Origin of the sequence: Streptomyces hygroscopicus, assembly GCF_026168105.1 — a bacterium.
GTDB classification, from domain to species: domain Bacteria; phylum Actinomycetota; class Actinomycetes; order Streptomycetales; family Streptomycetaceae; genus Streptomyces; species Streptomyces hygroscopicus_D.
Window position 1 is genome coordinate 1 of the sequence record NZ_LBMW01000037.1, and the last position, 57671, is coordinate 57671.

Annotated in this window: 40 protein-coding genes and 8 pseudogenes (1 of these 48 running past the window's edge); 35 read left to right on the plus strand and 13 right to left on the minus strand. The window is 68.1% G+C overall.

The annotated features are described in order from the left end of the window. The first annotated feature begins 875 nt into the window (after positions 1-875). From AAW14_RS28640 to AAW14_RS28660, 5 genes are all read left to right on the plus strand, one after another. Positions 876-1637, plus strand: coding sequence for a DeoR/GlpR family DNA-binding transcription regulator (locus AAW14_RS28640; protein ID WP_265566911.1), 762 nt, complete (start codon positions 876-878; stop codon positions 1635-1637). A gap of 80 nt (positions 1638-1717) precedes the next feature. After that, entirely contained in the window at positions 1718-3073 is a 1356-nt protein-coding gene (locus AAW14_RS28645; protein WP_265566912.1) for an ABC transporter substrate-binding protein, read from the plus strand. A gap of 78 nt (positions 3074-3151) precedes the next feature. Continuing rightward, a complete protein-coding gene (locus AAW14_RS28650; RefSeq protein ID WP_265566913.1) occupies positions 3152-4111 on the plus strand; it encodes a carbohydrate ABC transporter permease in 960 nt (319 codons plus the stop codon). Then, positions 4108-4995: a carbohydrate ABC transporter permease gene (locus AAW14_RS28655; RefSeq protein WP_265566915.1), complete on the plus strand. Its 888-nt coding sequence runs from the start codon at positions 4108-4110 to the stop codon at positions 4993-4995. The genes AAW14_RS28650 and AAW14_RS28655 overlap by 4 nt, the downstream gene beginning before the upstream one ends. After that, a complete protein-coding gene (locus AAW14_RS28660; protein WP_265566917.1) occupies positions 4992-5984 on the plus strand; it encodes a zinc-dependent alcohol dehydrogenase family protein in 993 nt (330 codons plus the stop codon). The genes AAW14_RS28655 and AAW14_RS28660 overlap by 4 nt, the downstream gene beginning before the upstream one ends. A gap of 1734 nt (positions 5985-7718) precedes the next feature. Here AAW14_RS28660 and AAW14_RS28665 read toward each other — a convergent pair. The 4 genes and pseudogenes from AAW14_RS28665 to AAW14_RS28680 form a co-directional block, all read right to left on the minus strand. Continuing rightward, positions 7719-7848 (minus strand): annotated as a pseudogene (locus tag AAW14_RS28665) (transposase); the annotation flags it as partial. A 311-nt stretch (positions 7849-8159) separates the two neighbouring features. Then, positions 8160-9416 (minus strand): annotated as a pseudogene (locus AAW14_RS39870) (hypothetical protein); the annotation flags it as partial. 168 nt (positions 9417-9584) lie between these two features. Further along, positions 9585-9953 (minus strand): annotated as a pseudogene (locus AAW14_RS39875) (transposase); the annotation flags it as partial. 50 nt (positions 9954-10003) lie between these two features. Then, entirely contained in the window at positions 10004-11026 is a 1023-nt protein-coding gene (locus tag AAW14_RS28680) for an IS110 family transposase (protein WP_265566921.1), read from the minus strand. A 1574-nt stretch (positions 11027-12600) separates the two neighbouring features. On the opposite strand from AAW14_RS28680, the gene AAW14_RS28685 reads away from it, so the two are divergent. Next, positions 12601-12975: a hypothetical protein gene (locus tag AAW14_RS28685; RefSeq protein WP_265566923.1), complete on the plus strand. Its 375-nt coding sequence runs from the start codon at positions 12601-12603 to the stop codon at positions 12973-12975. A 67-nt stretch (positions 12976-13042) separates the two neighbouring features. Here AAW14_RS28685 and AAW14_RS28690 read toward each other — a convergent pair whose 3' ends face one another. The 5 genes from AAW14_RS28690 to benA form a co-directional block, all read right to left on the minus strand. Then, positions 13043-15838, minus strand: a complete 2796-nt coding sequence (locus tag AAW14_RS28690) for a helix-turn-helix transcriptional regulator (protein ID WP_265566925.1) — start codon at positions 15836-15838, stop codon at positions 13043-13045. 186 nt (positions 15839-16024) lie between these two features. Beyond that, a complete protein-coding gene (benD, locus tag AAW14_RS28695; RefSeq protein ID WP_265566927.1) occupies positions 16025-16810 on the minus strand; it encodes a benzoate diol dehydrogenase BenD in 786 nt (261 codons plus the stop codon). Then, a complete protein-coding gene (benC, locus tag AAW14_RS28700; protein ID WP_265566929.1) occupies positions 16807-17850 on the minus strand; it encodes a benzoate 1,2-dioxygenase electron transfer component BenC in 1044 nt (347 codons plus the stop codon). Before benC ends, benD begins: the two co-directional genes overlap by 4 nt. A gap of 10 nt (positions 17851-17860) precedes the next feature. Next, positions 17861-18367 carry a benzoate 1,2-dioxygenase small subunit gene (benB, locus tag AAW14_RS28705; protein ID WP_265566931.1) on the minus strand — a complete coding sequence of 169 codons (507 nt, stop codon included), beginning with the start codon at positions 18365-18367 and terminating at the stop codon, positions 17861-17863. Beyond that, entirely contained in the window at positions 18364-19710 is a 1347-nt protein-coding gene (gene benA, locus AAW14_RS28710) for a benzoate 1,2-dioxygenase large subunit (protein ID WP_265566933.1), read from the minus strand. Before benA ends, benB begins: the two co-directional genes overlap by 4 nt. A 237-nt stretch (positions 19711-19947) precedes the next feature. On the opposite strand from benA, the gene AAW14_RS28715 reads away from it, so the two are divergent. From AAW14_RS28715 to AAW14_RS28780, 14 genes and pseudogenes are all read left to right on the plus strand, one after another. Then, a complete protein-coding gene (locus AAW14_RS28715) occupies positions 19948-20865 on the plus strand; it encodes a LysR substrate-binding domain-containing protein (protein WP_265566935.1) in 918 nt (305 codons plus the stop codon). Next, positions 20862-21965, plus strand: a complete 1104-nt coding sequence (locus AAW14_RS28720; RefSeq protein ID WP_265566936.1) for a mandelate racemase/muconate lactonizing enzyme family protein — start codon at positions 20862-20864, stop codon at positions 21963-21965. Before AAW14_RS28715 ends, AAW14_RS28720 begins: the two co-directional genes overlap by 4 nt. Before the next feature lie 24 nt (positions 21966-21989). Beyond that, positions 21990-22844: a catechol 1,2-dioxygenase gene (catA, locus tag AAW14_RS28725; RefSeq protein WP_265566937.1), complete on the plus strand. Its 855-nt coding sequence runs from the start codon at positions 21990-21992 to the stop codon at positions 22842-22844. 6 nt (positions 22845-22850) lie between these two features. Continuing rightward, complete coding sequence (gene catC / locus AAW14_RS28730; protein WP_265566938.1) at positions 22851-23135, plus strand: muconolactone Delta-isomerase; 285 nt, start codon at positions 22851-22853, stop codon at positions 23133-23135. Further along, positions 23135-23890 (plus strand): CoA transferase subunit A, encoded by a 756-nt coding sequence (locus AAW14_RS28735; RefSeq protein WP_265566940.1) that lies wholly within the window; start codon positions 23135-23137, stop codon positions 23888-23890. Before catC ends, AAW14_RS28735 begins: the two co-directional genes overlap by 1 nt. Further along, a complete protein-coding gene (locus AAW14_RS28740; protein WP_265566942.1) occupies positions 23890-24534 on the plus strand; it encodes a CoA transferase subunit B in 645 nt (214 codons plus the stop codon). Before AAW14_RS28735 ends, AAW14_RS28740 begins: the two co-directional genes overlap by 1 nt. Continuing rightward, complete coding sequence (locus AAW14_RS28745) at positions 24531-25733, plus strand: thiolase family protein (protein WP_265566944.1); 1203 nt, start codon at positions 24531-24533, stop codon at positions 25731-25733. Before AAW14_RS28740 ends, AAW14_RS28745 begins: the two co-directional genes overlap by 4 nt. 50 nt (positions 25734-25783) lie before the next feature. Further along, the gene (locus AAW14_RS28750) at positions 25784-26575 is read left to right on the plus strand and encodes an alpha/beta fold hydrolase (RefSeq protein WP_265566946.1); all 792 of its coding nucleotides are present in this window, start codon (positions 25784-25786) and stop codon (positions 26573-26575) included. 1657 nt (positions 26576-28232) lie between these two features. Continuing rightward, positions 28233-28562 (plus strand): annotated as a pseudogene (locus tag AAW14_RS28755) (IS110 family transposase); the annotation flags it as partial. Next, positions 28501-28836: pseudogene (locus AAW14_RS28760) on the plus strand (IS5/IS1182 family transposase); the annotation flags it as partial. The pseudogenes AAW14_RS28755 and AAW14_RS28760, both read left to right, overlap by 62 nt. A gap of 100 nt (positions 28837-28936) precedes the next feature. Then, positions 28937-30112: a lipid II:glycine glycyltransferase FemX gene (locus AAW14_RS28765; protein ID WP_265566947.1), complete on the plus strand. Its 1176-nt coding sequence runs from the start codon at positions 28937-28939 to the stop codon at positions 30110-30112. Then, positions 30109-31824: a murein biosynthesis integral membrane protein MurJ gene (gene murJ, locus AAW14_RS28770; RefSeq protein ID WP_265566949.1), complete on the plus strand. Its 1716-nt coding sequence runs from the start codon at positions 30109-30111 to the stop codon at positions 31822-31824. The genes AAW14_RS28765 and murJ overlap by 4 nt, the downstream gene beginning before the upstream one ends. Before the next feature lie 385 nt (positions 31825-32209). Then, positions 32210-32983 carry a M15 family metallopeptidase gene (locus AAW14_RS28775; protein WP_265566951.1) on the plus strand — a complete coding sequence of 258 codons (774 nt, stop codon included), beginning with the start codon at positions 32210-32212 and terminating at the stop codon, positions 32981-32983. A gap of 194 nt (positions 32984-33177) precedes the next feature. Further along, positions 33178-33306: pseudogene (locus tag AAW14_RS28780) on the plus strand (IS110 family transposase); the annotation flags it as partial. Between the two features lie 8 nt (positions 33307-33314). On the opposite strand, the gene AAW14_RS28785 reads toward AAW14_RS28780, so the two are convergent. Further along, on the minus strand, positions 33315-34046 hold the full coding sequence (locus AAW14_RS28785; RefSeq protein WP_265566953.1) for an ATP-binding cassette domain-containing protein: 732 nt from the start codon (positions 34044-34046) through the stop codon (positions 33315-33317). A 340-nt stretch (positions 34047-34386) separates the two neighbouring features. On the opposite strand from AAW14_RS28785, the gene AAW14_RS28790 reads away from it, so the two are divergent. Both AAW14_RS28790 and AAW14_RS28795 read left to right on the plus strand, forming a co-directional pair. Beyond that, entirely contained in the window at positions 34387-35550 is a 1164-nt protein-coding gene (locus AAW14_RS28790; RefSeq protein WP_265566954.1) for an ROK family transcriptional regulator, read from the plus strand. 53 nt (positions 35551-35603) lie between these two features. Next, positions 35604-35760 (plus strand): annotated as a pseudogene (locus AAW14_RS28795) (IS110 family transposase); the annotation flags it as partial. A gap of 107 nt (positions 35761-35867) precedes the next feature. Here the strand turns inward: AAW14_RS28795 and AAW14_RS28800 are convergent. Both AAW14_RS28800 and AAW14_RS28805 read right to left on the minus strand, forming a co-directional pair. Continuing rightward, positions 35868-36050: pseudogene (locus AAW14_RS28800) on the minus strand (IS6 family transposase); the annotation flags it as partial. 215 nt (positions 36051-36265) lie between these two features. Then, positions 36266-37138, minus strand: coding sequence for an alpha/beta fold hydrolase (locus AAW14_RS28805; protein ID WP_265566956.1), 873 nt, complete (start codon positions 37136-37138; stop codon positions 36266-36268). Between the two features lie 85 nt (positions 37139-37223). Between AAW14_RS28805 and AAW14_RS28810 the strand changes: the two genes are divergently transcribed. The 8 genes from AAW14_RS28810 to AAW14_RS28845 all read left to right on the plus strand — a co-directional run bounded on the left by AAW14_RS28810 (position 37224) and on the right by AAW14_RS28845 (position 49687). Beyond that, positions 37224-37781, plus strand: coding sequence for a CGNR zinc finger domain-containing protein (locus AAW14_RS28810; RefSeq protein WP_265566958.1), 558 nt, complete (start codon positions 37224-37226; stop codon positions 37779-37781). 181 nt (positions 37782-37962) lie between these two features. Next, positions 37963-38853, plus strand: a complete 891-nt coding sequence (locus AAW14_RS28815) for a transposase (protein ID WP_265566960.1) — start codon at positions 37963-37965, stop codon at positions 38851-38853. Between the two features lie 1003 nt (positions 38854-39856). Next, the gene (locus AAW14_RS28820) at positions 39857-41404 is read left to right on the plus strand and encodes a serine/threonine-protein kinase (protein ID WP_265566962.1); all 1548 of its coding nucleotides are present in this window, start codon (positions 39857-39859) and stop codon (positions 41402-41404) included. A gap of 620 nt (positions 41405-42024) precedes the next feature. After that, on the plus strand, positions 42025-43989 hold the full coding sequence (locus AAW14_RS28825; protein WP_265566964.1) for an FHA domain-containing protein: 1965 nt from the start codon (positions 42025-42027) through the stop codon (positions 43987-43989). A 754-nt stretch (positions 43990-44743) separates the two neighbouring features. After that, entirely contained in the window at positions 44744-45232 is a 489-nt protein-coding gene (locus tag AAW14_RS28830; RefSeq protein ID WP_416223391.1) for a (2Fe-2S)-binding protein, read from the plus strand. A gap of 1 nt (position 45233) precedes the next feature. Further along, complete coding sequence (locus AAW14_RS28835; protein WP_265566967.1) at positions 45234-46220, plus strand: FAD binding domain-containing protein; 987 nt, start codon at positions 45234-45236, stop codon at positions 46218-46220. Next, positions 46217-48412 (plus strand): xanthine dehydrogenase family protein molybdopterin-binding subunit, encoded by a 2196-nt coding sequence (locus AAW14_RS28840; protein ID WP_265566969.1) that lies wholly within the window; start codon positions 46217-46219, stop codon positions 48410-48412. The genes AAW14_RS28835 and AAW14_RS28840 overlap by 4 nt, the downstream gene beginning before the upstream one ends. 93 nt (positions 48413-48505) lie before the next feature. Further along, a complete protein-coding gene (locus tag AAW14_RS28845) occupies positions 48506-49687 on the plus strand; it encodes an XdhC family protein (RefSeq protein ID WP_265566972.1) in 1182 nt (393 codons plus the stop codon). A gap of 349 nt (positions 49688-50036) precedes the next feature. Here the strand turns inward: AAW14_RS28845 and AAW14_RS28850 are convergent, their stop codons facing one another. Then, entirely contained in the window at positions 50037-51605 is a 1569-nt protein-coding gene (locus tag AAW14_RS28850) for a PucR family transcriptional regulator (protein WP_265566974.1), read from the minus strand. 131 nt (positions 51606-51736) lie between these two features. On the opposite strand from AAW14_RS28850, the gene AAW14_RS28855 reads away from it, so the two are divergent. From AAW14_RS28855 to AAW14_RS28875, 5 genes are all read left to right on the plus strand, one after another. After that, entirely contained in the window at positions 51737-52507 is a 771-nt protein-coding gene (locus AAW14_RS28855; RefSeq protein ID WP_265566976.1) for an SDR family NAD(P)-dependent oxidoreductase, read from the plus strand. Positions 52508-52541: 34 nt separating this feature from the next. Then, a complete protein-coding gene (locus tag AAW14_RS28860) occupies positions 52542-53240 on the plus strand; it encodes a cyclase family protein (RefSeq protein ID WP_265566978.1) in 699 nt (232 codons plus the stop codon). A 77-nt stretch (positions 53241-53317) separates the two neighbouring features. After that, positions 53318-54634, plus strand: a complete 1317-nt coding sequence (gene hisD / locus AAW14_RS28865) for a histidinol dehydrogenase (protein ID WP_265566979.1) — start codon at positions 53318-53320, stop codon at positions 54632-54634. A gap of 39 nt (positions 54635-54673) precedes the next feature. Next, complete coding sequence (locus AAW14_RS28870; protein ID WP_265566981.1) at positions 54674-55987, plus strand: MFS transporter; 1314 nt, start codon at positions 54674-54676, stop codon at positions 55985-55987. A 46-nt stretch (positions 55988-56033) separates the two neighbouring features. Beyond that, on the plus strand, positions 56034-57671 hold the 5' portion of the coding sequence (locus tag AAW14_RS28875) for a CocE/NonD family hydrolase (protein WP_265566985.1). It continues 129 nt past the right edge of the window; only the first 1638 of its 1767 coding nucleotides appear in the window; its start codon is at positions 56034-56036; the stop codon falls past the right edge of the window.

Sequence of the window (57671 nt, forward strand, 5' to 3'; positions counted from 1 at the left end):
GCCACCGGATGACCGCACCCGACTACCGCACCGAGATGCAGCACCGCTTCACCGTCTGGAACCAGATCACCGGCGTGTCCACCGCGGTCTGAACACAGCACCACCACCGGCCACACCCCCGACGCACCCTCAGCCAGCCCGCTCGCGGATAACTTGACAACGCCCCTGCTGGTGCGGAAGCCGGGGCCGTCCGGCCCACCGCATTGGTCCTGTCGGCCTCTCCGCGGCAACGGGCTCCGGCTCAACAATCAAAGGCAGGAACTGCAGCCGGTCTCTCCGCGCCGTCGACCGGCTCGTGGTGCCACGTCCTCTTGGCTCGTTCAAGGCGGGGCAGTCCTCCCGCACGCCCCGGGAACCGCGAGGACATCCGCGCGGGACTCGTGTTGGGGAGGCACGATCCTCGCGCCGCGGCCGTCGCCCGCGCCGGCACACGGGCGGCGGCCGTAGTCGACCGCCGGCAATCAACGACCTTCGCCTGCTCATCTCTTCGGGCGCGTACGGACGCCCCCCGGGAAAGGCGGCACCGATCGCGTCCGACCTCACGGATCGCCTGGCGGATCGGGCGTTCGCCCCCGTACTCGCCGCCTGTAGAACCGCGGACCCCCGCAGGTAAAGGAAAACGGGCAGCGAAACGGGCACCCTTCAGCCGGCGAGCGGGCAGCGGCCTCCTGCTCTGCGGAGCCCTCTACTGCGACATACAAGGGCTCCGCACTCCAGAAATCGGGCACATTCGGTCATGAATTTCTCTACGTCGAACCTGGCTAGTACGGGCAATCGCCTTGTAGAAATTTCGCCACCAGAGCCCGAACGGGCCGGGCTCCGGGAAGCAGCCGACGCGGGCACAACGCGCAGAGCCGTGAAACGGAGGTGTCGCCGTGGACACCGAGGAACGAAGACGCGGAATCCTGGAAACGGCACGCCGTACCGGATCCATCAACGTCGGGAAGCTCGCCGCCGACCTCGGGGTCTCCAAGGAGACCGTGAGGCGCGATCTGAACGTACTGGAGGCGAACGGGCTGGTCCGGCGTACCCATGGCGGTGCCCATCCCGTGGAGAGCGCGGGCTTCGAGACCACGCTCGCCTTCCGCACCACCATGCACGTCCCTGAGAAGTCCCGGATCGCTGCCGCCGCGGCCGAACTGCTCGGGGACGCCGAGACCGTCTTCATCGACGAGGGCTACACCCCGCAGCTCATCGCCGCCGCCCTCCCCAGTGACCGGCCGCTGACCGTGGTCACCTCCTCGCTGTCCACGGCGGGTGCCCTGGCATCCGCCAAGAACATCACGGTGCTGCTGCTCGGCGGCCGAGTGCGGGGCGGGACGCTGGCCACGGTCGACCACTGGGCGACCCGCATGCTGTCCGGCTTCGTCATCGACCTGGCGTACGTCGGCGCGAACGGCATCTCCCGCGAGTACGGACTCACCACCCCCGACCCCGCGGTCAGCGAGGTCAAGGCCCAGGTCATGAGGGTCGCGAGGCGCCGGGTCTTCTCCGGGGTCCATACGAAGTTCGGTGCCGTGAGCTTCTGTCGCTTCGCGGAGGTCACCGAGTTCGAGGCGATCGTCACCGACGCCGGGCTGCCCGCCTCCGAAGCACACCGCTACTCACTGCTGGGCCCCGAAGTCATCCGGGCCTGAGCCTCGATTCATCTCCCGATCCGCCCCGTGGGGCCGGGGTCTGGTTCCCCATGCCTTCGAAACATCCCTTGGAGTCAGTAATGCGCACACGAAGAATGATCCACGCCCTCATTACGGCCACGGCCGCAGGCTCAGTGCTGGTCGCCTGCAGCGGGGCGGGCGGCTCCTCGAGCTCCGACGGGGGCAAGAGCATCAATGTGCTGATGGTCGGCAACCCGCAGATGGAGGACATCGCGAAGCTCACCAAGGACACGTTCACGAAGGACACCGGCATCAAGGTGAACTTCACGGTCCTTCCCGAGAACGAGCTGCGTGACAAGGTCACCCAGGACATCGCCACCCAGGCCGGTCAGTACGACGTCGCCACGATCGGCGCCTACGAGGTACCTATCTGGGCCAAGAACGGCTGGCTGCACGAACTCGGCTCCTACGCCGACAAGGACGCGAGCTTCGACAAGGCCGACCTGCTCAAGCCGATGGTGCAGTCGCTGTCCGGCTCCGACGGCAAGCTCTACGCCCTGCCGTTCTACGGCGAGTCGTCATTCCTCATGTACAACAAGGACGTCATGAAGGCGAAGGGCGTCACGGTGCCCGAGCACCCGACCTGGCAGCAGGTCGCCGACATCGCGGCCAAGGTCGACGGCGCCGAGCCCGGCATGCGGGGCATCTGCCTGCGTGGACTGGCCGGTTGGGGCGAGCTCGGGGCGCCATTGACGTCCGTGGTCAACACCTTCGGCGGCACATGGTTCACCAAGGACTGGAAGGCCCAGGTGGGCAGCCCGGAGTTCAAGAAGGCGACCAACTTCTACGTCGACCTGGTCAAGAAGCACGGCGAGGCGGGAGCGGCGCAGTCCGGTTTCACCGAGTGCCTCAACGCCATGAGTCAGAAGAAGGTCGCGATGTGGTACGACGCGACCAGCGCCGCCGGGTCGCTGGAGGACTCCAGCTCCAGCAAGATCGCCGGCCATGTCGGTTACGCCTACGCACCGACCGTCGAGACCAAGAGCAGCGGCTGGCTGTGGGCCTGGGCGTGGGCCATGCCCAAGACCACCAAGAAGGCCGACGCCGCCTCGAAGTTCATGCTGTGGGCCTCCAGCAAGAAGTACGAGAAGTTGGTCGGCGAGAAGCTCGGCTGGTCGCGCGTCCCGGCCGGCAAGCGGGCCAGCACGTACGAGATCCCGCAGTACCAGAAGGCCGCCGCGTCGTTCGGTGACATCACCCTGAAGTCCGTCGAGGGAGCCGACCCGGCCAACCCGGGCGTCCAGCCCAGGCCGACTGTGGGCATCCAGTACGTGGCCATCCCCGAGTTCCAGGACCTGGGAACCAAGGTCACCCAGGAGATCTCCGCCGCCATCGCCGGCAAGACCGGCGTGGACAAGGCGCTGGACGACGGCCAGAAGCTCGCCGAGGACGTCGCCAAGAACTACCAGAAGTGACCTTCAGTGCCCGGCCGGCCCTGGCGCCGACCGGGCACCGCTTCCCGGCCCCGGCCCTCACCGGCAGAGGAACCATCCATGACCACGCTCACTGCACCCCCCAAGACAGCACCACCACCCGCCGGCACCCGGAATTACCCGGGCATCGGCAAATGGAAGCGCCGCATCCCGCTGTTGCCGGCGCTGATCTTCACCATCGGCGTCACACAACTGCCCTTCGTGGCCACGCTCGTCATCTCCACCTTCCAGTGGAACATCCTCAAGCCGGGCGACCGGCACTTCGTCGGCCTGTCCAACTTCACGTTCGTCTTCACGGACGAGCGGCTGCGCACCGCGGTGCTCAACACCATCGTGCTCACCGCATCGGTGGTGCTCATCAGCGTGGTCCTCGGTCTCGGCCTGGCCATGCTGCTCGACCGCCGGTTCCTCGGCCGTGGTCTGGCACGCACGATGCTCATCGCCCCGTTCCTGGTCATGCCGGTCGCGGCGGCGCTGCTGTGGAAGCACGCCCTCTACAACCCCGACTACGGCTTGCTGAACGGCACCCTCAACGCCGTATGGCGGCTGTTCGGCGCCGACAACGGTCCCACGGTCGACTGGGTGTCCTCCTACCCCATGCCCGCCGTCGTGGTCTCGCTGGTGTGGCAGTGGACACCGTTCATGATGCTGATCCTCCTGGCCGGTCTGCAGGCGCAGCCCGGGGATGTACTGGAGGCGGCGAGGGTCGACGGGGCGTCGGCCATGGCGACCTTCCGGCACATCACGCTGCCGCATCTGCGCCAGTACATCGAGCTGGGCATCCTGCTCGGCACGATCTACGTCGTGCAGACCTTCGATGCGGTCTACACCATCACCCAGGGCGGCCCCGGCTCCCAGACCACGAACCTGCCCTACGAGATCTACCTGACCATGTTCCGCAAGTACGAGTACGGCCAGGCGGCCGCCGCCGGTGTCGTCGTCGTGCTCGGCTCGATCGTGATCGCGACCTTCACGCTGCGCACCATCGCGTCGCTGTTCCGCGAGGAGGTATCCCGATGACCGCTCACGCAGCAGTCGCCGCACCCGGCGCGAGGCTGAAGAAATTCCTCCGCCGCCACGACGACCACGGCGGTACGCCGAAGCTGTCGCCGCTGTGGACCTTCGTCGCCTGGCTCGCCACACTGGCGTTCTTCGCGCCGGTGGCGTGGATGGTGCTCACCTCCTTCCACCAGGAGGCAGACGCGGCGACCAACCCGCCGACCCCTTTCGCCCCCCTCACGTTCGACCAGTACAAACTGCTGTTCAGCCGGGACATCACCCCGTTTCTCCTCAACTCGGTCATGGCGAGCGTGATTTCGACGCTGCTGGTGCTCGCCCTGGCGGTGCCGGCGGCCTACGCACTGTCCATCAAGCCGGTCGAGAAGTGGACCGACGTGATGTTCTTCTTCCTGTCGACGAAGTTCCTGCCGGCCATCGCGGCCCTGCTGCCGGTGTACCTGATCGTCAAGGACGTCGGGATGCTGGACAACGTGTGGACACTGATCGTCCTGTACACCGCCATGAACCTCCCGATCGCGGTGTGGATGATGCGCTCGTTCCTCGCCGAGGTCCCCAAGGAGATCCTGGAAGCGGCCGAGGTCGACGGCGCCGGGCTGCCCACTGTCCTGCTGCGGATCGTCGCGCCGGTCGCCATGCCCGGACTCGCCGCCACCTCGCTGATCTGCTTCATCTTCAGCTGGAACGAGTTCATGTTCGCCGTGAACCTCACCGCGACACAGGCGTCCACCGCGCCGGTCTTCCTCGTCGGCTTCATCACCAGTGAGGGCCTCTTCCTCGCCCGGCTGTGCGCCGCCGCCACGCTGGTCTCCCTGCCCGTCCTCATCGCCGGTTTCGCCGCCCAGGACAAACTCGTCCGTGGCCTGTCCCTAGGAGCAGTCAAATGAGGGCCGCCGTCATCACCGAGCCGGGCAAGGTGGAGCTCGCCATCGTCGACGACCCGGCTCCCGGGCCGCGCGAGGTCGTCATCCAGGTCGCCGCCACCGGACTGTGCGGCACAGACCTGCACATCCTGCACGGCGAGCACGCCCCGAGCCTGCCCGTCGTCCCCGGCCACGAGTTCGCCGGAGTGGTTGTCGCGGTCGGCACCGAGGTGACGGAGGTGGCGGCAGGCGCCCGTGTCGCGGTCGACCCGAATCTGTACTGCTCCGAGTGCCACTACTGCCGCCTCGGCCGCAACAACCTGTGCGAGCGGTACGCGGCCATCGGCGTCACCCACCCCGGTGCCGCCGCCGAGTTCGTGGCCGCGCCCGTCGCCAACTGCACAGTCCTGTCCGACGGCATACGCACCGAGGACGCGGCCCTGATCGAGCCGCTGTCCTGTGCGGTGCGCGGCTACGACGTCCTGCGCAGCCGCCTCGCCTCCCGCGTGCTCGTCTACGGTGCCGGAACCATGGGGCTGATGATGCTCCAGCTCGCCAAGGCCACCGGCGCGGTGAGCGTCGACGTTGTCGACATCAACGCCGAACGGCTTGCCACCGCCGTGCAGTTGGGGTGCTCTGCGTCCGCCGCGTCCGCCGACGAGCTCGACCGGCCGCCCTACGGCTGGGATGTGGTCATCGACGCCACCGGCAACGCCGGCGCCATCCAGGACGCGCTGGCCCGGGTCGGCAAGGGCGGTACGTACCTGCAGTTTGGCGTTGCCTCGCCCACCGCCCGCGTCACCGTCGAGCCGTACAGGATCTACAACCAGGAGATCACCATCACCGGCTCCATGGCCGTCCTGCACAGCTTCGAACGCGCTGCGGAATTGTTCGCCAGCGGGGTGCTCGATCCCCAGGTGTTCATCAGCCACCGGCTGCCGTTGACGGAGTACCCGCAGGCGCTGGACCAGTTCGCAGCCGGCCAGGGGCGCAAAATTGTTGTGCTGCCCTGACCTTCACTTGCCGGTCACGCCCCAATGCCGTTGCTTGAGAGGCGCACGTAGTTCCTCTCCCAGGCACAGTGACCGCCGGGGTGCTGGTTCGTTGACACGGACATGCATCCATGGATCGGGTTATCCGATGAAGTCCGGCTCGGGTTGATCACCAAGCCCCGTCCTCTGTCGAGCCGGTTCATGGTCTACTTCGTGCTTGCGTGCGCCACAATGAACGCCTTCTCACCGGCGCCGGGCAGCAGCGGGGTGTGCGCGGCCAGTGCGTCGGGGAACGTGCGGTGCACCGCCTGCAGTTGGAGGGGGTGACCGTGGGTGAAGGAGCGCAGGAACGTGCCCAGGGTGGCCGGAGGCTTGAACGTAGAACGCGGCGACGGCCTCGTTGTGCGGGTCTTTGGGGTCGTGCAGGGCCGTGGCGGCCGTATGGTCCAGGATGACCGCGATGGGGGCCTACGCGGCCGCCGGGTCCTGGCTGGCGCCGAGGCGTTCCAGGAGCCTGCGGGCCTTCGCCTCGGCCTCCTCGCTGGGCACCGTGCCCAAGTTCGAGGCAGGAGTCGATGACACACGTCCGTGCCAACGGCCACAACCCAGCAGGCCCGGGACCCGTGGCCGACGGGTTTACCTGGCCCACCGCGGTTCGAGGACTCAGGGACCCAGGTTGGCCGTCGGAGTTGGTCCTCGTAGGGTCCGGGCTGGGCGGGAGCGGAGCGTGATGACCGAGCCGCGCCGCAGGGCGGGGTGTCACGCTGTCATGCGGGAACGGCAGCAGGGTTTGGAGTCTGTCCCGCACTCGAAAGCCGATCATTTCAGGCATTCGGACAGGTGCTGTCGCGTGGTCGAACGGCGGCGCGACAGGGCGGCGCGGGGGCGGCTTCGGCCTCCTCGTGGCGGCTCTGCTCGTGCTCAAAGCTGCCGGGCGCGTTTCGCGTTCGGCGGCGGGCCGCCAGCTCGTCCTGGACCACGGCGTCGGTGCCTGGGTCGTGCGCGCCGCCATACCGAACCCGCCACCGCGGTCCGCCCTGGCTCCACGATCGGCCTCCGCCCGGCGCCGCGCGGCCTCCCCGGACCTCATTCTCCGGGTCTCCACCAGACCGAGCACCGACGGAACTGGCCACCTCCCAGCGACGAGACCAGACCAATCACGCCATCTCTCCCGCCGCTGACTGGAGTTCATGCCTTCGCCCGAGCCAAACGATCACGTTCGGAAAGCGGGTGGCTTCTGACTCCAAACCCTGCATGGTACTTGGTCACCGGCCCGTCGGCGATGCCGGTTCAGCGACATCTCACGGACTTGGATAGATTTACTCCATTACTCCCTGGGGCGGATGTCGATGTGCGGGACGACTGGTTGACGCTCGGGCGGGATCGCCTACTCTCACTCGTCGTGGCTTGGGCAACCCTCAGACGCCTGAGGTCTTGGCCTCGCACCTGAATTGCCTACCATCCTTCAACCGTGCCGAAATAGCGCCCGCGCGCCTGCGCAACCTCCCCTTCTTCCTGTAACTGTTTCAGTCGCCGGGCTGCACTTTCTCGATCGACTCCGGCCTCACACACCAGTACTACGACGTCCTGCCCATCGACGGCGGCCGCGGCGGTACGGGAGCACGCCACTCGGTCACCGGCGGCCTATCCCGTAGGCGGCAATTGTGACCGCACACCGTACACCTTATGCGCAGCTTGCGTCGCACCGGCCGCCGAGGATTGGATCCCACGGGTAGCCGCCGCCACCAGGTCCATTGGGTCGAAGGCCCCATCCCGGTCCCTGGGGAACCTCCACGGTGGGCGGACCGACATCGGTCAGGACAGTCTTGGACCCCTTTTCATCGCGGGAGTTACCCCCGTTCTTCCCTGCCCGATCGTGCCGGTCAAGTGCTGCGGCTCCTCTCGGATATGACCAGTGCGCGGGGTATCGGCGTGGGCAGAAGGACGGGACGCCACCCCACTCGGCGGACGCATAGCTGCGATGGACGGCAGGCTGGAACTGTCGTGCACAGCAGCAGCCCGCGCTGCGGAACTCGCTGGCTGCCATGCTGCAGCTCTTGACAGGTTTCCCCAGCCGGCGGGAAGGGCTGGTGCCGTGTCCTGGTTCGTCCAGACGACTTTCTGTCCTGTGACATCCCACGTGCCGGTTCTGATGATTTGCTTGTAGCTGAGGGGGGCGGTGTTGGGGCCATAGTAGCGGACGTGGATGATGGCCTCCGGAGGGATGACTCCGGTGAAGGCAACCTCATCTTCGGATTTGTAGTATTTGTCGGGATTCCCGCCGAGGTTCTGGATGGTTGCGTTGACGTCGACACCGGTCTTGCTATTCGGATCGGGGTGACGCGCCGGATCGATGTCGTACCGGTATTGCATTCTGTCGCTCCAGAGCGCGTCGTTACGGGTTGTGGAGACGAATTGAGAGGCAGGACTATCCTTCTGCCAGCGGAAGACCGTGACGATTTTTGACGGGTCCCGAGGCTTGATACCTTCCCTGAATATCAACTCAGGTGAAACTTCCGTAAAGTGATAGAGCGCTTCGCCTCCCTTGCTTTCGACGACAGAGTTTTTATCTGTGGGATGGATGAGGTCGTAGTTGACGGCCGGTGCGTTGTCCGTCTGGGGCCGGGCGGTGATGTTCATGGTGGGCTGGTTGCTGTTGGTGGGTGTGGGGGTGTGGCTGTATCGGTGGAGATACGGGGCCAGAACGTCGGCGATCTGCTGGAGGTGGTCGGAGGTGAGAGTGAAGGACGGCTGTGTTCCCGAGTTGTCGTGGAAGGGGCCCATCAGGCTGGACTCGCCTTCGGCGACTGTCTGAGGACCGCGCCCGCCCGGGGTGAGCAGCACCCGCGGGTCGGCCTGATCATCGCGCACCCCCAGGCCGTGCACGAACTCGTGCACCAAGGCCGCGGGATGGACCCCGGTGAACCAGGTGTCTTGCCTCATCGGGCGGCCCGGCCCTGGTCGGCCCCGGCGGAGCTGCACCACCGTGTGGGCCGCCTCGGGCGAATCGACGAACCGCGCCTCGGCCCGCAGGACCGGACCCGGGACCTGCGGACCGGTGGCGCGGCCCGGCTGGAGCGCCGGCAGCCGGTAGTGACGCTCATTGACCAGCTTTTCCAGGGCATCGGTGTGGTCACGGCGCAGTGCGGCGACCTGATCGGCATACCGGTCATCACCGGGCCTGGCATCCGGGACATCAACGTGGATCCGTCGGGTCATGACGATGGTGTCCCCAGCCGGGCTCCCATCCCGGTACCAGGCCCAGGCGTATCCCACCTCGGTGCACTCCCCGGAACCGGCAGGCCGATGCACCGCCGACGGGGAGCCGTCCTGCCCTACCGTGAACACGAACGCCGATGGCACAGCCGCCTCCCCCGACCGAGCCCCGAACGGCAGCCAGCGTTCCGTGGTGACATCACCCGAACCCCACAACTTCGAAACAGCCCGGCTCATCCTCGACTTCCCCTCTCACTGGACAGTTTGGATCCAATCGGTGGCCATCGTTGCTTCAACGCCTGCTCTCGCGCAGCAGTTCACACATACGTCCTCCGATGCGATGCACCGGCAGTGATTTCCTGACCCGGCACTTCTTCGGTGGCACCAGCCGGGACAAGACCGCCACCGCCGGAGGCTTCCGCGTACTGGGACGACCTGCGCGTTGCCGGCTGTGTCCCGGGGCACCTTCACCTCGACCAGCCCGACGTCGGTCACCACGGTCTTCGCACGTGTGCCGTTGCGGCTGTTGCCGTTGTACTTCCCGGCCGGATCGTGCTTCTCGTAGCCGACATGGTCGGTGATCTCGCCCTCCAGGGCGGACTCCAGCACCCGCTTGGTCAACTGCTGCAACAGCCCGCCCTCGCCGGTCAGCTGCAGGCCCTCGTTATGGGCCCTGTCGACGAGCATCGCGATCAACTGCTCGTCGGTCGCCGTATTCGACGGTGCCCCGACAGCAGGCTGTACGGACTCGGGGTCACCGGCAGTTCTGGTCATCTGTCGTCTCCTTGATCATCAGATCCGCCGTTGATTAGTACCTCTGTGTGTCAAGCAGCTGCTGCGAGTTGAACTCGGTGATCTCGTTTCATGATCCGGTAGACCACATTGGAAAGGCGTCGTTTGAGGGCTCGGCGAGCCTCGGCGGGTGTATTTCCTTTGGCGATCTTGCGGAGGTAGTACTCCCGGCCGCGCCCATCGTTACGGATCTGGCAGACAGCGATGATGTGAAGCGCGCTGTTCAAGGCTCTGCTACCCCCGGTGTTGAGCCGATGGCGTACCCGTTTGCCGCTGGAGGCATCCAAGGGCGCGCTGGCGAAGTGGTGTTCTGCCGGGAAGCGGCTGATGTCACCGACGTGGCCCATGAGCTTCGCAGCCAGTACCGCGCCCAGTCCGGGCAGCGACGTCAGGCTGGTTCGTGCGGCAGCGAGAGCATCGCGCATCTGGGCCTCGTTGTCCTTGACCTGCCGGTCAAGCCTGCGCAGGTCAGCCAGCAGATCCCAAGCGATGTCCCGGCGGCAGTGGTCCGTCGCAGTGGCCAGCCGGATGCCCTTCATCAAAGTTGCAGCCTTCTCCGCCGACAGCCGTGTGGGGGCGCCACCGGGCAACAGGTCGCGAAGGACCGCGTGGAGACGGTTGACGGTACGCGTCCGCTCGCCGGTCAGGTCGTCGTGTCGCTCGGTCAGCAGCCGCAGGATCGTGGACTGGTCCTCCGCGGTGACCTTGCGCAGATCAGTGCGGAAGAGCGCAACCTGGGCCACGCGGAGAGCGTCCGCGGGGTCGATCTTCCGGTCCCCGCCGGTGGCCAGAAGACGGGCCCTGGCCGACAAGGTGGAAGGCACGTCGACGACATCCTCGCCCGCGGCGGCCAGCTGCTGAGCAAGAGACCGACCGAGACCTCCGGCGCCTTCGACCGCGAACCGGCGCCCAGGCCGCTGCGCGCACCAGTGCAGAAGCCGACCGAAGGTCCCGGAGTTGACGACGAACCGCCGCTGACCAATCTTGTGGCCTGCTGCATCGACAGCGACTGCGGTGTGCGAGGACTTGTGGGGATCGATCCCGATGATGATCACGCGCAACCGAAATGTGCGGTGGGCACTCTGACTTGAAGTAGCAGTCACATACATTCATGTCTCTGTCGAGCCACACCGCGCGGATGCCGGACGGCGGCGGCACGCTAATCATGAGCCAGCCCGCAGGGCGGCAAGACACCACACGAGCCCGTGCCGACCGGCACCCTGGACGCTACGGCTGCAGACCGAGCGCCTGCGACCGATTGAACAAGTCAGACACTCCCACCGTGACCGGCCGGATAGTTGGTCTCATGACATCCAGGAAGCGTACGGGAACGACTCAATGGCCATTGACAGCCGGACACACTCCGCACACTCGGACGGCTCCACAACGACCACGAAGACAAAGGAGACACGGCGAACATGACACCGGCCGACACGACTTCACGTCACCACATTCGAGGAGCCGTCACCATGATCAACCCATCCAACTGCCCCTTTGAACAGACCCAATACACCCACACATCAGTGACAAACAAAGCCGAACATCCCAGTGACATCACGACCGAACCTCACAGCGTGGATCGACCACGACGGTGTCGTGGGGCAGGCCGGTGCGGATCGCGGTTCCGACCTTGCTGATCGCGGTGCTGGCCGGCGTCGAGGACGAGGCGCAACGGTTTGCGGCAATCGACAAGGCGGTAGGTGGCCGACCCGTTAACGACTCATACTGCTCGGCCGAGGAGCCGAATGACTCGAAGAGTTGGGAAGGGGCGGCAACACACCCCTAGCCACCCTCACCGAGTCCCTAAGTGCCGCTGCATCCGCTACGGACTTCTGCGCAGCCTCCATAGCAGCCTGAAACGCCTCCCCCAGGTTAATCGTGCCAGCTGGGGCAGGTATCTGATTGGCGGGCGAAGCCGCATCAGGCGTCATGCCAGACGCTGCAGCAATACTTGCAGGTCGCCGCGACAGCTCAACGCCGCCCGGCCCCCCGAAACTACCGAAACCAGCCGACTGCGGCGCCGGCACACTGCTGGCTGGCGGCGGGAGCATCCGAAGCCTAACCTGTTCATTGAATCCGTTCATGGAATTGAACGCACTGTTAAACTGCTCTCGGCTGGCGTCAGACATGGCGACCTCGCTTGCAGGCGGAGCGACTAGAGCGGAGCTTTGCGCGGTAGAGCCAGTCCCCCGAATCTGCGCCTTCCTCTGCTGCGAAGTGGGGGCGTTGCTCACCGAATTGGCGCTGCTCGACTGAGCAGCCAGTCTCACAGCAGCCATATCCGGCCATGTCTTCCTTGTTTTATCGATAACCTGTTCATTGAATCTGCTCATGGAATTGAACGCACTGTTAAACTGCTCTCGGCTGGCGTCAGACATGGCGACCTCTCTCACCATTACAGGCGGATCGACTAGCAGGCTGGCCCGTAACTCAATTCTGCTTGCCCTGTAGGGAGTCCTAATGTCCTTAACTCGTGCAAACCGGTACATCTTGCTCCTCTTTGAAAGATCGCTATTTTCAAGAGTGGGAGCACATCGGCCGCCGTCAGGGGTAGATGAAGTTATGGGACCACCTCTGGTAGGAACGGACTGCGTGAGTCGTTGGTTCAAGTCAGCCGAAGCCGGAGAGCGTGAGCCCGTCCGTGCGCCGCGTGGTGCTCGTCATCGGGCAGGCGGGTGACGGGTTCTTCGGCAACACCAGCGGCCCGAACGGCACCCTCTACTGCAACGTCTTGTCCTCCGATCCGTCCCGCGCCGGGACATGGGCGCTCGCTCCCGGTGGCAACGCCCACCGCATCGCCGCCCCGCCAGCGAACGGGCGGCCCACCGGTCTGGCCATCGATCCGGCCGGGCGCACCCTGTACGTCGCCGACAGCAACACCAGCACATCTGGGCGGTTTCCTGCCTCCGGCGGATCCGCGCCCCCCGGGTTGAGAGAATCAAGAAGCCAGGCGGCAAGACCGCGCCCAGGAGCGGCACGGTCTTGCCTGCGCACCCTCAGGTGAGGGCCGCGAGGCCCACGACCGGCCTGCGCTCCTCCGGCGTGAACCTCTCTCCATGGCTCCGACGTGGTCAGGAGGGCAACTCCCTGAAACGTGCGGCAAGTTCGCTGCGGGAGCGGATGCCGAGCTTCGCATAGACGTGCGTCAGGTGGTACTGCACCGTTTTGACCGAGATGAACAGCTCCAGCGCTGCCTGCTGATTGGTCGCGCCCGAGGCGACCAACCGGGCCACGGCCTGTTCCTGCGCGGTGAGCTGGGACATTCCGGGAGTGAGGCGGCTGGTGTGCAGCCCGACTGCCTGTAGTTCCCGGTCACAGCGCTCGACATACGTGCGTGCGCCGAGGGTTGTATAGGTGTCGCGGGCATTCTTCAGGACGGTGTCGGCTTCGCGGCGCTTGCCGGCCCGGCGGAGGGTCTGCCCGTAGGCGAAGTTGACCCGGGCTCGGTCGTACGGGAGAGGAAGGTGTTCGAGGTGGCCGAGGGCCTGCTCGAACTCCTTGCGGGCTGTGTCGATGTCGCCGCGGGCTGCGGTGATCCGACCGCGGGCCAGACCCAGCCGGGCCATGGCGGAGCGTCGGGCACGTAGCGCGGCCAGGTGTTCGTGCGGAGAGAGGAAGGCATCGGCCGCATCCACGCGGCCGGTCATGACCAACGCGTTGGCGTACACGTCCGGCCAGGGCCAGAAGCCCGGTTCGTCGACCGACTCGCGGTCGGTGAGCTGTACCACCGGAGCCAGGGCCTCGACGACACGGTCGTAGTCCCCGCGCGCCTCGGCCACCTGGGCCCGGGCGAGACAGGCAGGGATCAGCATGACCTCGTAGTGATGAAAGTCGGCGGCGGCCTCACCCACGTGGTGGTCGGCCGCGTCCCAGTCGCCACGCAGGGCGTTGATCTGAGCGCCGGTCCAGTGGACCATTGGCCGTACCAGCTCGATGCTGACGTCGGCGAGCCGTGCCGCAGCCCGCTGCACGGTCTCCAGGGCTTCCGGCCAGGCGCCGAGCGCGAACTGAGTACGTGCCAGCCAGCCCTGCGCCCACAGAGAGATTCGGGTGGAACCCATGCGGTAGCCCGTGGGTAGGGCTGCCTCAAGCCGGCGGCGAGCGGCCTCCGGGGCGTCGAAGGCGAGGTCGACCCAGCCCCGGCCGAGCTGGAAACGCTGCGGCTGAGCACCGCCGGGCAGGGTGGACGCGGCGGCCTCATAGGCGGCCAGCGCTTCCTCCGGGCGGCCCATGGCGGCGAGTCCCAGGCCGAGTACGGCCTCCGACTCGATCGCCGAGGGGTCGTCGGGGTCCGCCAGTTCGACTGCCCGGCGGGCCCAGGTCACCATGTCGCGTCCGTCCCAGTGCCCCAGGGCGTGCAGCACGCGCCGTTGGCAGATCATGGCCATGAGGTCCGGATGCCGCTTCGGATCGCAAAGCTGCCAGGCGTCGGTCAGGAAGGTCTCCGCCTCGGCCGGCCGTCCCCGCATGATGGCCAGATAGCCGAGGACGACATCGCGCAGGATGCCGGCGGGGAAGCTCTCCAGCTCCGCAGCGAACGCCGCGGCCTGCGGCACGTCCCCCGCGCCGATCATGGCGTCGACGGCACGGAGCAGCCGGTCCTCCCGCGTGGCACGATGAGCGGTCAGCCGGCCGGCACGGACCAGAGTGTCCGCGACGATGGACCACTCCCCGGCTGAGGCGCGCTCGACGGCGTACCGGTCGAGTTCACCGGCAAGTGGTTCGTCGGCCGTGGTGGTGGCCGCCACCCGATGGGTGAGCTGTCGCCCGTAGTCCTCGATGATCTCCGCCGCGCGCCGGTGCAGTCCGGCGCGCCGGGTGAGATCGATGCCGGTGAGGATTGCGGCTCGGGCAAGTGGATGGACGAAGGTCAGCTGAGCCCGTCCGGGATCAATGGTTGCGGTCAGCAGAGCCGCCGAGCGTGCTTCGTCCACGGCGGGCAGCGGCTCGTCGACGTCGGCCAGCTCGGCGGCCTCGGCCAGCGTCGCGTCGTCCCCGAGAACCGAGCAGGCCTCCACCAGGCGCCGGGCACTCTCGCCGCAACGGGCGAGCCGCTCGCGGACGGCCGCAGCGTATCGGGCGGGAGCGGGCAGTTCCGGGCGCCAGTCCTGCCACGTCTCGCGGGGCAGCTCGCGCAACAGCTGGCTGACGTGGCGCGGATTGCCCAAGGTGTGGTGGCACAGGTGCCGGGCCGCGGGCAGGTCCAAGGAGACTCCTTGGACCTCGCGAGCGAGCGTGCACACGTCCTGGGGAGTGAGGGGTCCAAGCCGCTGAGCGTCGTCCTGACAGCTGTCGAGAAACTCCAAGGTCCGCAGGAGCGGCGCGGGAAGGTCCTCGTACGTGCCTTGCACCTCGTACTTCTCGTACGGCTCCTCCCGGGCCACAAGGAGGACCAGCACCCGCGCGTTCGACATCCTGCGCACCGCGGAACGCATGGCACGCAGGCTCTCGACATCAGCCCAGTGGGCATCCTCGACCACAACGATCAGAGGCTGCCGCTCCTGCCTCGCCGTCCATTGGCGGGTCAGCAGACGGCCGGTTTCCAGCACCGCATGCGACGACGCGGGATCAGCCAGATCGGGGTCGGCTCCCAGAGCTCGCAGGAGCTGTTCCGCGATCCCGAGCGGCAGGTCCGACTCCCAGGGCACCCCCGCGACGCGCAGCACGCGGGGCGGGGTCGCCCCGCTGAGTGCCCGGTGCCGGTGGATGGCGTGCTCGACCAGAGCAGACTTCCCGATGCCCGCAGGGCCCCCGACCAGAAGCCACCCGGGGCCGCCGGAACACGCAGCACTGATCGCGCGGGTCAGCGCGGCCACCTCGCCGGCCCGGCCGATCAGGCTTCGCTGCTGCTCGGGACGGTCAGTCATCTGTCAGCACGCTAACACCGCCGTTCGGCCCGGGCGCGGGTCCAGCCGCGCGCCTGTCCCGGGCCGTGAGGAACGTGACGGCATTCCGCCGCGATCCGGCGCAGTGGCGCGCACCCGTAGACAGGTTCTGCGGAAGGTTCGTCCCGACACGCCAGGCTCTTCTCAGCGGGACAACCGGGCGGGGCATCAGCCGAGATCTCCGCCGCCTACCGGCAGCACCGTCCCCGTGATGTACGACGCCTCGTCGGAGGCCAGGAAGCAGATGGCGGCGGCCTGCTCCTCGAGTGTGCCGTAGCGCTTCAGCAGCGACGAGGCAACGGTCTGGTCGACGATCTGCTGGTACCAGGCCTTCTCCCGGACGGTGCCCGGTGCGGGTCCACGAGCGACCCGACGGGTCGGCGCCTCGGTGCCGCCGGCCGCGGTGGCGAGGACCCGGATACCGTACGGTGCGGCCTCCATGGCCAGGGAAGCGGTGAGGGCGTTGATCCCGCCCTTGGCCGCTGAGTAGGGGATGCGGTTGATGCCCCGCGTGGCCACGGATGAGACGTTCACGATCACGCCGGAGCGCTGCTCGATGAGGTGGGGCAGGACGGCGCGCGTGGTCCAGAGGGTGGGATACAGGGAGCGCTGGATCTCGGCCTGGATCTCGGGCGGGGAGTAGTGCTCGTAGGGCTTGGCCCAGATCGTTCCGCCGACGTTGTTCACCAGCACGTCGATGCGGCCCCCCACCAGCTTGAGGGCCTCGGTGATCGCGGAGTGCGCGCCCTCGTAGGTCTCCAGGTCGGCGAGAACGGCGTGCACGCCGAGCTCGGAGGCGACCTCGCGGACCGTCTCCGAGCGGTCCACGAGGACGACCTCGGCGGACTCGGCGGCAAGGCGGAGGGCAACCTCAAGGCCTATGCCCTGGGCGGCGCCGGTGACGACGGCCTTCTTCTCGGTGAACCGCCCGACGTGCACGCTGTTGACGCTCACGCCGCCTCCGCTGTCTCGCGCACGGCGGCCGGGGTGAACTTCTCGTAGTGGAAGCTCGCCGGCACCACCCCGAGGGAGGCGATGTGGCCGCGCACAGCCTCGACCATGGGCGGCGGGCCGCACAGATAGACGTCCGCGTCTCCGTCGTGGAGGGTCCCGGTGTCCATCAGGTTTGTCACGAAGCCCTTGTTGCGGGCCATGCTGTCGGGGTCGGCGACGCAGTGGTCGAAGGTGAACCCGGGGACGATCTCGGTGTACTCGTCCAGGGTGTCCAGGTGGACGAGGTCCTCGTCGGTGGTGACGCCGTACACCAGGTGGACCGGGTGAGCGGGCGGCTTCTGCGCGAGGTACTCCAGCATCGACAGCAGCGGCGCGAGACCCGTGCCGCCCGCCAGAAGCAGGGCGGGGCGGGTGAGCGCGCGCAGGTAGAAGCCTCCCATCGGCCCCGTGAACTGCAGCCGGTCGCCGACTCGGGCCCGCTCGGTGAGGTACCCCGACATCGCCCCGCCCGGCACGGTCCGGACCAGGAAGGAGATCCGGCGCCGGTCGGGGCCCGAGCTGAAGGAGTACGCACGGGTCTGGTCGGCACCGGGGACGGTGACGTTGACGTACTGGCCGGGCAGGAAGTCCAGTGCCTCCCGGTCGTCGAGGTCAAGGGCGAACTCGACGGTCGTGGGCGAGTGGCGCCGGATTTCGGCGAGCGTCGCGGTGTGCGTGATCGCGGCGGTCTTCGCCGCCGCCGAGGAGGACGGGATGCGCAGCACAAGGTCGCTCAGCGGGGTCGTCTGGCAGGGCAGGCAGTACCCCTGCGCGGCCTCGTCGTCGCTCAACGCCTCCTCGATGTAGTCACCGCCGTCGTAACTACCCGACTCGCACAGTGACTTGCAGGTGCCGCAGGCGCCGTCTCGGCAGTCGAGCGGGATGTTGATGCGGGCCTTGTAGGAGGCCTCGGCGACGGTCTCGTCCGGGCGGCACTCGATGAAGCGGGTGATGCCGTCCTCGAAGTTCAGGGCGACCTGGAAGGACATGCCGGTGCTCATTTCCGGGGTGTCAGACGTGGTAGATGTCGACGACGTGATGGACGTAGTCGTTCTTGAGAACGACCTTCTTCCGCGTGATCAGCGGGTCGGGCCCCGAGAGGTCCAGCGTGTAGTACGACGTGCCGAAGTATGTGTCGACGGTCTGGTAGCGGTAGTAGAGGGTGAACCAGTTGAAGCGCACGTCCAGCACGTCGCCGTCGACGCCGGTGACCTCGACGTTGGTGATGTTGTGGCCGGTGCGCGGCTCGGGCAGGCTCGTGGCGCTGGAGCGATCGGTGCGGATACGGAAGACGCGGTCCTCCAGTCCGGCCCGGCTGGGGTAGTAGATCAGGGATATCTCACGCTGCGGGTCGCGGGTGAGCTCCTCGTCGTCCGCCCAGGCCGGCATCCAGAACTCGGCGTCCGGGTGGTAGCACTGCAGCCACTTCTCGAATGCGCGGTCGTCGAGATGGCGAGCCTCGCGGTAAAGGAACTGCCGGATACCTTCGAGGGTGGTTTCGTCGATCGCCGTGGTCACTTCGCCTCCTCCAGGGCCTTGCGCAGGGTGTCGAGCCAGTAGCCGTGCTGGATCGGGTAGAGCCCCTCGTCCTCCGTACGGACACCGCTGGCGATCGGGTTGATGCCGATCCTCCTGGCGTCCTCGTCCGGGCCGTCGATCTGGTGCACGGCGCCACGGCTGAGGTCGTTCCAGGGCATGGACTCGGCCAGGTAGGTCTTCTGGCAGGAGCGGAACTCCTCCAGGTCGTCCGGGGTCGCCATGCCGGTGGCGTTGAAGAAGTCCTCGTACTGCCGGATGCGGCGGGCGCGGTCCTCGGCGGGCTCGCCCTTGGGAGCGATGCAGTAGATGGTGACCTCGGTCTTGTCGACGGAGATCGGCCGGAAGTGCCGGATCTGAGAGCTGAACTGGTCCATCAGGTACACGTTCGGGTACAGACACAGGTTCCGGGACACGCCGATCATCCAGTCGGCCTTCTCCGCACCGAACCGCTCGGCCAGCTCGTCACGCTTGTCGAACAGAGGCCGGTTCGCGGGATCCAGCCACTTCGTCCACAGCAGCAGATGACCGTGGTCAAAGGAGTAGAACCCGCCCTTCTGCTTGGACCAGCCACCCGCGTCCATCGTCTTGGTGTCGTTCTTGGACTCGCCCGAGGTGCGACGGGCCTGAGTGGCGGCGTAGTTCCAGTGCGTGGCGGAGACGTGGTAGCCGTCCGCGCCGTTCTCCGCCTGGAGCTTCCAGTTGCCGTCGTAGTGGTACGTGGACGAGCCGCGCAGCACCTCCAGGCCTTCGGGAGACTGGTCGACGACCATGTCGATCACGACGGCGGCGTCGCCCAGGTGCTCCCTCAGCGGCTTGACGTCAGCGTTGATGCTGCCGAAGAGGAAACCACGGTAGCTCTCGAAGCGGGCGACCCTTTTCAGGTCGTGCGAGCCGTCGGTGTTGAACTGCTCCGGATAGCCGGCCTCCCGTGGGTCCTTCACCTTCAGCAGTTTGCCGCTGTTGTTGAACGTCCACCCGTGGAAGGGGCAGGTGAAGGTCGTACGATTGTCGGTCTTCCGGCGGCACAGCATCGCCCCGCGGTGGCTGCACGCGTTGATCAGGCAGTGCAGCTCGCCCTGCTTGTCGCGGGAGATGACCACGGGCTGACGGCCGATGTACGTCGTGAAGTAGTCGCCCACCTCCGGGATCTGACTCTCGTGCGCGAGGTAGACCCAGTTCCCCTCGAAGATGTGCTTCATCTCCAGCTCGAAGAGCTCCTCGTCGGTGAAGACGCTCCGCCGCACCCGGTACACACCGTTGCCCGGCTCCTCCACGAGGGCGTCTTCGAGGATGGTCCGCGCACGGCTCAGGTCGTCGGCCATGTTCCCGTCCCTTTCGCCTCTGCCGGGCCGCCGGACCGGCGGCCCCGTTGCCATTGCCTTTCAGCACCATGGCAGCGCGGTGAAAAGTCTGCCCCAGACATTCCCCCAGGGTTGACCCAGGGGGCTATTGATATGTCCGACGTCTCAATACGCTGCGATCAGGTATTTGTTCCGTATCGGGTTCGCTTCCTACGCTGAGACGCATTCGAGGCCCCGGCACCGGAAAAGGGCAGCCCGATGGAACTCAGGCATCTTCGGTACTTCCTGGCCGTTGCAGAAACCCGGCATTTCGGAAAAGCCGCGGAACGCCTGCACATGGCTCAGCCTCCGCTCTCCCAGGCGATCCGCCGTCTGGAGACGGAACTGGGCGTGGAGCTCTTCACCCGCACCACCCGGCAGGTCGCCCTGACCGGCGCCGGTGAGGTGTTCCGCACCGACGTGGAGCGCATCCTCAAGGCCGTCGACGAGGCGGTTGCCAGGGCGGGACGCTTCGCCTCCGGGGTGGAGGGAGTGCTCCGGGTCGGCCTCACGGGCTCGGCCTCGTATCGCCAACTGCCCGTTCTGGCACGGCTGCTCAAGCGCGAGATGCCACACGTGATGATGGAGGTGCACACCGAGATGCTCACGCCCGCCCAGGAGCTCGGGCTGATCGAGCGGCGCCTCGACATCGGCGTCCTGCGCCCGCCGATCCGCCAGGAGGGCATCGCACACCGGCCGCTCGCCGACGAACCACTCGTCGCCGCCGTGCCGGCGGAACACTGGCTTGCCGAGGCGGAGACGGTCCGGATCGAGCAGCTGCGGCACGAGGACTTCATCATGTACGGCGCCACGCTGGGCTCCGTCCTCAACGACGCCGTCGTACGCAGTTGCCTCGCTTCCGGTTTCTACCCGCACTGCGCCTACGAGGTCACCGAGACCTCCGCCGCCCTCGCCCTGGTCGCCGTCGGCCTCGGCATCGCCGTCCTGCCCGACTCGATCCGCTCGGCACCCCGCGAGGGCGTGGTGTGCAGGCAGATCGAGAACGCGCTGACCGTTCCTCTGGTCATCGCCTGGCGCGAGGACGACGACTCGCCGCTGCTCAGCCATCTGCTGAAGGTGCTGGAGCGGAACGACGTATTTCTCGAAGCCGCCGAAGATCCCGAAGGGGTGGCATGAAGATCGTCCGGGTGGAGGCAATCCCCTTCGCCATTCCTTATGCGAAACCGCTGAAGTTCGCGAGCGGCGAGGTGCACACCGCCGACCACGTCCTGGTACGGGTGCACACCGACGAGGGCCTGACGGGAACGGCCGAGGCGCCGCCCCGGCCCTACACCTATGGCGAGACCCAGGAGTCGATCGTCGCGGTGATCGAAAAGATCTTCGCGCCGCAGATCCTTGGCCTGACCGCACTGGAGGGGGAGGCGGTCCACGAGCGCCTGGACCGGACCGTCGGCAACCCTACGGCCAAGGCCGCGATCGACATGGCGCTGTGGGACATCCTCGGCCAGGCGGCCGGGATGCCGGTGTCCGGGCTGCTGGGCGGCTACACCGACCGGATGCGGGTGAGCCACATGGTCGGCTTCGCACCCGCCGGGGAGATGGTCACGGAAGCGGAACGGATCCGGGACACCTACGGCATCACGACCTTCAAGGTGAAGGTCGGCCGGCGGCCCTACACCGAGGACGTCGCCGCCTGCCGTGCCCTGCGCGAGGCTCTCGGTCCGGACGCCGAGTTGTACGTCGACGGCAACCGCGGCTGGACGGCATCCGAATCGGCGCGTGCCCTGCGTGAGATGGCCGACCTCGGCCTCACCTTCGCCGAGGAACTCTGCCCCGCCGACGACGTGCTGGGCCGGCGCTGGCTGGTCGCCCAGAGCCCCATCCCCTTCATCGCCGACGAGAGCGTCACCCGGCCCGCCGAGGTCACCCGCGAAATCCTGGGCGGCTCCGCGACCGCGATCAGCATCAAGACCGCCCGCACCGGGTTCACCGCTTCCCAACGCGTGCTGCACGAGTGCGAGGGACTGGGGGTGGAGGTGGTGATGGGCAATCAGATCGACAGCCAGATCGGCACCTTGTGCACGGTCACCTTCGGGGCCGCCCATCGTTCGAGCGCCCAGCACTGCGGTGAGCTCTCGAACTTCCTCGACATGACCGACGACCTCCTCAGCGAGCCGCTGACCATCGACAACGGCACCCTGCGCGTCCGCGAAGGCGCCGGAATCGGCATAGACATCGACCCCGACAAGCTTGCGCGCTACCGCCAGGACCGCTGACAACCGAGAGGAAACGGAACAATCATGACCGACACCACCACCGAGCAGGCCTCCGCCGCCGCCTCCGGAGCCGCCGCCACCGAGCAGTTCCGCAGCAAGCAGCGTACGGAGACGGCCGCGGCCGACACCCAGCGAGTGGACACCCTGGTCTCCGAACTGCTCGCCGCAGCCCACGACATCATCCGCCGTCACAAGGTGACCTATGCCGAGTACGACGCACTGAAGTCGTGGCTGATCCAGGTCGGAGAGGACGGCGAGTGGCCGCTCTTCCTCGACGTGTGGCTCGAGCACGTCGTCGAGGAGGTCGCGAACGAGAACCGGGAAGGCAGCAAGGGCACCATCGAGGGCCCGTACTACGTGCCCGGCTCCCCGCGGCTGCCCGCCGAGACGACCCTGCCCATGAGGGACGGGGAGAAGGGCACGCCGCTCGCCTTCCAGGGCCAGGTGAAGAGCGTGGAGGGCACCCCGCTCTCCGGCGCGACGGTGGAGATCTGGCAAGCGGACGACGACGGCTTCTACTCGCAGTTCGCGCCGAACGTGCCCGAGTGGAATCTGCGGGGCACCGTCGTCACCGACGAGCAGGGCAACTTCAAGATCCACACAATCGAGCCGGCGCCGTACCAGATCCCCACCGACGGCTCCTGCGGCAAGCTGATCGCCGCCGCAGGCTGGCACGCCTGGCGCCCTGCCCACCTGCACCTGAAGGTCTCGGCCCAGGGACGCCGGCTCATCACCACCCAGCTGTATTTCAAGGGCGGGGAGCACGTCGCCGACGACATCGCCTCCGCTGTGAAGCCCGAGCTGATCCTCGACCCGGTTGCGGTGGCGGACGGCGACGGCCGTGAAGTGACGTACGACTTCGTGCTCGACAAGGCGTGATGGACCGTGTTGTTCGCAGTACGTATGGACGTTGAGATTCCGCGCGACCTCGCCCCCGGGGTCCGCGCGGACCTGCTGGCCCGGGAGAAGGCGTACTGCCAGGGCCTGCAGAAGTCCGGTGAGTGGGTGCACATCTGGCGGTGCGTCGGGCAGTACGCCAACATCAGCGTCTTCGATGTCGCCGACAACGAAGCGCTCCACCGGATCCTGTGGAACCTCCCGCTCTTCCCTTACATGAGCATCGAGGTCACGCCCCTGGCCCAGCACCCCTCGGACCTGGCGGTCGCGTGATGGACAAGGTGGTCGCCACGGCCCTTCAGGCGGTGGCCGACGTCCCGGAGGGCGCGTCGCTGGCGGTGGGCGGATTCGGGCTGTCCGGTGTTCCGAATGCGCTGATCCAGGCGCTGTACGAGCGGGGTGTGAGCCGCCTGTCGGTGGTCTCCAACAACTGCGGGGCGATGGAGTCCGGGCTCGCGGTGCTGCTGGCCGCGGGGCGGATCGCCCGGGTGACGGGCTCCTACATCGGCGCCAACAAGGAGTTCGCCCGTCAGTACCTGGCAGGGGAGTTGGAGGTGGAGCTGATCCCACAGGGCACGCTGGCCGAGCGGCTGCGTGCGGGCGGGGCCGGCATTCCCGCCTTCTACACCCCGGCCGGGGTCGGCACCCAGGTCGCCGAGGGCGGGTTGCCCTGGCGCTACGACGGCTCGGGCCAGGTCGCGCTGGCATCGCCGCCGAAGGAGGTGCGGGAGTTCGACGGCACCGAGTACGTGCTGGAGCGCGGCATCCGCACCGACTTCGCCCTCGTACGGGCGGTGAAGGGCGACCGGCACGGAAACCTTGTCTTCAACAAGTCCACCCGCAACTTCAACCCGATTGCCGCGATGGCGGGCAAGGTCACCATCGCGGAAGTGGAGGAGCTGGTCGAGCCCGGCAAGATCGGCCCGGACGCGGTGCATCTGCCCGGGATCTTCGTCCAGCGGGTGGTCGGGCTCACCCCTGAGCAGGCGGCGGACAAGAAGATCGAGCAGCGGACGGTGAGCAACTGATGTCGTGGACACGGGAAGAGATGGCCGCGCGAGCCGCGCGCGAGCTGCAGGACGGCCAGTACGTCAATCTGGGCATCGGCCTGCCCACCCTGATCCCCAACCACCTCCCGCCCGGCGTGGAAGTGGTCCTCGAATCCGAGAACGGCATCCTCGGCACCGGCCCCTACCCGACCGAGGACCGGGTGGACCCCGACCTGATCAACGCGGGCAAAGAGACCGTGACGGTGTTGCCGGGTGCGTCCTTCTTCGACTCCGCGCTGTCCTTTTCCATGATCCGCGGTGGCCACATCGATGTCGCCGTGCTGGGTGCGATGCAGGTCTCCGAGCGGGGCGACCTGGCCAACTGGGCCGTTCCGGGGAAGCTGGTCACTGGCATCGGCGGGGCGATGGACCTGGTGCACGGTGCCCGCAGGGTGATCGTGGTCATGACGCATACCGCCAAGGACGGCTCCCCGAAGATCCTCGAGAAATGTGCGCTGCCGCTGACCGGCAAGGAATGCGTGAATCGGATCATCACCGACTTGGGCGTCCTGGACGTCACGGATGTGGGTCTGGTCCTGGTGGAGACGGCCGCCGGCGTGTCCGTCGAGGAGATCGTGGACAGGACCGACGCCAAGTTGACCGTGACGGAGGCCGTGCGGTGAAGGACGTCTACATCGTCGATGCGGTCCGCACGCCGATCGGCCGCTACAACGGCTCGCTGGCGAGCGTGCGTCCGGACGACCTCGCCGCCCACGCACTCCGTGAGTTGCTGGCCCGTACACCCGACTTGGACCCGTCCCGTGTCGAGGATGTGTACTTCGGCAACGCCAACGGCGCCGGTGAGGAGAACCGCGACGTCGCCCGCATGGCCGTCCTGCTGGCCGGTCTGCCCACAACGGTGCCCGGAGTGACGGTCAATCGGCTGTGCGCCTCCGGGCTGGAGGCGGTCATCCAGGCTGCCCGCGCCATCGCCGTCGGGGACGCCTCCATCGCCATTGCCGGTGGTGTCGAATCGATGACCCGGGCACCGTACGTGTTGCCGAAGTCGGACCGGCCGTTCCCCGCTGGGCATGCCGAGCTGTACTCGACCACGCTGGGCTGGCGGATGGTCAATCCGAAGATGGACCCGCAGTGGACCATCCCACTGGGCGAGTCGGCGGAGCTGATCGCCGAAAAGCACAAGATCAGCCGCGAGGAGCAGGACGAGTTCGCGCTCGCCTCCCATCGGAAAGCGGCCGCCGCCCAGGAACAGGGCCTGTTCGCAGCTGAGTTGACGCCCACAGCCGTCCCGCAGCGCAAGGGCGACCCGGTCGTCCTCGGTGCCGACGAGTGCGTACGGCCCGATGCCTCACTCGCAGCGATGGCCAGGCTGAAGCCGTCCTTCCGCAAGGAGAACGGCACGGTCACCGCGGGCAACGCCTCGCCGCTCAACGACGGGGCCGCCGCCCTGCTTCTGGTGGACGCGAACGGTCTGAAGGCCACCGGCCGTGAGCCGCTCGCTCGGGTCCGCGCGACCGGTGTCTCGGCGATCGACCCGCACTACTTCGGGCTCGCCCCCGTCGAGGCGGTCAACCGGGCGCTCGCCAGGGCGGGCAAGGGCTTCGACGACCTTTCCGTACTTGAGCTGAACGAGGCCTTCGCCGCCCAGGTGCTGGGGTGTGTGGCCGAGTGGCCCGAGTTCGACCCGGCCGTGCTCAACCCGCAGGGCGGCGCCATCGCGCTCGGCCACCCGCTCGGCGCCTCCGGCGCTCGACTCGCCGGCACCGTTGCCCACCAGCTCGCCCGCCACGGTGGCGGCCTCGGTGTCGCCACCCTCTGCATCGGCGTGGGCCAGGGCCTCGCCCTCGTCCTCGAACGTTAGAACCGGCAGACGTCGGTAGGACCCTCAAGGACCTCGCTCCAGGAGTCGCTGTGCCTGCCTCCCCCTTGCTCCACCATCACCTCGTCGGCCCGGACGATGCCCCGCCGCTGATTCTCGGTCCATCCCTGGGCACGTCCAAGGCCCTCTGGGAGCCCCAACTGCCCCTTTTGAGCCGCCGTTTCCGCGTGCTGCGCTTCGACCTGCCCGGACACGGCGGCTCAGGAACCGACCTCCTCGGCCATCCCGAGGCCGGAGGTACAACGGTCGATGACCTCGCATCGTTGGTACTGGACCTTGCCGATCACCACGGCTGGGATCACTTCCACTACGCGGGCGTCTCTCTCGGGGGTGCCATCGGGGCCCATCTCGCCGCCCACCATGCGAACCGTGTCGCCTCCTTGGCCCTGGTTTGCTCCTCCGCACACTTCGGCGCGCCGGCCGCCTGGCACGAACGTGCGGATCTGGTAAGGCTCAAGGGGACCACTCCCCTGCTGGAGACCAGCCCCAGCCGCTGGTTCGCCACGGCCGACTTCGCCGACGAGCCTTTCGGACGTCGGCTCCTCGCCGACCTCGCCGCGGCCGACCCGGTCGGCTACGCGGCGTGCTGTGGCGTTCTCGCCGCGCTGGACCTGCGCCCGGACCTCGGCCGGATCAGCGCCCCGACCCTCGTCGTCGGCGGCTCCCACGACACGGCCACACCGTGGGAACACGCCCAGGAACTGGCGACGGGCATTTCGCACGCAGTCCTCGAAACCATCGCCTGTGGACATCTCGCCGTCGAAGACCCCGAGTCTTTGGAAGCCGCACTCACGACGCATCTGGCCCATGCAACCGCTCGATGAGCCGGGCCGTTGTGAGCCCCTGCCGACGGCTTCCCATGGCCGCCCGGATCCATGGCGTGATCCAGGAACTCGGCCCCACCCCCCTTTCCGCACGGGGAACGCCGATGCGGGGGATGGTTGCCTGCACGCTGTCGCCTTCGACAGCTGTCCCGCCCCTGCGCTGACCAGGCCCGGTCGGTACCGGCCGAAGCGCCGTCGCACTGGCCGTCAAGCCGTTGTCCGGCGCGTAGTCGACGCAGGGGCCGCCCGGTGTGCGCGCCACGCCGGCGACCGCGACTCCGGTGCAGGCGCCGATCAGGTGGCCCGGCACCGTGGCTCCCGACTGGAGTCACCCCGAGTTCCTGGGTCACGGCGGATACCTGGTGGAGCCGGTCTTCGCCCGGTCGCGCCGCGGGACAGCGCCCCCGGCTCGACAGGAAACGAACACGGCACCTTGCGGATCTTGAAGCGTGGTACTCCGTGATCCACAAGGGCCGTACCCGCCTCGCGACCGGCGTCAGCCGGGCACTCACGTGATCAAACCGGGCGAACGTGCCTCTCCCCGGCGCCCTGCCCACGAACAGACGCTATTTCACGGAGAGACCCTCAGCGTCGCCGAATTCCCGCACTATATGCTCCGAGTCTGGCTTGACCCTGACGTGCCACGCTGGCTGGAACTGTGCACTGATGCCGAATTCCCACTCACCTGCTGGGAACTCCCCGTGTATCCAGGCAGCGGCCCTTGAGCAGCCGCGGGGCTGTAAGGCGGCGGGCCAGCCGTCATTTCGCTTTTTATTAGGCCGTGTTCGACCAGCGCCTCCCTTACCTCGGCCGGGCAGTCCGACGGAAGCCCCCTCCTTCGATATTCGGAGATATCACGCCCTAGGCGAATCTTCGTCCCATCACTTGCTTGGTTTTGGTAAGTTGGCAGCATGACCACACCGTCTTCTATAAGGTAGAGATCCAGCACCTCCCTAAACGCGTTCCAATAAATATCTCCTCGGTCATCCGGCATAATTCACTCCTTAATTGATTGTAGCCGCACGTGAATGCGACCTTAGTGTTTTACCGGCCAGTAATTGTTCGCACAACCGACGAAACTTTCATTCACGTCACATGCCGAAAATGCGATATGAGCCAGTAGTCAGTGTGGTTATGCATCTCAATGGGGAGGTCGTTTCAACATTCCTGTGGGAGTTACCTCGTTGAAGCCGGAACGATGTCGGCGACGTCGAAAGTCACCCGCGGGCCGAGAGTCTGACATTGATCTTGCGAAAAGACCGGGTGACTGACTCCCGAAGCCATCGCGAAACGACTCCCGTTCGGGGAGTGACACAACCAGGCCGGCACCGCCGTCAGGCGGAAAAGACTCACCGCTCAAAGCAACCATCCCGACCCGCTCCTCTCACACAGGCAGTCTCCGCTGAGACGAACAAAAAGCACCACGGCTCTGGTACCAGCCCAGTGAACTGCAACCTCACCTACACAACCACTACGCACACCGAGCCACAAAGGATCAGCCCCGCGCCTACAGGCTCCGGGGGGCTTTGGTTCGCCCGATTTGGTCACGCTATGCGGTGAAGGGTAAAAGTCGAACTACGAGTGGGTCATCGAGGGCGACGCCGAAGGCGACGGGCAGTGCGGGCAGCGTCTCGTTCTTGCGTAGGTGGGTCAGGACCGAGCAGCACAACCAGCCCTGCTGGGCGTGGCCCGCGCCGCGGCCCTTCTCGCGGAGCTGGCGCACCAGCTGCTCGCACTGGACGAGCAGATCGCGGCGACAAGAAGATCCAGGACCCTTCCGCACCGGCGACCCCGCAGAGATCATCGAGTCGCTGCCCAGCATGGCCTCTCCAGAACGCTGAGTTCGTCGCCATCGCCGGGGAGTGCGCGGGCGGACCTGAAGTCCTACCGCGACGCCGGCCGCCTGGCCGCATACGCCGACCTGGCCCCTGTACCACGCGACTGCGGACGCCGGGACCACCGCTGCCCGGGCGCACGGCATCGTCCAGGCGTGCCTCAGGCGAGAAGTCCTCATCCCGGCCGACCGGGCCTGCCAGGGCCCTGGCGCCACCGTCCGCTCTCCCTACTACGGCCGACGCGAACTCCCGGCGCTCTACCACCATTAGAACTGCGACCACGCCCGGCTCGGGGCTCCCGGTCAACGCGCCTTCGCGCAACTCAAGGCCCGGCGGATCCTACGCCGGGCCCGGTGCTCAACCAACAGCATCAGCCGCACCATCGCCGCCAAACACGCCCTGCTGATCTGCGGAAACAGAGGATGAGAGAGGTTCATTGATCCGGTGTTGGGAGTGGTGCGTCGTACGGGTCGATGGAGGTGTTCGCTCTCGTCACCGTGTGAGTTCTGGGATGTGTGGAGGTTGTATGTCAGCGCTAATCGCGGGGGCAAGCTGTGGTCAGCAGGAGGCGCGGCTGGGGCCCATATCCGCCGAGGCGTATCGTGCCTTCCTGGCATCCCGCGCCGGCTCCGCCCTGGCTCCCAGCTTTCTGCAGTGCCCGTCCTGGGCTGGGGTGAAGGGCGGCTGGCAGGCCCAACTCCTCGGTTGGGGGCGGCAGTCGGGCCCCGGGGCCGGAGAACTCAGCGGAGTGGCGCTGGTCTTGCTGCGTCAGTTCCCCCGTACTCGGAAGTACTTCGCCTATCTGCCCGAAGGGCCCGTCGCGGACTGGGCCGACCCGGATCTCGACGGCTGGCTCAACCCGCTGCTGCGCCATCTGCGCGCTGCGGGAGCCTTCGCCGTTCGCATCGGACCTGCACCCTACTACCGTCGGTGGGACGCCGCCGGCCTCAAGGCGGGGAGCGGCCCGGGGCGACGCGTGACCGACGTGCTCGCCCGTGAGGTCGATCCCCTGGGCGCCGCCGTCACCGAGCGGCTGCGGGCCCGCGGCTGGCAGCGCAGCGAAGACGACGGCGACGCACAGCCTCGCTACGTCTTCCAAGTGCCGCTGGCCGGGCGTACCTCCGACGACCTCTGGGCCTCTCTCAACCAGGAGTGGCGGCGCAACATACGTCGCGCACACAAGTCTGGTGTGGAGGTGACGGTGGGCGGCGCCGCCGACCTTGCCGAATTCTACCGGCTGCTGCAGATCACCGAAGAGCGCGACGGCTTCCGGCTCGGCCGTTCACTCGCATACTTCGAGCGCCAGTACGCGGCCCTCAACGCCGAGGAGCCGGGCCGGATGAGGCTCTATCTCGCCCGCCACCAGGGCGAGATCCTGGCCGCCCACACAATGATCACGGTGGGTCGGCGGATCTGGTACCAGACGGGGGCCTCCGCCGACCACAGGCGCGAGGTCCGCCCTTCCAACGCCCTGCAGTGGCAGATGATGCTCCACGCCCACGCCCGGGGCGCGGGGGTCTACGACATGCGCGGGGTACAGTCCACGCTCGACCCCGAATCCCGCTCGTTCGGGCTGCTGCGCTGGAAACTCGGCACCGGCGGCCACGTCGTCGAGACGCTCGGGGAATGGGAGACGCCATTGGACGGCACCGCGAACCACGCGCTGCACCGCGCCTTCCAGATGTACCTGGCCCGCCGATGAGCACCTCCGCGACTCCCGCGAGCGCCGACACTCCCACGACGGAGCAGCCGGCCCGCCTTCCCGGCTCGGTACTGCGCAGCGGCGCGGTCATGGCCGCAGGGTCCCTCGTCTCCCGCGCCACCGGATTCGTACGGTCCGCCGTGGTCGCCGCCGCGCTCGGCGTGGGGCTGGCCGGCGATGGCTACGCGGTCGGCAACACCGTGCCCAACATCGTCTACACGCTCCTCCTGGGCGGTGCGCTCAACGCCGTCTTCGTGCCCGAGCTGGTCAAGGCCTCCAAGAAGCACGCGGACGGTGGGGCCGCGTACACGGACCGGCTGCTCACCGTCTGCACGGTGGCCCTGCTGCTGATCACGGCCGGGGCGGTGTTCGGCGCGCCCGCCATCGTCGCGGCCTACACCGACTACACCGGAGCGCAGGCGGCGACGACGGTCGCCTTCGCGCGCTACTGCCTGCCGCAGATCTTCTTCCTCGGTCTGTTTACGCTGCTGGGGCAGGTGCTGAACGCCCGGGGCCGGTTCGGCGCCATGATGTGGACCCCGGTCCTCAACAACGTGGTCGTCATCGCCGTCTTCGGTCTGTACCTGGCGACGGCCGGAACGGGGGGCATGCTCACCCCCGGCGAGACCGCGCTGCTCGGCTGGGGCACCACGGCCGGGATCGTCGCCCAGGTGCTGGCGCTGCTGCCGTCCCTCCGGGCGGCGCGGTTCCGATGGCGGCCCAGGTTCGACTGGAGGGGCAGCGGGCTGTCCCATCCACTGCGCTCGGCCGGCTGGCTGGTGCTGCTCGTGCTCACCAACCAGCTCGCGTACTGGCTCGTGACCCGGCTCGCGACGATGGCGGGACAGCGCGCGGCGGCCGAGGGGATCGAAGGCGGGGCCGGGTTCAGCGCGTACAGCAACGCGTATCTGTTGTGGGCCGTGCCGCACGGGATCGTCACCGTCTCGCTGGTCACCGCACTGATGCCGCGGATGAGCAGGGCGGCGGCCGACGGTGACGCGGCGGGCGTGCGACGGGACGTCTCGTATGCCCTGCGCAGCAGCTCCGCCGCCGTGGTGCCCGCCGCGTGCGCGCTCGTCGCGCTCGCCGAGCCGATCATGGCAGTCGCCTTCCAATACGGCAGGACCGGCCCGGACGACATCGCCGTCATGGCGGGGGCGTTGATGGCCTTCGCGCCGGGGCTGATCGCCTTCTCCGGACAGTACGTCCTCTCACGCACCTTCTACGCGCTCTCCGACACTCGAACGCCGTTTCTACTGAACCTGGTGATCGCCGGCCTCAACGCCGGACTGTCCGTGGCCGCCTTTCTTGTGCTGCCCGCGCGCTGGGCTGTCACGGGCATGGCCGGGGCGTACTCGGTGGCGCTCTTCGCCGGCTGGGCGGTCACCGCGTACGTGCTGAACCGCAGGCTCCGGGTGACGACCGGTCCCGGGCGAGCGCTGTGGCGCTCCCCGTCCGCGTCCGCGCTGGCCCGGCTGCTGCTGGCCGCGGTCCCGGCCGCCGCACTCGGCCACCTGGCGGCCGCGCACGCGGCCTCCACCGGTCCGCTCGCCGCGGTGACCGCGGGCGCGGCCGCCATCCTGGCGACCTTCGCACTGCTGTCTCGTCCTCTGCGCCTGACCGAACTGGAGGCCGCTCTCAGGGCGGTGCCCCGCACACGTCGCCGTACCTCGCGAGGCGGTTCGGAGGACCGCCTTCGGCACCCCAACTGACCAGGTGCCACCTTGCGCAAGACCGCCTCAACCGCCTGCGTGATTGAACCAGGGACACCTTGCATGCGTTGCTCTTCGTATGGCGAAGCGTTCACCAGGCGGGAGAAAAGGACCAATGCTGCGCGGTCGGCTGCGACAAGGTCAGGCTGGTCACTGCGGCCGGCCGTACGGTGCCGCCGAGCCTTCTCGACGACTTGGGTGGCATCGCGGCAACGACGTGATGACGCCGGAGGGGCGCATGTTTGTCGAATCCTCCCTCCCCCTCGCCTTGGGCGTATGAGGAGGGAGGAGGCCGTGTTCCGCAACTGTGTGCCCATTGACCATAGTTACTTCCCGGCAAGCCCTCTGCATGGAACTTCCGAGTCTCAGAGGAGACCTACTTCCCTTGCTTGACTTTTCCAAGATCGCGCGTAGGCACGTACCGAAGGTGACGCTCGTCTGCTGCCTCGTCTCCACTTCGGCCTGCGGTGCCATAACCGAGGATAAACCGGCGCAACACCCTGAGCCGAGACACACACTGGCCGCTACCAAGGCTCAACGACCAGAGGCTGACGCCCGAATACTCGAAGTCACCCCCGATCAGTGGCGCAGGATGGTGGCAGCTGGAATGGTTTACAAGGAGTGCCCGGTCAGCAGTCGGTCCCAGTTGCGCCGCGTAGTGATGAATCACTACGGCTTTGACGGGAAGGTCAAGCGCGGAACGCTGGTCGTCAATACCGATGTAGCAGAAAGCGTGGCTCGGATCTTCACCATACTTTTCAATGAGAAATTCCCCATACGAAGCATGGAGCCACTTGAGGAATTCAATGGCGATGACCACGCCAGCGCGAAGGCAGACAACACTTCCGATTTCAACTGTCGGCGCCCTGATCAGATCAATGCCCCAGCTCCGGAATCCCCCCATGCCAATGGGCGCGCAATCGACGTCAATCCGATGGAGAACCCATGGAAAGATCCGCGCTGCGGATGCTGGTCACCCAGTGGGAAATTCAGACAGCGCAAAGAGGGTCCAGGTGTAATCCTGAAAGGAGATCTCCTATGGAGAACCTTCGTCAAGGAGGGGTGGGTCTGGCAAGATATTCGCGGAGTGGATTACATGCACTTTGACACCGGCTATCCGTCCAAGCATTACGCCGGACCGCCGTCCCGGGACAAGTGACCTTTTCCACCCTCTGTCCCTGCAGTGGTAGATGGGGGCGCTCGCTGCAGTCTTCCGCGGAATGAGGAACCCGAGGCAATCCAGCAGGACTTGTGGAGAGCCCGGTGCTCGGTAACGGGCACGCCGGGTTCGGGAGGCGGCCCGGGGAAATCCACCAGCAGCAATGCTGGCAGGGCGCCCCGGGCCGACCTCACCGCGCCGAAGGCAAACGACACGTCCAGGCCGTCCTCGCGCTCCCCCACCGCCGGGTCAACGTCCTGCGGGCCCTGCTGCGTGACGGACGATGCCACAGCCCCATACCGCCCGTCACGCCGGCAGCTTGACATCTCCATTAGGAATCGTCGTCGATCGTGTGCCGGAGTTCGTCCAGTTCTGTTCCCCCGGCCATCAGGTCGATGATTTCGTGGCGGGATTTCTCGCCGCGGGAGAACTGGGCCGCGACCTCTCCCTGGATGAGTACGGTGAACCGGTCGCCGATCCTGATCGCGTGTGTGGCGTTGTGGGTGATGAAGACGACGCCGATGCCGGACCGCCGTGCCGCGTCGACCTGCCGCAGGACGACAGCCGTCTCTTTGACTCCCAGCGCGGACGTCGGTTCGTCGAGGATGAGTACCCGCGCGCCGAAGTACATGGCTCGCGCGATGGCGAGGGCCTGTCGTTCGCCGCCGGACAGGGTGCCCACGAGCTGCCGGGGATCGGTGACGCGGCGGATGCCCATGGCTGCGACGTGCTCCAGCGCGACGCGGTCGGCCGTGGCCGTGTCGGTGCGCCGGAACGGTCCGCGGCCCTTGGCCGGTTCCAGGCCGAGGAAGAAGTTCTGCGAGACGCTCATGAGCGGGATCGCGCCCACGTCCTGGTGCACGGTGGCAATGCCCGCCGCCTGCGCATCGCGAGGGGAGCGGAAGGACTGCGGCTCGCCGGCGATTTCCACGGTTCCGCCGGTGGGCGGGTGGACCCCGGACATGATCTTGATGAGGGTGGACTTCCCGGCGCCGTTGTCACCGAGCAGGCAGTGCACCTCTCCCGGGTGCACGTCGATCGACGAAGACCACCTGCAGGGCATCCCGCGGATACGGGGTCTGTCCGTCCTGCGACACTCCGCCCCACAGATCGGCCACCAGAGTGCCGTGGCGGTAGACGGCAACCGTCGCCCCCTGGTCGTCGCCCGTGCGCAGGTTCGTCTCCAGAGCGTCACGCAGGTGCGCGAAATCCCTGGCGGCCCACCCACGCACCTCTGGCCGCGGCACAGTCCCTGCATTCGCCACGGGCCACCTCCTCTACGTCGGAGCTGTGAATGGCAGTGACCGTATGACGCGCATATTTCGTTCTACTAGGGACGTAATTCATTCGTAATAGGGGCTAACTACTAGTCAATATTGCCTGCATAGAACAAAATTAAGGCCATGCCGGCGCTTCCCCGTTCAAGCGGTTCGTTGTCCACGCGAGCCATCGATCTCCTCATCGTCAACGGCCCGATGCATCGGGCAGCCCTCGCCGAGCAAGCTGGCTGGGCACGGTCGACCACCAGCCGCGTCATCGGAGAGCTCGTGGCCGAGGGGTTCGTCGTCGAGACCGACATCGTGATGACGGGCAGCCGTGGACGCCCGCACCGGCTGCTGACGTTGAATCCCGACGCCGGGTGCGCCGTCGGGATCGACTTCGGCTACCGGCACATACGAGCGGTGGTCGCAGACGCCGCGCGCCGCATCCGCGCCCTCGCGGTCGGAGAGCTGGAGGTCGACTACCCGCCGGAAACGGGCGTGCGGGTGGCCGGTGAACTGGTGGGCGAAGCACTGTCACAGGCCCGGCTGCCGGACGACGCACTCCTCGGCGTGGGTGCCGCCGTGCCCGCACCGATCGACCGGCGCACCGGCAAGGTCACGCATTCCAGCATGATCCCGACGTGGGCGGGGCACGACGTCGCCGCGCACCTGCGACACATCCTGCACTTGCCGGTCACGGTGGACAACGACGCCAAGCTCGCCGCCGCGGCCGAGACCTACTGTGGGACCGGGCAGGGCTACGGTGCGTACCTCTTCTTCAAGCTCCACTCCGGTGTCGGCGGAGCACTCGTCCTGGGCGGCAACATCATCGACGGCGGCAACGGCAGCGCGGGCGAGTTCGGACACGCCAGCCTGGACCTGACAGGTCCCGTGTGCCGCTGCGGAGCACGCGGCTGTCTCGAGGTCTACGCGGGAATCCCCGCCATCCTCGAAGCGCTGCGCCCGGCCCACGGGCAGCTCACCCTCGCCCAGGCCACCGGCCTGCTCGAGGCGAGTGACCCCGCGGTTCGGCGCATCTTTCGCGAAGCCGCCGCCAAAGTGGGCCAGGCGGCGAGTCTCCTGTGCAACGGCTTCAACCCCGACGCCATCATTCTCGGAGGCGCCCTCGCCCGAGCCTCCGAGCACCTCATCCCCGAAATCAAGAACTGCATCAGGGAACTGGCTTTACCGACCAACCACGACGTCACCGTCCTCGCCACCGGCCTGGGGCCGGAAGCCTCAGCGATGGGAGCGGTGCGCCTCGCCTTCACCCAACTCGCGCGCAGAACGACCCGCCCGAGGTGACACCCGAGTTACCTTCTTCGCGGTCCTGCAAGAGTGCCGTCGGCCTCCGGGCCCAGCCCGCCTCGATCGGAGCCCTGCCCCTGACGGTCGCCGGTGACGCCGGCTGCAAGGTCGTCATACAACGGCGCCGTGATCGCGGACGCCGCACGGACGATGCCGCACACCTTGCGCTCTTTGGGCGTTGTCACGTTGTTGGGTGCGTGGGTGTCTGACGGCGCGTTCGAGCGGGTGGGGCCTGGTGCGGGATTCTGGGTCGGCTTGTGGCGGGCGGGCTGATGTTCTTGATGATCTGGTCCCGGATGGTGAAGCGGATGGTCATCCCGAGGCGGTGTTCGGCGGCCGCGCAGTTGGTGGGCGTAGGTCTGCCCGAACTTCGCGCACAAGCGGCGTACGGTCTCGTGGGAGACGATCACACCGCGCTGGAGCATGAGCTCTTCGACTTCGCGGAAGCTGAGCGGGAAGCGGAGGTACAGCCACACGCAGTGGGAGATCACCTCCACCGGGTACCGGTGCCCCCCTTACGGCGGTGACGCGTCCCTCACGGACAACCCTCTCCAGCTCGATCGGGCACGCCCGGCGGAACAGGCCGCGCCTGACCGGCTCCGCGTCTGCGCGCACTCCCACGGCGACCCACGGCGCCGCGGCGAGAGAAGGCCTCACGCGACGGACCAGGGGTCGCGCCGCGTGGGTGGCGTACAGGAGTGAGCGGACCTGCTTACTTCCAGGCGCGGTCGAGAAAGTCGGCGATCAGTGGGGCGATCTCCGGCAGATGGGTCTCGAGGGCGAAGTGGCCGGTGTCGAAGAGGTGGAGTTCGGCGTCGGGCAGGTCGCGAAGGTAGGCGTGGGCCCCGGGCTCAGGGAAGAAGGGGTCGTGGCTTCCCCAAGTGATGAGGGTAGGCGGGGTGTGCCGGCGCAGCCACGCCTGCCAAGCGTCGTAGTGCTCGATGTTGGAGTGGTAGTCGAAGATCAGTGCCTGCTGGGCCTCCTTGCGGCCCGGCAGGTCCAGGAAGCTCTGGTCGAGGGTCCAGCCTTCCGGGGCGATCAGGTCGGGGCTGGTGACGCCGGTCTCGTACTGGCTTCGGGTGCCGTCGAGGGTGAGCATGCCCTGGATCGCGTCCTGGCCGCCCGGGGTCTGCGGGGTGAGGCTGAGGATGCCGCGGGCCGCTTCTGAGAGTCCTTCCTCGTACGCGTTGCCGTTCTGTACGACCAGTCCGGCGATCCATTCGGGGTGGCGTTCGGCGATGCGGAAGCCGATGGGCGCGCCGAAGTCGAAGACGTACATCACGAACCGGTCGAGGTCGAGGAGCTTGATGAAGCCTTCGGTGATGTCGGCGAGCCGGTCGAACGAGTAGGTGAAGCCGTCCGGGACCTGGGTGTGGCCGAAGCCGGGGTAGTCCGGGGCGATCAGCCGGTAGCGGGAGCCGAGCACGTCGATGAGGCGGCGGAACTGGTGAGATCCGGACGGAAAGCCGTGCAGCAGCAGCAGTACGGGCGCGTCGGCCCGGTCGGGGAGTGACTCGCGGTAGAAGACGCGGACGCCGTCGACCTCCAGGTGGCGGTGGACGGTGCGGGCGACTGCAGAGAACATGCCTAACCCCTTCTTCGGCGATAGATGTATTAGGTATAGCGAGGGTCTCACTAACGTGTCAATGTGAGGATGTATCATTAGAAATATGAGTGACCTCGTGCCTCTGACCGGAGAACCGCTGGCGCTGGACCTGGTCAACACCCGTACGGCCGTCGGTGACCTGCTCGCGACCCCGGAAGACCTGCGGGCCTGGTGGGCTCTCCAGGTCGGCCGCCACCCGGACCCGGTGCCACAGGAGGTGACCGCTGCGGACCTGGCCGCCGTGCAAGCCGTGCGGGAGCACATCGCCCGCGCCCTCGACCACGCTCGCCGAGGCGTTGAGCCCCTGTCTGCCGACTTGGAGGCGCTCAACCAGGCGCAGCGTGCCGCGCCTGCGATCAACGAGCTGGCGTGGAACGGGGTGGCGGTGGCCGCCACGCGCCGACGCGACGGCTCACTGGGCCGGCGGCTGGCGGGCTGCCTCGCGGAAGCCGCCGCCGAACTGCTGGCAGATCCGGCGGTAACCAGGATCCGCGAGTGCGAGGCGGATGGGTGCGTGATGCTCTTCCTGCCCGCCCATCCGCGCCGCCGCTGGTGCTCGGCCGCCCGCTGCGGCAACCGAGTGCGCGTCGCCCGCCACTATCAGCGCCACAAGGCCGGATAGCCCGGGCGGTCCGCACCTTCGGGCACGCTCACGCGTCGACACCCATAAGCGCAATCACACGGCAGTCGCCATCGATGAACACGGGCGCGAACTGGGCAGCCACACAACAGGTACCACCAGCGCCGATCACCTGCGCTTACTCGTCTGGGCACGTCGCTTCGGTGAGCACCGCATGTGAGCGGTGAAAGACTGCCGCCGGCTCTCGCGCCGCCTCGAGGCAGACCTCCTCGCAGCGGGCGAGCAGATCGTGCGCGTTCCACCCAAGCTCATGGCCCACCGCCGCACCGCCGCCCGCACCTATGGCAAATCCGACCCCATCGACGCTCCGGCCGCAGCTCGAGCGGCACTGCGGGAACCCGACCTGCCCACCGCGCATCTGGACGGCACAAGCAGGGACGTCCGCTTGCTCATGGACCACCGCGACGATCTGGTCGCCGAACGCACCCACGTGATCAACCGGCTGCGCTGGCACCTGCACGAACTCGATCCGGCCCTGGACGCTCCAGCTCGCAGCCTCACCCAGCCCAAACACGTGTGCACGGTGTGCGACGTCCTCGACGGTCGAATCGGCATCGTCGCGCGCCTGGCCAGGCAACTCCTGGCCGGCTGCCAAGAGCTCACCACGATCGTCCGAGAACTGGAAGCCGAGATCACCGTCCTCATCAGCCGCCTCGCCCCGGCTCTCCTGGAGATTCCGGGCTGCGGAGCTCTCACCGCGGCGGAGGTCCTCGGAAAGACCGCTGGGATCGCACGCTTCAAGTCCAAGAGTGCTTACGCCCGGCACAACGGGACCGCGCCCTTGCCGGTATGGTCCGGCAACCGAGAACGTCACCGCCTCAGCCGCATGGGAAACCGACAGCTCAACGTCGCACTACACCGCATTGCGATCACGCCGGCTCACTACCACCCCGAGGCACGAGCCTACCTGCAGCGCCGACGGGACGCCGGCGACACGAGCACCGAAGAAATCCGCGCCCTCAAGCGCAGGCTCTCTGATGTCGTTTACCGGGCCTTACGCCGCGACGCTCTCCTCTCCGCTGAGCAGCCGGTCCACCTCGCAGCAACCGCTTGACATAGAAGCAAGCGGACGTGACCCATGTTCTCGGCTCGATCCCCTGCACAGCATCCTCAGGTGAACACGACCCGAGGTAGCGGGGCCGCCGTTTCGCAGCCGGTCGGTGGGCGGGGGCACCTACCGGGGAGGGCGTTTCTTCCCCCTGCTCGCCTGAGTCCGCCGCATCGGAAAGCCCCCAGTGGTGGGGGAAGGAGCCGCAGACTCAGAGGCCGAAGTCGAGTCGTCGGGCCCACACTTCGCAGCCGCCTCGGCAACGTCAGAGTTCTTTTCGTACCAGGCAGCAGCGATCTTTTGGGCCTCAGTCAGTCCCTCTGCGGTTGGACTGCTTCGGGTCGTTTCTCAGAGATGACAACCACCTTTCAGCCATGCACGCGAGGCCGCATCACACATGCCTCCTACCTCTGATAGCTACGTTGCCCGACGTCGGCCGGTTCATTGGACCGGAAGTCCGACGATCGTGCCGAGTGCGACGCCGCAGTGGCCCGGCATGAAAACGCACTCGGCCCTTCCCGGTTTCGCCATCCACGGCAGTTCGCCCGTCTTCAGGTGGATGTGCTTCACCAGGTCCGGGGATGGGGTCGGTCCGCTGATGTTTCGGCGGGTGCTTGTGCCCCGCGTGCAGGTGGTCCGACTCCAGGTGCAGGTTGCAGCCGTTCCTGGAGCCGGTCGAACCGGCGGAGCGGTTCATACGTGTAGTTCATAGCGACCCTTGGAGGGCCTGGCGGTGGGCGGTGAGGTCGGGTCGCCCGCCTCAAGGACCTCGCCGGTGTCGGCGCAGGCACGGTGACGCGAGCAGAGCACGGGCGGGGAAGATGATGACCGATCAGACACGGGCGGCATCGCTCTGCCTGCCTCGGTCCCCAAGAAACGGCCGCACCCGCGCGACCCGTCCGCTGCACGGCGGGCTCAGTGACAACGGCCGTGAGCATGAACCGGGTTTCAAGGCGCGACGTCCACGCTCGACCGAGCTGCTTTCATGAGGAAAGGGAGAATCGCCCCGATGCGCAACGAGGACATCGTGCCGGGAGGGCCGGGCAGTGAACGCGTGGTCGCGGGCCGCTACCGTCTGCTGACCGCCCTCGGTGAGGGCGGCATGGGAACCGTGTGGCGCGCCCGCGACGAGGTGCTGCACCGCGAGGTCGCCATCAAGGAGGTACGCGCCCCAGCCGGTCTGTCCGTCGCCGATGTCGAGCGGATGTATACCCGGCTGGAGCGGGAGGCATGGGCCGCGGCCCGGATACCAGACCGCAACGTGGTGACGGTCTACGACGTGGCCACCGACGGCGGTCGCCCCTGGATCGTCATGGAACTGGTCCGCGGACAGTCACTGGCCGACCTGCTGCGGACCGAGGGACCGCTCACCCCGCAGCGGGCCGCGCACCTCGGCGCCGAAGTGCTCTCCGCGCTGCGCGCCGCGCACGCCGCAGGGGTGCTGCACCGCGACGTGAAGCCGGCCAACGTGCTGCTGGCGAACGACGGCCGGGTGGTGCTCACCGACTTCGGCATCGCGATGGTCGAGGGCAGCTCTGCCCTCACCATGACCGGCGAAGTCGTCGGCTCCCCCGAGTACCTCCCGCCGGAGCGGGCACTGGGCCGCACCCCGGGCCCCGAGTCGGACCTGTGGTCCCTGGGCGTACTGCTGTACGCGGCCGTCGAGGGCAGTACCCCGTTCCGGCAGGACACCCCGCTGAGCACCCTCCGCGCCGTCGTCGACGCGGAACTGCCGCCCCCGCGCCAGGCCGGCCCGCTCACCCCGGTCATCGAAGGACTCCTCCGCAAGGACCCTGGTCAACGCATCCCCGCCGAACAGGCCGAACAGGCCCTGCGGAACATCGGAGCGGGCGGCAAGCCACCTACCGAGCCCACGCCGGAAACCACCAACGCGCCCACCGTTGTGGCGCACCCCCGGACACAGCCGTCAGCCGCCCACCAGGCTCCGACGGGGCCCGCCGTCGCAGCGCCCGCGATCGTCCGCCCGCCGCGCAACCGGCGCACCACGCTCGTCCCGGTCGCCGCCGCGGCCGCGTGCGCCCTGGTCGTGATCGGGTTGGGCTACACGCTGGTGGGCCGCGGAGGGGGCAACGGATTGAGCGCCAACCAGTCTCCTGCCGGGGCGAGTTCGTCGCGAACGCTGGACGGCGTCTCGCAGGACGCCGGACACGGCTCCGCGCCCGCCGGGCAGGACGAGGAGCAGAACACCCCTGCTTCGCAGGCTGTACGAGTGACGGTGACGGGTTCGAACACGGCCTACACGGGCGCCTGCCCGTCGCCCAGCGATCAGGCGCCGACCTTCACGGCGACGTTCGCAGTGGGCCGAGTGCCTGCCCAGATCTCCTATCGATGGGTGTCCAAGGACGGCTCAGTGGTCGATCGGAGCTGGCGTATCCTGTCGTTCGCGGGAGATGGAGACCGTACAGGGCAGGACACGGTGCACCTGACGACGCACTCGGGAACCGGGACACTCGAGAGCGAGATCGGCGTGGAGGTCAGAGGACCGCTGCGGACGACCTCCAACACGGTGCCGTTCTCGGTGACGTGCAGGGACTAGGAGCGCGACGACCGGGTCACTGACTCCGCCCGCTGACAGATCGACTGCGTTGCGGAGCACCGTTGCGCTTTCCGGCCGGGAAGCGCAACGCGGATACCCGGCGGGCCTTCGAGAGCCGGCACACCCTGAACGTGCCGTCCTCCCCGGGCAGGCCCGGTCCCCGTCGCGAAGCGTCTGCAGGAGCATGTACGAGGGGCCGCCGCGAGCCAGGGGTGCTCCGTCTCCGCGTCGGCCGACTCGCCGGCCTTCACTCCGTAGTTCAGCCAGAAGCCACGCCGCCAGTACTCACGGCGCCGCTCCAGGGCAGTGGCCACGCCGCTCGCCAGAAGTTCCTCAACTCCTCGCACATCTGCGCCCGCTCGAGCGCAGGCTCGAGCAGTCGGCGGCGACCGGACCGCATGGTGGCACTCCATTCGCAGCTCTGCACGGGCTCCGGTGCCAGCGGCGGGAGATGGGCTTCGGCAGGCGCGGTTCCGCGGGGCGGGCGAAGTTGTCGCGAACGGTTGAACCAAACCGACTCACGCGTGCGTAGTGGTGACGTACGAGTCCACCCCAGTGCCGGATCGGCCGCGCGGTGTGGCCCGTTTTCCCAGCTGGGCGTCGTTCGCAAGGAGTGTGGAGTGCCATCGGTCATCGTGGGACGCACGGGTCCCTTCACTGGTCAGAGCGTGGTTCTGGGCAGTGCTCCCCTGACGTTCGGACGCAAGGGCGAAAACGGTGTCGTGATCGTGAGTCCCAACGCCTCCCGCCTGCATGCCGAGATCGTCGCGGAGGACGCCGGCTTCGTTCTCTACGACCGCAACAGCCGGAACGGAACCTTCGTCAACGACCAGCGCATCACACGGCATGTGCTGCGCCCCAACGACTGCATACAAATCGGTGAGGAGACCTTCCTCTTCGAAGCGCAGGACGCCATGGAGACGATCATGGATCTCTCCCTGCTCGACGTTCCCCGCATGAACGCCTCCGCGGCCCCTGACGTACTCCGGGTCACGATCACCGGCGGAGGCCCGGTTGGTCTCGCCTTCGCGCTGGCGCTCGAGACCATGCTGCACGGGCGGGTGGCCATCACCCTCTACGACGGACGGTGGATCAAGAACGGCCCCACGGTCGTCTGGAAGGACGAGACCCACGGAAACGTCCGTCGCCAGCAAGTGGTGACCATCCAGAGCCGGCAGTACCTCGGCCTGTCCGACGAGGTGCAGTCGGCGCTGTTCGACGCCGACGCCTACTCGGAGATGTGGCCCGTTGGACCGGACTCCGTGGACGGCCGGCCTCCCCGAAACATCCGGATCGCCCACCTCGAGGACCGGCTCCTGGAGCTGGCGAACAAGAAGGCGGCGATCCGGCTGGTCCCGAAGCGCTTCGACCCGTCGGAACACCAGAACCGGCTCTCCCAGGAACACCTCCTGGTGATCTGTGAGGGCGGGCGGTCCCGCACGCGGGAGTACTACGCCGACCGCTTCGGCGCGGCCGACGCCTCGATCTACTCCCTCGATGGTGAACATCTGCAGGATGTCGTGCTGGGGCTCCGGGTGAAGTCGAAGCTGCCGGACCCGATGAGCGTCCTGCTGACCGTGTCGCAGAACAGGTTCCTGCTCAACTCGCTGCGTGGCGAAGGCTTCCTGAACATGCGGCTCACCCGCGAGGAAGCCCACAACGTGATCGGCATCGATCCGGTGCGCCACGCCTTCGAGGAATGCATCGCGGCTCGTCCGTGCGTGATGAGCCGCGAAGAGGACAATGAGTTCCGTTGCCCCACCCACGGGACACTCTTCCTGCCTGCCTTGCTGCGCAGCTCGCCCCTGTGGAAACGGATCCGGGAGGGCCTGAAGCTGTTCGACGTGGCCGAGGACGACCTCAGCGCGATCACGTCGTTCCGGCTGGACATGGTGCAGCGCCCGCGGTTCACGGCCCAGCTCAGCCGCCCGACCGCGACGAGCCCGGGCACCTACGGCTTCCTGCTGGGCGACGCGGCCAACGCCATCCACTTCTGGCCGGGGCGCGGTCTCAACAGCGGCCTCGCCTCCGCCCTTTCCCTCGCCCGCTCCCTCAGCCGCGCGTGGCAGGGAGGGCAGCTGCGCGACGCCGACTTCATCCGGCACGAGGCGGCGATGTCCATGCTTCAGTACCGGCACAAGAGCCGGGCCTGGAACGCCATGGTGACCACCGACGAACAGGGCGTCACCCGCGCCATCAAGGACATCATCGCCCACAGCATGGAGCAGGGCCCCGACACCGGCTCCGCACAGCAGCCGTCCGATCTCGACGCGCTGTTGGATCGCATGCGCACGATCCGAGAGCGTCTCGCGTCCCGTCTCCCCGGCATGCCCGCCGACGAGGAACTGCGCGACCACCTTGCCAAGCTCGCCCCGGCCACGCTCCGGACACTCCAGGAAAGCGGCGCCTGGGACACCTTGATCGTGGGCGGCGAGGAAGCCGACATCGACCTCTTCTACCAGTCGGACTCTCCTGTCTACGTCCCTCGTCCCGCCGACCCCCGGAGCGTCGCACCCGCCCACGTGCCGCAGGAGGCGTGGTTCCTGAACCCGCATGACGCGAGGCAGGCCGCCGAAGCATCCTGACCTTTGTGCGGAGCCCGACCGTGGCCACCCGCAGCGCGGCCGAACGGGAGATCGCGATGGCGGCGCAGCGGGAGAGGCGGGCGCGCCGGCACGGCGCGCCAGTGCCAACGCCTCGGCTGCAGAGTCAAGTTGGTCGGACCATCGGGTCGTGACTGACGCCGCCTCCTTGCTCCTGCGGATCCTGAATCCGAAGGTCGCAGGCGCGAGCAAAGGTCAGCGCATCCATGACAGATCCGTCCCGGATGCAGCAGGTAATCGTCATCGTTGCCGCCCTGGACTCGGGTGATACCTGAAGGGCATCTCAGAGGCACCATTGGGTATTGGACTGGCACCATGCGGTGGACAATGCTCATTCCATGAATGTGTGGCAGACGAATAGCCGCACTGTCGCCAATTTTACTCTCCGCGCCATTTTGCTGCGGCTGGAGCCAAAGGTCCTGGTTTTCGCTTGGGAGAAGGCATGGGCGCTCATGTGAGTGGCAGCGGAGGCACTTCGCCGGCCCCGATCGACGCGAACGCGGTCCTGTGGCCCGCCCCGAGAGCGAGCGGGCCGGGCGGCTCCTGCTGCCTGGGTCGAGGGTAACTGCGCTTGCTCATCCTCCGTCCTGACGACGTGTAACGGACCGCTCGTCGTGTTCCGCAGTCCGCGCGGACGCCATGGGCGAAGGCCCCGGTCTCGTCGTCCACCCGTACCTGCTGAGGCGGCACGGACATGACCGCCCCGCCAAGCACCTCGACTGCAAGGAGCCTCACCGTGGAGAGTCCACATTTCTCCGCCGCTGTGACCGTCAATGTGACGGTCAACGGGGCATCGCATCTCGTGGAATGCGATGCGCGCACCACCCTGCTCGACCTGCTGCGCGAGCGGCTTCGGTTGAACGGCACCAAGAAGGGCTGCAACCGTGGCGAGTGCGGGGCCTGCACCGTTCTGGTGGACGGGGAGCGGGTGAACGCCTGCATGGTCCTCGCCGCCGGCCTCGACCGCCGTCAGGTCACCACGGTCGAGGGACTGGCCGAGGACGGCCGACTCCACCCGGTGCAGCAGGCCTTCCTCGACTCGGACGCATTCCAGTGCGGCTTCTGCACGCCGGGCCAGATCATGTCCGCTGTCGGTTGTATCCGGGAGGGCCACGCCTCCTCGAACGAGGAGATCCGGGAGTGGATGAGCGGCAACATCTGCCGCTGCTCGGCATACCCGCAGATCGCCGCTGCCGTCGCGACGGCTGCACGTCAGGAGGTGTGAGGTGCGCTCCTTCTCCTACGCCCGCGCCCGCAGCATCGACGACGTCCAGGCCTGTGCCGCAGACGACGACGTCGCGCTCCTGGCCGGTGGCACGGAACTCGTGAACTGGATACGCATCGGCATCGAACGTCCGCAGCGTGTACTCGACATCGGGGGATTGCCCGGGCTGCGCGAAATCCGGCGCCTTGAGGGCGGCGGCCTGCGCATAGGCGCCCTGGCCAAGCTCAACGAGGTGGCGCAGCATCCCGATGTCGTGTCCGGGTATCCGGTGTTGTCCCAGGCGATCTTGAAGTCCGCCTCCGCGCAGTTGCGGAATCTGGCCACCATCGGGGGCAATCCGCTGCAGCGGACGCGATGCCCCTATTTCCGTTCCGAGGACCCCGCGACTCCCTGCAACAAGCGCATCCCGGGTTCGGGCTGCTCCGCCCTCCACGGTCTGAACGATCGGCACGCCATCTTCGGCTGGACGGAGGACTGCGTGGCCGTCCACCCCTCCGACCCGGCAGTCGCGCTCGCCTGCCTGGACGCCTTCATCGTCACCGAGTACGCCGGTGGCGGGCGGCGGCTGCCGGTCAGGACCTTCCACCCGCTGCCGGGCGAGGAACCGACCGGCCACTCGGTGCTGCGCCCCGGCGAGCTGATCGTGGCCATCGAACTCGGCGATGCTGCGCCGCAGTCCGCCTATCTGAAGGTGCGTGAGCGCGAGAGCTACGAGTTCGCGCTGGTCTCCGCGGCCGCTGCCGTCGAGATCGAGGACGGCCGCATCTCCCGGGCCCGCGTGGCGCTGGGCGGCGTCGCGGCCCGTGCGTGGCGGCTGGTCCGGGCCGAGCAGGAGCTGATCGGCCTGTCCGTCGGCTCGGCTGAGGCTACGGAGGTGATCACCGGGGCGTTCGCCGAGGCACGGCCGCTCGCGATGAACGGCTACAAGATTCCGCTGGCGCGCAACACCGCCCTGCGTGCCCTGGCACTTGCTGCGAGGCAGTCATGACCATCGGTGAGCCCATCTCGCGCCTGGACGGCCCCGCCAAGGTGACCGGTGCCGCTCGCTACGCCGCGGACCAGTACGTGGCCGGGCAGCTGTACGGAGTCTTCGTCGGCTCGACGGTCCCGGCCGGGGCCGTCGAGCGGATCGACGTCTCCGACGCCTTGCAGGAACCGGGGGTGTTCCGGGTACTGACGGCCGCGGACATGCCCCGGCTGCACCCGGACTTCGATGCCGTCACGGTTCCGCCGCTGGCGACGCGCTTCGTTCCCATGCAGGGGAACGAGATCCACCATACCGGCCAGCCGGTCGCCATGGTGCTCGCGCAGACGCTGGAGGCCGCAGAGGCCGCCGCCGAGCGGGTGTCCGTGGCCTACCGGCGTGCACCCTTCGTCGTCCCGGACACAGCGTCTGTCGAGGAGCCGGCACCGGACAGCGGCTACCGACTGATGGGTGATGTGACGTTCCGCAAGGGCGACGCCGTCGAGGAACTGGCGCACGCGCCCGTCCGCGCCGGCGGCTCGTACGTCCAGCCCTCCCGCCACAACAACCCGATGGAGCCCTCGGCAATCCTCGCGGCCTGGGCGGACGACCGGTTGACCGTGTACGACTCCGTGCAACACGTCTACGCGGTCCAGTCGACTCTCGCCGCCGTCTTCGGACTGCAGCCGGCCCACGTACGCGTCATCGCGCCGCACACCGGGGGCGGCTTCGGCGCCAAGGCGTACATCTGGCCGCACGAGATCCTCACGGCGATGGCGGCGAAGGTGTGCGGGCGCCCGGTCAAGCTCGTCCTGACGCGCGCCGAGATGTACACCGTCGTGGGCTACCAGCCCCGGATGGTGCAGGAGGTGCGGCTCGGCGCCGACGCCGCCGGGCATCTGACCGCGGTCGTCCACGCGGCCGACAACGTCACCTCCATGACGGACGACTACATCGAGTTCGGCAGTGCTCCGTCGAAGGCCCTCTACGCCACTCCCACCATCGCGCTCGACCAGCGGGTGCGCCGCGGGCACGTGAACATCCCAACATTCATGCGGTCCCCGATCGACGGCCCCGGCACCTGGGCGCTCGGCTCGGCCATGGACGAACTGGCGCACGCCCTGGGGCAGGACCCCCTCGTCCTCCGGCTGGCCAACTACGCCGAGACCGATCCGGGCGACGGACGGCCCTGGTCGTCCAAGAAGCTGAGGGAAGCGTACGAGGAGGGCGCACGCAGGTTCGGCTGGCGCGAGCGGCCTCGCGGCGGCACCCGTGACGGCGACTGGCTGATCGGGTGCGGGCTGGCCGACTGCACCCAGGGACAGTTCCGCTTCCCCTCGCAGGCGCGCGTGCGGCTCAAGGATGACGGTACCGCCCTGGTCGAGGCCGGGTACGTCGACATCGGCGCGGGCTCGACCACGATCTTCCCGCAGATCGCCGCCGACGTGCTGGGACTGGAGCCGACCGCGGTGACGGGGGTGTCGGGCGACAGCGACCTGCCGTTCGCAGGCCCCACCTACGGTTCCGGCACCACGATCGGTATGGGTGCCGCGGTGCAGGACGCCGCCCGCAAGGTCGTGGCACACCTGGCCGAACTGGCCGGCTGGCCCGCGGAGGGGGTTCAGGCCCGGGAGGGGCAGCTGCACCACCAGGGCAGTTCCCGGGCGTTCGGGGACCTCATGCGGCAGGCCGGAACGCGGGAACTCGTCGGTGAGGGGGCGTTCGCCCTGCCCGGCAACGCGTTCGCCGACGCCGGCGATGCGACGTACTCCACGCGCACCTTCGGCGTGATGTTCGTCGAGGTCGGGGTCGATCCGGAGTTGGGCCTGCTGCGCCTTCGCCGCGCCACCGGCGTGTACAGCGCGGGTCGGATCATCAACCCGCGGACCGCGCGCTCGCAGATGATCGGCGGAGTCGTGTGGGGTTGGGGCATGGCCGCCATGGAGGCCAGCCGCTACGAACCGGTTCTGGGGCGCTGGCTCTCCCCGGACCTCGCCGGGGTGGCCCTGCCCGTCAACGCGGACATCCCGCCGGACATCGACATCGCCTTCGTCGACGAATTCGACAAGCATGCGGGACCGCTGGGCGCGAAGGGCATCGGCGAACTGTCCGCCACCGGCGTCGCCGCGGCCGTGGCCAACGCCGTGTTCGACGCGACGGGCCGGCGCATCCGTGAACTTCCCATCACGCCCGAGAAACTCCTGGAATCCCACTGAGCCGGCAGCCTCGCGGGCAGGCAACGGCTCCCCACCCGCCCGCGAGGCTGTCATCCACCCGAAGACCCCCGAACACCAAGAGGATCGGACACGATGCTCGACATCGCAGCGGAGCTGACCCGCTGGTGCGACCGCGGCGAGCCCTTCGCCGTGGCGACCGTCGTCGCGGTCAGCGGCAGCGCTCCACGAGAGCCCGGCGCGGCGCTGGCCGTGAACGGGGCAGGCGAAGCCATCGGAAGCGTCTCCGGGGGTTGCGTCGAAAGCGCTGTGTACGCGCTGTGCCAGGAGGTCCTCGACACCGGCAGGCCGACCGTCGGGCACTTCGGCTACTCGACGGACGACGCGTTCGCCGTCGGCCTCACCTGCGGGGGCACGATCGATGTGATCGTCGAACGGGTCGACCCCACAACCGGCACCCCGCTCGCCGCCGCTCTGGCCGCGGTCGCAGCCGGGCAGCGCTGCGCCCTGCTCCGCGTCGTGACCGGTCCGGAGACACTGCGCGGCAAGGCTCTGTTCCTCCAGGCGGACGGGACTGCGACGGGCGGCTTCGGCGACCCCGCACTCGACGACGCCGCACGCGCTGAGACCCGGGCATTCCTCGACCTGGGGCGCACCGGCACGATCGAAGTCGGCGCCGAGGGCGGACTGTGCGGCGAGCCGGTCACGCTCCTGCTGGAATCCAGCGTGCCGCCGCCGCGCATGCTGGTGTTCGGCGCGATCGACTACGCGGCTGCCCTGGCGCAACTCGGGGCCTTCCTCGGCTACCGCGTCACCGTGTGCGACGCACGACCGGTATTCGCCACCCGCAACCGCTTCCCCCACGCGACCGAGGTGGTGGTGGACTGGCCGCACCGCTATCTCGCGACCACCGACACCGACGCTCGCACCGTGGTCTGCGTCCTGACCCATGACGCCAAGTTCGACGTCCCGCTGTTGCAGCAGGCCCTGCGGATGCCGGTCGCCTACGTAGGGGTCATGGGTTCCCGGCGCACCCACCAGGACCGCCTCAGCCGCCTGCGCGAGGCGGGGCTCGGCAAGGCCGAGCTCGCCCGGATGCGCAGTCCGATCGGCCTGGACCTCGGGGCCCGCACGCCCGAGGAGACCGCCGTGTCCATCGCAAGCGAGATCGTGGCCTGCCTGCGTGGTGGAGGCGGCGCACCGCTCGCCGACGGACACGCGCCGATCCACGGAAACTTCCTTCCACCACGGGCCAGGGCCGGGACCGGCCGCACCGACACATCCGGGCCCCCGGACGACGGGCGGAGAACCGCCTGACCGGCCCCACCCCCAGGTCTCTGCCGGAGCACTGCGGATATCCGCAAGCTCTGTGACTGCCCGCTCTGTTCAGCGGGCTGCTCGCCGACACCGGCCGACCGATGCGGACGCTCTGTCCATCGGCGACCTCACCGACGGGCATCTCGGCAGAGCCGCGACGCAGTGCCGCAATGGCGCACCCGAGCAGCCGAGTCCCGCCTGCCCGGGTGTGCGAAGTGCCAGTGGTGCACACCGTCGAGGAGAAGCTGGAACGCGTCGAGGCGGGGCGTGGCGTCGTCGTGCCTCCGCGCGGCCGCCGGGTAGTCCGCCTGCACGGGGCGCCCTTGACGGATGCGGGGAACTCGCGCGGCTATGCGCACGGCGCGAGGTCGATGAGTACGTTGCAGACGAGGCGGACCGCGGGGTCGTCCAGGTCAAGGCCGGAGATGTCCCTGATGCGTCCCAGCCGGTAGCGCAGGGTCGTGACGTGGATGCCGAGCTCCCGGGCCGTGGGCGCGGGCTGGGCCCCGAAACTCAGGTAGCAGCGCAAGGTCTGGATGAAGTCGCTCGCCCGCCGGCTGTCCTCCTCGGCCAGTCTCAGCAGGCCCGGCAGGCGCAACTGCTCGCGCTGGGCGAGCATCTGCCGCAGCTCGTGCAGGATGACCTGCGGAAGAACGTCGTCGTAGGTGGCGAACCGGTCATCGTCCGGGGCTGACCGGACGACGCCGACCGCGTCCTCGGCCTCCTGTCTGCGCTGGTTGAGCCTGCCCAGCTGAGGCCCGATGGTGCTGACCGCGCCGCAGAGCCGGTCCCGCAGCACCGGCACGGACCGGTTGACGATCTCGCGTCCCAGCCGCAGCATGCCTTCTTCGGGCTGGTTTGCGGGGAGCGCCAGGATCGCGAAGACCAGCTCCCCGACCCGGGCCACCGCGGCGTGCCACCGGAAGGCCTCGCAGGACAGCGCCACGTGGTCGGTGATTCGGTCCCAGACCTCGTCGGGCAGGACCTGCTGCGATGACGGCGCCACGGCCATCACGCCGAAGGCCGCGCCATGCGGCAATCCCAGTTCCGTGGCGTGCCTGTGCAGGAGTCCGCGCCCGTCCAGCAGGGCCCGTACGAGGTTGTCGCGACGGATCCGCTCGGCACGGTGGCCCTCCAGGTGTCGCAGCAGGTGCGGCACGGCGATGTCCGCGGCCCGCCGTAGCGCCTGCGGGGCCGTACCGGGCAGTGGCTGGTCGCCTTCGGCCGCCCACAGGACGCCGAGCAACTGCTGTGAGTCCCGCACAGCGGTGATCAGCCGCCGGTGGGCCTGCCCTGGGCCGGAAGGGAGGTCGACGACGTCACTCGTGGTGCGCAGCCGCTCCAGGTCGCCCGTCTGCTCCAGATACGCCAGCCACTCGGGCGGCATGCGCCGCCCCAGGATCGCGGTGTTGCGCCCCTGGTCCATCGCTCCGGTGAACGAGGAATACGCCAGCACCCGGAAGTTGGCGTCCTCGATGATGGTCGGGCCGCCCACCATGTCGGCGAAGGCGTCAGCCAGCGCGAACAGGTCGCCCTGCGGTACCTCCCCGGTGGCGTCGGCGCCCGCCGGTGCCGGCTCGCCTCCCGGCTCCGAGGAGATCTGCGCGCAGGCGCGGATCACGGCCGACCACGACGCGGAGACCTTGAGCAGGACCAGGGCGATGCCCCGCTGCCGGGCCGTCAGCTCCCAGGCACCCCGGGTCTCGGGGTCCGGCGGCTCCCTCAGCACCACCCCGGCGCAGTCCTGGGCGAGCACGTCCGCGCCGGGAACACCCACACCGAGCAGCAGGCCTCGCGCCTCGTGCTTCCTGCCGGGCTCCCAAGGTGCCGCTCCCGAGAGCGACACCCCCGCAGGAGGGGGGACGACCAGCTCGGCCTGGCCCTCCAACGCGCATACGACATCATCCACGGTCGCCACGACAGCACCCCTTCCTCGATTCGAATGATGAAGGGCGAAATTCTTCCTCTGACCGGCGGAATGGCTGAGGAGGTGGCGAGTCTACAGTTCCGGACATCGCAGCTCATCGCAGACGTGAAAGGACTCTGACGATGACGTCTACGGCAGTGATCACCGGCGGTGGAAGAGGCCTGGGCAGGGAGATCGCGGTGGCCCTGCACACCGCCGGCCACCGCGTCGTCCTGGCGGGACGGGACAAGGACGTACTCGATCTGACGGCTCATGAGATCGATCCGACGGGCGACGCGGTCCTGTCGGTGCGGTGCGACGTGCGCGACGAGCTCGCGGTCGCGGCGCTGACAGCGAGGGCCCTGGACCGGTTCGGACGGATCGACGTTCTGGTGAACAACAGCGGCATCGCCGGCCCCACCGCCCCCGTGTGGGAGACCGACGCCCAGCTCTGGCGGGACACCATCGAGACCAACCTGGTCGGCGCCTTCCTGTGCTGCCGGGCGGTCCTGCCGACGATGATCGCGCAGCGCTCCGGGGCCATCGTCACAGTCGGCTCGATGACCGGCAAACGGCCGCTGTTCGGCCGCACCGGCTACGCCGCGAGCAAGACCGCGCTGATCGGCCTGACCCGGACCCTGGCCACCGAGGCAGGACCGTACGGGATCCGCGCGAACCTGGTCTCCCCCGGCCCGCTCGAGGGCGACCGGATCGAGCGGGTCTTCCGAGCCCAGGCCGCCAGCCGCGGCATCAGCGTCGACGCGGCACGCGCCGAGATGCTCGACGACTCACCGCTGGGCCGACTGGTGCCGGGCGCGGACGTCGCGGCGGCCGTGGTGTTCCTGGCCAGCCCGGCAGCCTCCTCCATCACCGGCGAGGACCTCAACGTCTCCGCCGGGATCGTCACCTACTGACCACCCCCGCCCGAGAGCCCCGAAGGGGAGGAACATGCAGCTCATCGACCTGTCCCAGGACATCTACCAGGGAATGATGGTCTATCCGGGCCACCTGAAGACCGTCGTGTTCGACCACGCCACGCACGAGGAGACGGCGCTGCGGTTCGACAGCGGGTTCTCCTTCCAGACCAAGGGCCTGATGATCAATGACAACGGGCCTACGCACGTCGACTCCTTCTCCCATCTGGACCCGGACCCGGCCGCGCAGACCATCGACCAGATGCCGCTCGACCTCTTCTACGGCCAGGCGGTCTGCCTCGACGTCTCGCACGTCCCGGCGCGCACCGACATCACCGCGGAGCACCTGGACGCCGCCGAACAGGCGGTGGAGGTCTCCGTCGAACCGGGCGACATCCTCCTGCTGCACACCGGCACCTTCGGACGCCACGCCGGGCAGCCGCAGTACCTGACCGACTTCCCCGGCCTCGGCGAGTCCGCCAGCAAGTGGATCGTCGATCGCGGGGTCAAGACCTTCGGCGTGGACAGCCCCACGCCCGACAACCCGGCCAGCCGGATCTACCCCTGCCACCTGATGTGCCGTCACCACGGCATCACCCACTACGAGAACCTCGCCAACCTCGACCAGCTCATCGGCCGGCGGTTCACCTTCGCCGGCTTCCCGCTCAAGCTCGTCGGCGGCCACGGCGGCCCCACGCGAGCCGTCGCCCTGCTCGACAGCGCCAACCAGTGAGCCCGACAAGGACACCCCTGGGCTTCCCGATCTTACGAATGACCAGGACGAACCCCCACGAAGAGAGGTAAGGGCCCATGTCGCAGACCGTGCTCAAAGCAGCCGCCTCGGCCGACCAGGCTCGCCGCAGCACGACCGATGTTGCGCAGACCGTGGCGAACATCATCGACAGTATCCGCGAACGCGGCGACGCGGCCGTCCGCGACCACTCCCAGACGTTCGACAAGTGGTCACCGGACTCCTTCCGCCTCGACCCGGACCAGATCAAGAAGATCGTGGCCCAGGTCCCGGACCAAGTCATCGAGGACATCACGCAGGTCCAGGCGAACGTACGACGCTTCGCCGAGGCACAGCGCGCCTCGCTGGCCGACATCGAGATCGCCACCGAGCCGGGTGTGTACCTGGGGCACCGCCACATACCCATCGCGGCGGCCGGCGCCTATGTTCCCGGCGGCCGCTACCCGCTGACCGCCTCGGCGCACATGACCATCGTGACGGCGAAGGTGGCCGGTGTGCCGCGCGTGGCCGCCTGCACCCCGCCGATCCGGGGGCAGATCCCCGCCGCGACCATCGCCGCGATGCATCTGGCGGGCGCAGACGAGATCTACCTTCTCGGCGGGGTCCAGGCAGTGGCCGCACTGGCGGTGGGCACCGAGACGATCGAACGGGTCGACTTCATCGCCGGGCCGGGCAATGCCTACGTCGCCGAGGCCAAGCGTCAGCTCTTCGGTGAGGTCGGCATCGACCTGTTCGCCGGCCCGACCGAAACCCTCATCGTCGCGGACGACAGCGCCGACCCGTTCATCGTGGCCGTCGACCTGCTCAGCCAGGCCGAGCACGGCCCCGACTCCCCGGCCGTCCTCATCTCCACCTCCCAGCAGGTCGCCGAGCGGGCGATGGCCTACATCGACCAGCTCCTGCCGACCATGCCCACCCGGGACTTCGCCGAGCGGGCCTGGAACGACCACGGCCAGGTCCACCTCGTGGCCACCGTCGAGGAGGCGTATGCCCTGGCCGACCGTTTCGCCTCCGAGCACGTCCAGATCCTCACCGCGCAACCGCGCCGAGCCCTGGAGTCGATGCGTAACTACGGTGCGCTCTTCCTCGGCGAGGGCACCTGCGTGAGCTACGGCGACAAAGTCATCGGCACCAACCATGTCCTGCCCACCCGGGGCGCCGCGCGCTACACCGGGGGCCTGTGGGTCGGCAAGTACCTCAAGACGGTCACCTACCAGGAAGTGACGGACCAGCAGAGCAGCGCCGCCCTGGGGCGGCTGTGCGGCCGGGCCGCCCGGGTCGAGCTCTTCGAGGGCCACGCGCGCTCGGGCGACGTGCGCGAAGCCAAATACTCCGGCCGGCCGTTGGCCTGGAGCGATCACACCTTCACCAGATAGCCGGTTGCCCGGCGGAGCCGCGAAGGGGCGGTGTTCACCATGCTCGAAACTTCTGCCGACACACCAAGACGATCCGCGAGAGAGAGGATCACCCGGCGCCAGTGGACCACGCTGGCGGGGACGACACTCGGCTGGGGTCTGGAGGGATTCGACGCCAGCCTGTTCACGCTGGTGGTTGTCCCGGCCACCAAGGACATCCTCGGCCCGCAGGCGAACGCGGCCTCCGTCGCCTTCCACGTAGGCCTCGCCGTCACTCTCTTCCTCGGCGGCTGGGCGGTGGGCGGGCTGCTGTTCGGCATGCTGTCGGACTACTTCGGCCGGGTCCGGATCCTGATGGCGGGCGTTCTGGTCTACGCCGTCTTCACCGCCGCCTCTGCCCTGGCCCACGAGTTCTGGCAGCTCGCCGCCCTGCGGTTCGTCGCCGGACTCGGCTCCGGAGTCGAGGGCCCGGTGGGCGCCGCCCTGATCGCAGAGACCTGGAACAACCGGTACCGGGCCCGCGCCGCCGGTGTCATGGCTTCCGGATACGCCGCGGGTTTCTTCCTCGCCTCCCTCGTCTACGGCCTGATCGGAGCGCACGGCTGGCGGGTCACCCTGCTGGTCGCGGTCGTCCCTGCCGTCGTGGCGCTGTTCATACGCCGCTACGTCCGCGAGCCCGAAGCGGCGATTGCAGTACGCCGCCGGCGCGCGCAACGCCGGGCCGCCTCGGCCCCCCGTACAGCCGAGGACCGCTTCGTCCTGCGGCAGGTGTTCACCCCGCCGCTGCTGCGACACACGGTTGGCTGCCTGCTCATCTCCACAGGGGCGCTGTTCGCGTTCTGGTCGATCACCACTTGGACGCCGCAGATCATCACCACCCTCGCGGCCGCGCGCGGCATCCCGCCGGTCGCCGCCGTGGCAACGGCCACCGCCCTGCTCAACCTCGGTGGTGTGATCGGCTACGCGAGCTGGGGGTTCATCGCCGACGCGATCGGCCGGCGAGCGGCATTCATGATCAGCTTCGCGGCCTCCGCGGCCGGCGTCTGCGCCCTCTTCCCGTTCCACCACAGCTACCAGACCTACCTGTGGCTGCTCCCGCTGGTGGGCTTCGGGATCTTCGGCACCCTCGGCGGCAACCTCGTCTGCTTCCCCGAACTGTTCCCCACCGGGGTCAGGGCCTCGGCCGTGGCCCTGGCCAACTCCACGGGCCGACTGCTGACCGCCGCCGGACCTCTGGTCGCCGGCACCGTGGCCACGCGCTACTTCGCCGGCGACCTCGGCCTGGCGGTTACGTTGGTCTCCGCCGTGCTGCTGATCGGGGTCGTCGGCGTCGCAGTCCTTCCGGAGACGAAGGGCATCACGCTCGACGCGTAGCCCACGCAGTTCCTGAGCCGCACCTCGTTGACGAAAGGTAGGAACAATGACGTGGAACGAAGGGCAGGCCCCCACTCCTGCCGACGCCATGGTGGTCGAGTGGGACGTGGCCGTGCCGATGGACGACGGCACCGTGCTGCGCGCCGACATCTTCCGCCCGGCCAAGCCCGGCAACTATCCCGCGCTGGTGACCTACGGCCCCTACGCCAAGGGGCTCCCGTTCCAGGACGGGTACCCCACCGCGTGGGAGCGGATGGTGAGCGAACACCCCGACGTCGCCGCGGGCTCAAGCAACACCTACCAGGTGTGGGAGGTCGCCGACCCGGAGAAGTGGGTGCCGCACGGCTACGCGTGCGTCCGGTTCGATTCGCGCGGCTCCGGCCGCTCCCAGGGGTGCCTCGACACCTTCTCCCCGAGAGAGATCCAGGACTTCCACGACTGCATCGAATGGTGCGCCACCCTGCCCTGGTCCAACGGGAAGATCGGCCTGCTCGGCATCTCCTACTACGCGAAGAACCAGTGGCTGGTCGCCGCGACCCAGCCCCCGCACCTGTCCGCGATGTGTGTGTGGGAGGGCTCCTCGGACTGGTACCGGGAGTTCGCCCGCCACGGCGGAATCCTGTGCACGTTCGCCACCAACTGGTACGACATGCAGGTCAAGACCGTCCAGTACGGGCGGGGCGAGGCAGGCGGCCGCAGCCCCCTCACGGGCCGGCTCATCTGCGGTGACGAGACCCTGCCGGAGAGCACCCTCGCGCTCAACCGCGCCGACCTCGGCGGTGATCTGCTGCGCCACCGCCTGGCGGACGACTACTCCCGGGCCCGGACCACCGACTTCTCCAAGATCACCGTCCCGCTGCTGTCCGCAGGCAACTGGGGCGGCCAGGGCCTGCACCTGCGGGGCAATGTCGAAGGCTTCCTCAAGGCCGCCTCACCGCTGAAGTGGCTGGAGATGCACGGCCTCGAACACTGGACGCACTTCTACACCGACTACGGAGTGGACTTGCAGCGCCGCTTCTTCGACCACTTCCTCAAGGACGAGGACAACGGCTGGGACCGGCAGCCCCCTCTGCAGCTCCAGATCCGTCACGTGGACGGCACGTTCACCCAGCGGTACGAGGAGTCCTGGCCACTGCCGCGCACCCAGTGGACCAAACTCCACCTCGACGCCGCTCACGCCGCTCTCGGCACCGACGTCCCCGCGGCCGCGAGCACCTCGTTCGACGCCCTCGGCGACGGAGTCACGTTCGCCACGGCGCCGCTGGAGCAGGACACGGAGATCACCGGCCCCATGGCGGCACGCGTGTTCGTCGAGTCCACGACCGAGGACGCGGACCTCTTCCTGGTCGTCCGCGCCTTCTCGCCCGACCAGGAAGAGGTCGTCTTCCAGGGCGCGATCGACCCGCACACCCCACTCAGCCAGGGCTGGCTGCGCGCCTCGCAGCGCAAACTCGACTCGAAACTGAGCCTGCCCTATCGGCCCTTCCACCCGCACGACGAGGCCGAGCCGCTGACCGCAGGTCAGGTCTACCAGCTCGACATCGAGATCTGGCCGACCTGCATTGTCCTGCCGCAGGGATTCACCCTGGCCCTTACCGTGCAGGGCAGGGACTACGAGTACCCCAAGGCGACGAGCGACCGCCTGTCCAACTTCAAGAACGAACTGCGCGGCTCCGGCCCCTTC

Excerpts from the sequence above, each read along its gene's own strand:
- AAW14_RS28645 (WP_265566912.1), top strand. The coding sequence starts at position 1,718 with ATGCGCACACGAAGAATGATCCACGCCCTCATTACGGCCACGGCCGCA.
- AAW14_RS28650 (WP_265566913.1), top strand. The coding sequence starts at position 3,152 with ATGACCACGCTCACTGCACCCCCCAAGACAGCACCACCACCCGCCGGC.
- AAW14_RS28655 (WP_265566915.1), top strand. The coding sequence starts at position 4,108 with ATGACCGCTCACGCAGCAGTCGCCGCACCCGGCGCGAGGCTGAAGAAA.
- AAW14_RS28660 (WP_265566917.1), top strand. The coding sequence starts at position 4,992 with ATGAGGGCCGCCGTCATCACCGAGCCGGGCAAGGTGGAGCTCGCCATC.
- AAW14_RS28690 (WP_265566925.1), bottom strand. The coding sequence starts at position 15,838 with ATGACTGACCGTCCCGAGCAGCAGCGAAGCCTGATCGGCCGGGCCGGC.
- benC (WP_265566929.1), bottom strand. The coding sequence starts at position 17,850 with ATGAGCACCGGCATGTCCTTCCAGGTCGCCCTGAACTTCGAGGACGGC.
- benA (WP_265566933.1), bottom strand. The coding sequence starts at position 19,710 with ATGGCCGACGACCTGAGCCGTGCGCGGACCATCCTCGAAGACGCCCTC.
- AAW14_RS28715 (WP_265566935.1), top strand. The coding sequence starts at position 19,948 with ATGGAACTCAGGCATCTTCGGTACTTCCTGGCCGTTGCAGAAACCCGG.
- AAW14_RS28720 (WP_265566936.1), top strand. The coding sequence starts at position 20,862 with ATGAAGATCGTCCGGGTGGAGGCAATCCCCTTCGCCATTCCTTATGCG.
- catA (WP_265566937.1), top strand. The coding sequence starts at position 21,990 with ATGACCGACACCACCACCGAGCAGGCCTCCGCCGCCGCCTCCGGAGCC.
- AAW14_RS28735 (WP_265566940.1), top strand. The coding sequence starts at position 23,135 with ATGGACAAGGTGGTCGCCACGGCCCTTCAGGCGGTGGCCGACGTCCCG.
- AAW14_RS28740 (WP_265566942.1), top strand. The coding sequence starts at position 23,890 with ATGTCGTGGACACGGGAAGAGATGGCCGCGCGAGCCGCGCGCGAGCTG.
- AAW14_RS28765 (WP_265566947.1), top strand. The coding sequence starts at position 28,937 with ATGTCAGCGCTAATCGCGGGGGCAAGCTGTGGTCAGCAGGAGGCGCGG.
- murJ (WP_265566949.1), top strand. The coding sequence starts at position 30,109 with ATGAGCACCTCCGCGACTCCCGCGAGCGCCGACACTCCCACGACGGAG.
- AAW14_RS28785 (WP_265566953.1), bottom strand. The coding sequence starts at position 34,046 with ATGCCCTGCAGGTGGTCTTCGTCGATCGACGTGCACCCGGGAGAGGTG.
- AAW14_RS28790 (WP_265566954.1), top strand. The coding sequence starts at position 34,387 with ATGCCGGCGCTTCCCCGTTCAAGCGGTTCGTTGTCCACGCGAGCCATC.
- AAW14_RS28805 (WP_265566956.1), bottom strand. The coding sequence starts at position 37,138 with ATGTTCTCTGCAGTCGCCCGCACCGTCCACCGCCACCTGGAGGTCGAC.
- AAW14_RS28810 (WP_265566958.1), top strand. The coding sequence starts at position 37,224 with ATGAGTGACCTCGTGCCTCTGACCGGAGAACCGCTGGCGCTGGACCTG.
- AAW14_RS28820 (WP_265566962.1), top strand. The coding sequence starts at position 39,857 with ATGCGCAACGAGGACATCGTGCCGGGAGGGCCGGGCAGTGAACGCGTG.
- AAW14_RS28840 (WP_265566969.1), top strand. The coding sequence starts at position 46,217 with ATGACCATCGGTGAGCCCATCTCGCGCCTGGACGGCCCCGCCAAGGTG.
- AAW14_RS28845 (WP_265566972.1), top strand. The coding sequence starts at position 48,506 with ATGCTCGACATCGCAGCGGAGCTGACCCGCTGGTGCGACCGCGGCGAG.
- AAW14_RS28855 (WP_265566976.1), top strand. The coding sequence starts at position 51,737 with ATGACGTCTACGGCAGTGATCACCGGCGGTGGAAGAGGCCTGGGCAGG.
- AAW14_RS28860 (WP_265566978.1), top strand. The coding sequence starts at position 52,542 with ATGCAGCTCATCGACCTGTCCCAGGACATCTACCAGGGAATGATGGTC.
- hisD (WP_265566979.1), top strand. The coding sequence starts at position 53,318 with ATGTCGCAGACCGTGCTCAAAGCAGCCGCCTCGGCCGACCAGGCTCGC.
- AAW14_RS28870 (WP_265566981.1), top strand. The coding sequence starts at position 54,674 with ATGCTCGAAACTTCTGCCGACACACCAAGACGATCCGCGAGAGAGAGG.